Here is a 57,190-nt window from a genome sequence, read left to right as displayed (position 1 = left end):
GACTCGCTCGGCGGGCCCCTGCTCTACACCACCGTCGCCGTCGTGGCCCTCCTGCTCGTCCTCATCTACCGCAGCCCCGTCCTGTGGCTCGTCCCGCTCGCCGTCGCCGGGATCGCCGACTATCTGTCGATGAGTGTCGCCTACGGGCTCAACCAGGCCTTCGGGACCACCGTCTCGGGCCAGAGCGCGGGCGTCATGACGATCCTCGTGTTCGGCGCGGGCACCGACTACGCCCTGCTGCTCGTCTCCCGCTACCGCGAGGAACTGCGGCGCATCGAGCGCCCGTACGACGCCATGGTCGCCGCCCTGCGCGGCTGCGGCCCCGCCGTGCTCGCCTCCTCCGGCACCGTCGCCGTGGGCCTGCTGTGCCTGCTCGCCGCCGACCTCAACAGCAGCCGGGGCATGGGCCCCCTCGGTACGGTCGGGGTGCTCTGCGCGCTCATCGCGATGCTGACCCTGCTCCCCGCGATCCTCGTCCTGCTGGGCCGGCGTGTGTTCTGGCCGCTCGTGCCCGCCTTCGGCAGTGGGCCCGAGCAGCGCCGCCGGAGCCTGTTCGCCGCGATGGGCAGTTCCGCCGGACGCAGGCCGCTGACGGTGCTCGCCACCGGAGCCGTCCTGCTCGGCGCACTCGCCCTCGGCACGCTCAACCTTCCCGGGCCGGTCAAGCAGGAGGACTCCTTCGTCGACAAGCCGGAGGCCGTCACCGCCATGCAGACCCTCGCCAGGGCCTACCCGCAGCACGGCACCCAGCCCATCGACGTGATCGCCCCCGAGGAGCGCGCGGACCGGGCCCTCGCGGCGATCCGGGACACGCGGGGCGTCGAGAGCGCCGAGAAGGGCCGTTCGGGGGACGGCTGGACGGAGATCTCTGTCATCGCCCGGGACGCGCCCCAGTCGGCGGGGGAGACCGCCACCATCAAGGCCCTGCGCGGTGAGTTGAAGGGTTCGTACGTGGGCGGAGACAGCGCCCAGCAGATCGATCTGGAGGACACCAACAGCCGGGACACGAAGGTCGTCGTACCGCTCGTTCTCGTCTCCGTGCTGCTCATCCTGATCGGACTGCTGCGCAGCCTCGTCGCGCCGCTCCTCCTGGTGGCCGCCGTGGTCGCCGTGTGGGGCGCGGCCCTCGGCATCGGCGGCCTGGTCTTCGGGCCGGTCCTCGGCTTCGAGGGAACCGACCCGGGGCTCGGGCTGCTGTCCTTCGTGTTCCTCGTCGCCCTCGGCGTCGACTACGGCATCTTCCTCATGCACCGGATGCGGGAGGAGTCCCTCGCCGGGGCCGAACCGGCCGCCGCCGCGCTCACCGCCCTGCGCACCACCGGCGGAGTCATCGCCTCGGCCGGTCTGGTCCTCGCCGCGACCTTCGCCGTGCTGACGAACATGGGGCTCGTGCAACTCGTCGAACTCGGCTTCGTGATCGCCGTCGGCGTGCTCCTCGACACCTTCCTCGTACGGACGTACCTGGTGACCAGTGCCAGCGTCGCCCTGCGGCGGAAGGTGTGGTGGCCGGGCGCGCTCTCCCGCGAACCCGGAGAGCGAGGTGGGCCCGGTGAACAGGCCGAGCCGCCCCGGCAGCCGGAACGGGTCGGCGCGCCCTGATCACACGTACCGTCCGACCGGGCGCCTCTCCCGCTTCCTGCCGGAGGGGCGCCCCCGTCCCGGAAGATGGAGCCGTGCAGGAACGGGGAGCGACCACAGCCGTACCGGGTGAACCCGTACGCGGTGACGCCGTACGCAAAGACGCCGTACGCGGTGACGTGCGGCCTCGCCGTGTCGAGCGGGTCATGGCGGTCATCAACCGTGATCCGCTCACCGCGCCCCACCGCACCCGCAACGACGCGTTCCTCGCCGTCGGCGTCGCGGGCGTCGCCGTCGTCCTCGCGCTGTTCGTCGTCGACGGACGCCCGCTCGACCCGCTCGGCTGGGCCCTGCTGGCCGGCGCCCATGTGCCGCTCGTGTGGCGGCGCAGCCGTCCGCTGCTCGTGCTGCTCGCGGTGGCGGCCTGCGCGAGCCCGTACCACGCCCTCGACTACAACCACGCCGTGCCGATCCCCGCGACCCTCCTGGCGCTCTACACGGTCGCGGCGACCGGCACGATACGCCGTACGCTGCTCACCGCCGTCGCCGTCCTCGGCCCGACGCTGGTCATCAACGGCTTCATCAACCCGGACGGGGCCCTGGAGTTCCTGCGGACCTCCGGCTGGATCATCGCCGTCCTGTTCTTCGGCGTCGACGCCCGCTTCTACCGCCAGTACGTGGCCTCCATCGTCGAGCGGGCCGAACGCGCCGAACGGACCCGCGAGGAGGAGGCCCGGCGCCGCGTCGCCGAGGAACGGCTGCGGATCGCCCGTGACCTGCACGACCTGCTCGCGCACAGCATCACCCTGATCGGCGTGCAGACGTCGGTGGCGGCCCACGTCCTCACCGTCGATCCCGAACGGCTCGACCGCAGAGCCGTCGCCCAGGCACTCGACGGCATCGCGGAGACCTGCCGGACGGCCAGGGGAGAGCTGCGTACGACACTGGAGGTGCTGCGGGCGAACGAGTTGAGCGTGAGCGGTTCCTCGGACGGGCGGGGGCCGCTGCCGGGCCTCGACGGGCTGGGCGCGCTCGCGGAGGCGGCCAGGACGGCCGGGGCCGACGTCGAACTGGACGTCGACGCGGACGGCGTACCGCCCTCCGTGGGCGCCGCCGCCTACCGGATCGTGCAGGAGGCCCTCACCAACGCCGTACGCCACGGCGGCCGGGACGACCTCACCGTCCGGGTGGGGCTGCGGACCGCGGAGGGCGCCCTGCGGGTGCGCGTCACGGACAACGGGGCGGGCTGCCGCGCGCCGGGGGCGGCCGGCGGCACGCCGGGGTTCGGACTCGTGGGGATGCGCGAGCGAGCCCGTAGCGTGGGCGGCACGCTGGACGCCGGACCGGGCCCCGGGACGGGCTTCGAGGTGACCGCCGTGCTGCCGCTGCCCAGGGAGGACGAGACCCGATGACGATCCGCGTACTGCTCGCCGACGACCAGAGGCTCGTACGGGCCTCGTTCGCGATGCTCGTCGCGTCGGCGGGGGACATGGAGGTCGTCGCCGAGGCGGGCACCGGACGGGAGGCGGTGGAACTGGCCCGTTCCGCGCGGGCCGACCTCGTCGTGATGGACCTCCGCATGCCCGACCTGGACGGTATCGAGGCGACCCGGCTCATCGCCGCCGACGAGGATCTCGCGGGGGTGAAGGTGCTGGTCCTGACGACGTACGACACCGACGAGCACATCGTGGACGCGCTGCGGGCCGGGGCGTCCGGCTTCCTGGTGAAGGACATCCGGCCGGCCGAACTCCTCGACGCCATCCGGACCGTGGCCGCGGGGGAGTCCCTGCTCTCGCCGGGCCCGACCGCGCGGCTCATCGCCCGTTTCCTGCGCGCGCCCGACACGGTGACGTCCGCGGTGGGCGGCCCCGACGGGCTGTCCGAACGGGAACGGCAGGTGCTGGCCCTGGTCGCGCGCGGGCTCAACAACACCGAGATCGCGGAGGCGCTGGGGCTCAGCCCGCTGACCGCGAAGACCCATGTCAGCCGGATCATGGGCAAGTTGGGGGCGCGCGACCGTGCGCAGCTGGTGATCGTGGCGTACGAGTCGGGGCTCGTGATACCCGGGGCGGCCTGAGCGGTCCGAGCGGTCTGAGTGATACGGGGGTGCGGGGGGCATTGCCCTGTCCCTCGGACCGCACTAGTTTCACCGCCGACATCCCACGTCCTATCTCCTGTCTCGTATGTCCCATGTCCTATGTCCTATGTCCGGGTAAGGGTGAGCCGTGTTCTTGAAGAGCTGTCCGCGTTCCAGTGCCCTCGCCGCCGTAGTCACCGGGCTCGCCGCCGCGCTCGCGTCCCCCGGGACCGCGCACGCGGCGAGCGCCACGGAACGGCCGGTCAGGGGATGCGTCTCCTCCGTCCCCTTCGCGGCCGGGGAGAACGGCTACGACACGTACCGCATCCCCGCCACCGTCAGGACCAGGGCCGGCACGGTGCTCGCCTTCGCCGAGGGCAGACACAACGGCGCCGGGGACACCGGCAACATCGACGTCGTCCTCAGACGGTCCGACGACGGCGGCTGTACGTGGGGACCGCTGAGCGTCGTCGCCGCCGGTGAGGGCGACACCCGCGGCAACCCCGCGCCCGTGGTCGATCCCCGAACCGGGAAGGTCGTCCTCCTCACGTCCTACAACAGCGGTGCTGTGACCGAGGCGCAGATAATGCGGGGCGAGGTCACGCAGCAGCAGAGCCGGCGGGTCTTCGTGCAGACCAGCCGGGACGGCGGGCGCCGGTTCAGTGAACCCCGGGAGATCACCGCCGCCGTGAAGCTGCCGGGATGGCGGTGGTACGCCACCGGGCCCGGGCACGCGGTGGCGCTGACCCGGGGACCGTACGCCGGGCGGCTCGTCGTGCCCGCCAACCACTCGGCGGCGCCGCCGTCCGGCTCCGCCGACACCGGGCAGGAGGCCAAGTACTACGGGGCGCACGCCCTCTACAGCGACGACGGCGGGCTGTCGTGGCGGATCGGGTTCGTGGACGACTCGTACGACGGGATCGACAACGCGAACGAGAGTGCTGCGGCGCAACTGCCCGACGGGCGGCTGTACTTCAGCTCGCGCGACCAGAACGGGAGCAGTGCGGGGAACCGGCTCGACAGCTACTCCAGTGACGGGGGTGTCACGCTCGACCGGCCCTTCCGGGTGCAGCCGACGCTGTCCGACGTGCCCGTCGTGCAGGGGAGTGTGCTGCAGGTGGCCGGTCCTGCGGGGGCGCCCCTGCTGTTCTCGGGGCCGTCCGTGCCGACGGCTCGTTCGGCGATGGCCGTGTGGAGGAGTGGGGACGGTGGGGAGACCTTCACGAAGGCGCTGACGCTGTCGGGGGAGCGGGCCGCGTATTCGGACCTGGTCCAGTTGGCTGGGGCCGGGGGGAGGGTGGGGGTGCTGTATGAGACGGGCACGACGGGGCCCTACGAACGGATCGCCTTCCGGCGGGTGGGCGCGGATGAGCTGTAAGGCTCTTTCCTCGCCCCCGCCGCCCCTACCCGTTCCCGTCCACGCATGGGGGCTGCGCCCCCTCGCCCCCGTGTCCTCAAACGCCGGACGGGCTGAGAGTTGCGGCTGCACCGACACCTCTACGCCCACCCGCGACATATTCAGCCCGTCCGGCGTTTGAGGACCGGGGGTTCGGGGGCAGCGCCCCCGAGCCGTTGACGGGAACGGGTAGGGGCGGCGGGGGCGAGGAAAAGGGCTACAGCAAACCCGCGCCCGCCAAGAACTTCCCCACCCCTCCGACCTCCTCCGCGGACAGCGGGACCTGCGGCTCCGCGACGGCCGCGCACGCGATGACCCCCCTCAACTGCAGCGCAGCCTTGAACGCCCCGAGCGCAGCCGAAGAACCCCCCATCCGCCCCCCGTCCCCCACCCGCACCATCCCGAACAACGCACACAACCGCTCCTGCTCGTCCCGGGCGAGGGCCCATTCCCCCGCCCGGCAGTGCCGGTAGAGCCGCACGTACCCCGCGGGGTCGACGTTCGCGAGCCCCGGCACCGCCCCGTCCGCCCCCAGGGCGAGCGCGGAGTCGACGACCAGTTCGGACCCGGTCAGCACGCTGAAGCCGGTGATGGCGGAGTCCGCCCGGGCGCCCGTCACGACCGCCCGGAACCCGCCCTCGTCCCCGCTGGAGTCCTTGAGCCCGGCCAGCGTCCCGTCGGCCGCCAGTTCGAGGACGAGTTCGGGGCTCAGCTTGGAGTGGACGGCGACCGGCAGGTCGTACGCGAGGACCGGTACGGGCGAACGCGCGGCGACGAGGCGGTAGTGGCGGGCGATCTCCGCCGGGTGGGTGCGCGTGTAGAAGGGGGCTGTCACGACCACGGCGTCGGCGCCCGCGTCCGTGACGTACCGGACGTGGTCGAGGACGCGCGGGGTCGTCATGTCGATGGCGCCGGCGAGGACGGGCACCCCGCCCGCCACATGCCCGACCACCGTCTCGACGACCAGCCTCCGATGACGATCGGTCAAGTACGCGGCTTCGGAGGACGATCCGAGGACGAACAGGCCGTCCACCCCGCCCTCCAGCAGATGGTCGACCAGTCTGATCAGTGAGGGGACGTCCACCTCGCGGTCCGGTGTCAGGGGCGTGCAGACGGGCGGTACGACACCGGTCAGCGGGGCGGGAAGGGTCATCGAGGCTCCTTCGGGGGATCGGCCGTGGTGACCGCCTGCGCGACCAGGTCCCGGGTCGACAGGCCGTCCTCCACAGGATGGTGGCAGCGGAAGCGGTGCCCCGGCGTCGACGCGGCCGAGAAGTCCGGCATGGACTCGGCGCACACCGCGTCCGCCTTCCAGCAGCGGGTGCGGAAGGGGCAGCCGCTCGGCGGGCGCGTGGCCGACGGGACGGGGCCGACGAGCGGGATCGGGTCGATGGGGTCGAGCAGGCCGGGCGTCGCCGAGAAGAGGGCGCGGGTGTACGGGTGCCGGGACCGGTCGGTCACCTCGTCGGCCGGGGACTCCTCGACGATCCGGCCGAGGTACATCGTGATGACGCGGTCGCTCATCCTGCGTACGGTCTGGATGTCGTGCGAGACGAAGACCAGCGCCAGACCGAGCCGTTCCTTCAGGTCGAGGAGGAGGTTGAGGATCTGGGCGCGGACCGAGACGTCCAGCGCGCTCGTCGGTTCGTCGGCGACCACCAGGTCCGGGTCGAGGGCCAGCGCCCGTGCGATGGCGACCCGTTGGCGCTGGCCGCCGGAGAGCTGGCCGGGCAGGCCGTCCGCCAGCGCCCCGGGGAGTCCGACCAGGGACATCAACTCACGTACGCGGTCCTCGCGTTGTGCGGTCGTGCCGCGCTTGTGCACATCCAGCGGATCGCGCAGGATCTGCCGTACCGTCAGCCGCCGGTTCAGGGCCGTCGACGGGTCCTGGAAGATCATGCCGGTGCCCGCGCCCACCGTCGTCCGGCGCAGTGCCGGGGCCATCGTCCACAGGTCGCCGCCCCGCAGGGACACCGTCCCGGAGGTCGGCCTCTGCACTCCCACCAGGACCTTGGCGAGCGTCGACTTGCCGCAGCCGGACTCGCCGACGACGCCGACCGTCTCGCCGGGCGCGATGGTGAGGCCGGCGCCGGTGAGGGCGTACACGCGGTCGCGGGAGAACAGGCCGCCGGTGCGCGCCTTGTGGACGACGTGCACGTCGTCCAGTTCCACGAGGGGGCCCGTGGCAGAGCTTGCCGGTCCGCTCATGTCACGGCCTCGCTTCCGTCGGCCCGGCCGGTGCCGTAGGCGTGCTGGTGGGCCTGGTCGTCAGAGGGATCGCCGGGTGGTGGCAGGCGACCTCGTGGTGGCCGGGCGGGCCCGCCAGGCGGGGAGCGGTCGTGCGGCAGACGTCCGTCTCCATCGGGCAGCGGTCGGCGAACCGGCAGCCCGCCGGGAAGTCCGCCGGGGACGGCACGACCCCCTTGATCTGCGTCATCCGTTCGGCCGCCGACTCCAGCGACAGGACGCTGCCGAGGAGGCCGCGCGTGTAGTGGTGGGACGGCGACTCCACCAGGTCCGCCGTCACACCCGACTCGACGATCTGGCCGCCGTACATCACGACCACCCGGTCGGTGACGTCCGCGACGAGCGCCAGGTCGTGGGAGACGAGGACGAGCGCGAAGTCCAGCTCGGTCCGCAGCCTCAGCAGCAGCTCTATGATCTGCGCCTGCACGGTGACGTCGAGGGCGGTCGTCGGTTCGTCGGCGACGATCAGTTTGGGGTCGCGGGAGAGGGCCATCGCGATCAGTACGCGCTGGCGCTGGCCGCCGGACAGTTCGTGCGGGTAGCTGCGCAGGGTGCGGTCCGGGTCGAGGCCGACCAGTTCGAGGAGTTCGGTGCCCGTGCGGGTGCCGCCCCTTCGGGTCACCTGTTTGAGCTGGGCGCGGACCGTCATCGCCGGGTTCAGTGACGACAGGGCGTCCTGGTAGATCATCGCCATCTCGTGGCCGAGGAGCTTGCGCCGTACGCTCATCGGCTCGCCCACCAACTGCCGCTGGTTGAACCGCACGTGGCCGCGGACCCGGGCGCCCTTCGGCTCCAGGCCCATCACCGTGAGCGCGGTCAGCGACTTGCCGCAGCCGGACTCGCCGACCAGGCCCAGGACTTCACCGGGCTGTACGTCGAAGCTGATGCCGTCGACGATGTCCACACCGCCGTGGCGGGCATCGAAACCGATGGCCAGGTTCTCGACGCTCAGCACCGGCTGCTGTCCCTGGGGCAGGGGGCGGGCCCGGCCGCGCAGCCGCTGGGCCGCCTCGGTCAGGCCGGGCAGCTCCAGGACCTTCCCGCTGCCGGGTTCGGGGGTCTCCAGGCGGTCCTCCGCCTCCCGGGTGGGCACATCGCGGGCCGCGGGCGCCGCCCACGCGTCCGAGACGCCCTCGGAGAGGATGTTCAGGGAGAGCACGGTGACCAGCATCAGCAGGCCCGGGAAGACGGTCGCCCACCAGCCGCCGGTCAGCACCATGTTCTTGCCGTCCGCGATGACACTGCCCCAGGACGGGTCCGGCGGCCGGACACCGGCTCCGATGAAGGACAGCGACGCCTCGAAGACGATCGCCTCGGCGACCTGCACCGTGCAGAAGACCAGGACCGGGGCTGCGCAGTTGATGGCCACGTGCCGCCACACGATGTGCGGGGTACGCGCTCCGATGACCCGCTCGGCGGTCACGTAGTCCTCGCCGTACTGGGCCATCACGTTGGCCCGTACGACCCGGGCCATCGGGGGCATGTACAGGAACGCGATCGCGCCGATGAGGATCGGGATGCCGCCGCCGAACACCGCGACGAAGACGGCCGCGAGCGCGATGCCCGGGAACGCCATGACGATGTCCAGGCCGCGCATCAGCGTCTCGTCGAGGGCTTTGCGGGAGGTCGCCGCGACCGCCCCGACGACCGCGCCCACGACCAGCGCGAGCGCGGTCGCGCCGAGGCCGATGGCGAGGGACCAGCGGGCCCCGTACATCAGCCGGCTGAGGATGTCCCGGCCCAGGCTGTCCTGCCCCATCCAGTGCTCGCCCGAGGGGGCGCCCTCACCGTGGCCGTCGTCGACGAGCGGGAACTGTTCGAGCGGGTCGTGCGGGGCGATGAGCGGGGCCAGCAGGGCGGTGAGGACGACCACCCCGATGACGACGACGGCGATCCGGGAGATGAGGGGCAGCCGGGTGAACCCCTTGAGGCGGAGGCCGGGCAGGGACAGCGCGTCGGTGAGCCGCTTCCGGTACATCAGCATCATGCCTCGGCACTCCTCAGACGCGGGTTGACCAGCAGGTAGAGGATGTCGATGACGAGGTTCACGACGACGAAGCCGAAGGCGATGGTGAGGACGCCGCCCTGCACGACGGCCGGATCACCGTTCTTCACGGCGTCGATCATGAGCTTTCCCATCCCCGGCAGGTTGAAGATCGTCTCGATGACGACCGCCCCGCCGAGCAGATAGCCGACGCGCAGACCGAGCACGGTCAACGGGTTCATCAGGGCGTTGCGCAGGACGTTCCGGCCGACCACGACCACCGGGGGCAGCCCGCTGCCGATCGCGGTCCGTACGTAGTCCCGGTCCAGCTCCTCCACGACGGCCGTGCGGACGATCCGGGTGAGCTGGGCGGCGACCGGCAACGACAGGGCGAGCGCGGGCAGTGTCATGGTCTTCAGCCAGCCGGTGAACGAGTCGGCCGGATTGATGTATCCGCTGGTCGGGAACCAGCCCGCATCCACGGCGAGGTACTGGATCATCAGCAGCGCCAGCCAGAAGCCGGGCGCCGCGACCCCGGTGAGCGAGACGACCCGGATCAGCTGGTCGGGGAAGCGGTCCCGGTAGATCGCGGCGGTGACCCCGCCGAACAGCGCCAGCACCACCGCGATGCCCAGGCCCAGGAAGGTCAGCTGCATGGTGAGCGGCAGCGCGGTGGTGACCTGGTCGACGACCGGCGCCCTGGTCAGCGCGCTGACGCCCATGTCACCCCGGAGCAGATCCCCGACGAAGTCGAAGTACCGCACGAGGAACGGGTCCAGCAGTCCGTTGCGCTCCCTGAAGTCGTGCAGCTGCTGCTCGGTCGGGTTCGCGCCCTGGAAGTACGCGGACGCCGGATCGCTGTCCGAGAACCGCATCACGACGAACACGAACATGATGATCCCGAGCATCAACGGAACAAGCAGAATGATCCGCCGGATCAAGATTCTGACGACCGCGACCACGGTTACCTGTGTCTCCTCGCTGATACTGGCGATACCGACTCAACTGGCCGAGCTGCATTTGCCTTCAGGGGCGCGGGGCTGTTTCGATTTGCGGCTCCGCCGCGGGGCGCGACCAGCCACAGCGGACCCGCACCCTCCCCACAACCCTCAGACCCACTTCGCCTGAAGTACGTTTATCCCCGGATAAGGCTGAGCACGGATTCCCGTAAGCTCACCGGAATCCCACGCGGTCATCAACTCGTTGTGCACCACGGGATAGATGACCACGTTCTCGGCAACGACATCGATGTAGTCCTGAGTCATCGCCTTCTTCTTCTCCGCGTCCGGCTCCCGGGTAGCCGCATCCATCTTCTTGAAGAGATCCTTCGCGACAGAACTCCCCTCCCACCGCGCATACCGCATCCACGTGTTACCGGGCCCGTAGTTGTAATGCATGATCAGATCCGCGTCGAGCCCGAACTGGTTCGGATTGGACGCGGCCGCGACGACCTGGAAGTCCTTCTTCTGGTCGAGCTTCGTGAAGAGCGCGGCCGTCTCCTGCGGTTCGAGCGTAGTCTCGACACCGATCGCGTCCCAGGACGCCTTGATGGTCGGCAGACAGTCCACGATCCAGCTCACGTTGACCGCCATCAGCGTGACCTTCAGCCCGCTGACCCCGGCGGCCTTCAGAAGCTCCTTCGCCTTGGCCGGGTCGTAGTCGTAGACGGGCTTCGCCCTGCGGTAGGTCGGATTTCCCTCGTTGAGGAACGAAGAGGCTGCTTTTCCGTGCCCCCGCAGCGCGGCCTGGATCATCTTCTTCTTGTCGATCGCGTAGTGCAGTGCCTGCCGCACCCGTACGTCGTCGAACGGTTTGTGGGCGGTGTTGAAGAGGAGGAACAGGTGGTTCATTCCCGCCCCGCCCTCGACCTTCAGGCCGCCCTTCTCCAGCTGGGAGATGTTGGCGTACGGGATGTTGTCCGAGATCTGCGCTCCCGCGCTCGAACCGGAGATCTTCGCCACCCGGGGCGCGGCGTCCACTATCGTCAGCCAGTTCATCTTCTTGAACGCGGCCTTTCGCGGCCCGTTGTAGTCGGCGAACGCGGCGAAGGTGGTGTTGGACTTCGGGTGATGGGCGGTCTGCCGGTACGGGCCCGAGCCGACCGCCTTTCCGGTCGTCGCCTCGTCCAGCGCACCCGCCTTTCCGAACACGTGTTTCGGCATGATCTTCGCGAGGGTGAGCCGCTGCGCCCCGTCCGGGAACGGGAACTTGAGAATCAGCTCCACCGAGCGGTCGTCGACCTTCTTCACCTCCTTCAGCCAGGACGCGAAGAAGTTCTTGGCGAGGGTCGTCGTCTTCGGATCCAGTACGCGGTCGTAGGTGAAGACCACGTCGTCGGCGGTGACGGGCTGCCCGTCGTGCCACTTCGCGCCCTCCCGCAGCGTGAACTTCCAGGTGGTCGCCTGAAGGTCCGCCGGAACGGCGGTCGCCAGCGCCGCGTACGGCTCACGGCTGATCGGGTCGGTGTCGAGCAGGCCCTCGTAGATGTGGTGGTTGCCGGCCATCGCGAAGGCCGAGGCCGTCATCAGCGGGTCCCAGCTCTGGTCGTTGCCGTAGCCGATCACCGCGGTGAGCGTCCGGTCGGCGCCCTCGCCCCCGCCGCCCGTCTCGTTGGTGGACTCGGGGCCCGAGGAGCAGGCGGAGAGCGTGGAGGTGATCGTGGCGGCGGCGCCGAGCGCGCCGGTGTACTTCAGGAACGACCGACGGTGCAGCGCCGGTGCGGGGGTCGCGTCGCGCACGGTTCCTCCAGCAAGGAGTGGGAGATACGACGTCCTACGTCATAGGTGCAGCGTGACGATAAGAGGGGGCGTGGGGGCGGTCAAGGGAACGCGCACGAATGCCGTTTCTGCCAGAGGTACGACCAATGTCGGCCTGGAACAAGCAGAGTTGACGGATGGTCAACCCTGGATTGACGTGGATCCTGTCCGGAGGTGGGACGTGGGATGTCCCTGCCGCGTACGATGCGGCGCATGTCTGAGCGGCGCGCATCCGACGACTCCAGGACCTCCCTCCCCCCGGCGCGCTCCCCCCGCGAGCGGCGCGTGAGCAGCCAGATCCAGCGAGAGGTCACCCAGCTGATCCTCGACCGCAGACTCCGGGCCGGTGCGCCCCTGCCCACCGAGGCCGAGCTGATGGAGTCCCTCGGCGTCAGCCGCAACTCCGTGCGCGAGGCGCTGAAGGCGCTCCAGGCCCTCGACATCGTCGAGATCAGACACGGTTACGGCACCTATGTCGGCCAGGCCTCGCTGACCCCGTTCGTCGACGGCCTCACCTTCCGCACGCTGGCCCGGCAGGGCGACGACACCGACGACACAGGCGCGTTGGCCGAGATTCTCCAGGTCAGGGAGGTCCTGGAGGAGGGGCTGATGCGGCGGGTCGCGGGGGAGCTGTCGGACGGGGAGCTGGCACGGCTTGAGGGTGTGGTCGACCGGATGGAGGAGGCGGGCCTCGCGGGCCGCCCGTTCCCCGAACTCGACCGGGAGTTCCACGAATTGCTGTACGCGCCGCTCGGAAACGCCCTGGTGCCGCAGCTGTTGGGCGCTTTCTGGACCGTCTTCCGGCGGGTCTCCGGCGTCCGGGGCTGGACGGACGACCCGGCGCCCGCGGTCACCGTCCGCCGCCACCGTGACATAGTCGTCGCCCTGCGGGCGCACGACGTGGAGGGGGCGCAGCGGGCGATGGCGGATCACTTCCGGGGGATCGAGGCGAGAGCCGCCCAGGAGTCACGGGGGGTCGGATGACGGCGAGTTGGGACGAGGGGACACCCGGAGTACTCCGGCTGCCGTCCGGGCGGGCGGTACGGGGACGGGGGCTGCGCAACGCACTCGATCCGGCGGTCGTCCACCCGACGTACGGGGTCTACCTGCTCGGCAAGGAGGCGTCCACGCTCGCCGAACTCCCGTGGGAGACACGGTGGTTGCGGTGGCCCGACTTCCGGCTCCCGGCGGACCGGGAACAGGCACGGAAGGTGCTGACGGACCTCTGGGAGCGGGCGGCCGACCCTGCCCAGCGCGTCGAGGTCGCCTGCGGGGGCGGACGCGGACGGACGGGCACGGCCCTGGCCTGCCTCGCGATCCTCGACGGCGTGCCGCCCGAGGAGGCCGTGCAGTTCGTACGACGGAACTACGACCGCCACGCCGTGGAGACCCCGTGGCAGCGAAGGTACGTACGCACGTTCGGGTGAGTGTGAACACCCGGGCTCATCCTTTGGTTCGGGAGCCGTAGACCATCGGCCGACAGCGGAGGAGGGCCCGGCCCGGCAGGCTGACGGCATGGCTGAGAACGCGGGGATGAGCAGGGCACGGTTCATGGCCGGGGCGGCGGCCGTGGGGGTGGGGGCGGCAGCGGGCCTCCGGGCGGCCCCCTCGGCCCGGGCCGCGGAGGCCGCAGAAGCCGCGGAGATGGCCGGCACCCGCCGTGAGGGCGCGGGGCGCGGGCTCACGCACCGCGGGGTCGTCTACACCGTCGGGGCCGGGGAGACCCCGGGGACGGCGTGGAGCGGGCGCCGGATGCGCGGTGACATCCGGGCCATCGCGCACGACCTGCACGCCGACACCGTCGAGGTCACCGGGGACGGCGTCGGGCGGCTCACCGCCACGGCGGACGAGGTCGCCGAGCGGGGCCTGCACGTCTGGCTCCAGCCGACGCTGGGCGATGTGCCGGAGAAGCAGATCCTCGACCACCTCGCGGAGGCCGGCCGGCACGGGGAGCGGCTGCGGCGGCAGGGGGCGCGGGTCACGCTCGCCGTGGGATGCGAGTTCTGGCTGTTCGTACCGGGGATCGTGCCGGGTGCCGACGTCTTCGAGCGGATCGCGAACCTGCAGAAGGAGGACTTCGACCTGGCGGGCATGCAGCGGCGGCTGGCCGCGTTCACCGCGAAGGCGGCGGGCGTGGGGCGGTCGGTGTTCCGCGGGAAGCTCAGTTACGCCGCCGCGCAGGACGCGTCGTTCGAGAACGTCGACTGGAACCTCTTCGACATCGTGGGCATCGACTACTACTCGTACTTCCCGCAACGGGCGCGGTACGTGGCCGAGTTGCGCAGGTTCCGGCGCTGGGGCAAGCCGGTCGCCATCACCGAGTTCGGCACCTGCACGTTCGTCGGTGCGCCGGAGCGGGGCGGGATGGGCTGGGACGCCGTCGACCACAGCAAGGAGCCGCCGGAGATCAAGGGCGGGCTGGTGCGCAGCGAGCGCGTACAGGCCGCGTATCTGACCGATCTGCTCGACGTCTTCGAGTCGATGAACCTGTACGCGGCGATGGCGTTCGAGTTCGTCACCGCGGACGCCCCGCACCGCCCGGACAATCCTCGCTACGACCTCGACATGGCGTCCTACGCCGTCGTCAAGCCCCTCAAGGACCGCCTCGGCGACCCCGACTCCCCCTGGCACTGGGAACCGAAACAGGCGTTCCACGCACTGGCACGGCAGTACGGGCGAAAGTCTGAACAATGAATTCTGTGGCAATGCTTTTGGTGGCTTTATGCTCACCTCTTTGCCGCGCACCCGAACCGAACCCCCGGTCCTCGAACGCCGGACGGGCTGAAACGTATTCAGCCCGTCCGGCGTCTGAGGATATAGGGGGCGGCAAACCGGTCGAACTGTTCGCTACCGAACCACTGCCGGGTGAATTCCTGGAATTCCTGAGCCAGGGCGCGGAACGACCTCGACTCGTCACGCCGCGACGGTGCGGATGAACTCCGTCCAGGCGCGGGTGCCGATGAGGAGGACGGGGCCCGCGAGGACTTTGCTGTCCCGCACGGGGATGATGCCGGGGACTCCGTCGGCTACCTCGACGCAGTCTTCGCCGCCGCTGCCTCCGCTGTAGGTGCTTTTTCGCCAGCGGGCCGCGCCGAAGAAATCGTTCGCGACCTCGACACACTCGCCGCCGTTGTCGTCGCTGTAGCTGCTCTTGCGCCAATGAGCAGCGCTCAGGTCGTACTCCCGCATTGCCTATGTTCCTCTGCCGCCGACTGGATCAGGGCCAGGGACGCCTCCGGTGACAGCGCGGCGGCCCTGATGAGATCGTAAGACGATTGGGTCCGCTTCACCACTGCCGGTTCGTCCAGCAGATGTCCGGAAAGAACCGCCTCTGTATAGACAGTTGGCGGAGCGTCCTCGAACTCCATGAGCTTCATCATCTTGCCCATCTCCCGGTGTGCTCCCGCCGCGAACGGCAGCACCTGCATCAGTACCTTGCGTTCCTGCGTCAGCGTCACGATGTGGTCCAGTTGGTGGGCCATGACCTTCGGGCCGCCGACGGCGACGCGCAGGGCCGTCTCGTGGAGGACCACCCAATACGCTGGCCTTGTAGCGTCCTTGAGGAGTTGCGTCCGATCCATGCGCCCCTTGAGCAGCTCCTCGATGTAGCCGTCCGGGGCGAGCGGGTTGCCCGCCAGGAAGACCGCCTGTGCGTACTCCCGCGTCTGGAGGAGCCCGGGGACCACCGTGGGGGCGTACTCACTGATCGCGGTCGCCAGCCGTTCCAGCTCCACCACGTGTGCGAAGTACTCGGTATAGGGCTGGTCCTTGATCAGTTTTTGCCACAGGCGCTCGAAGAATCCGGCGGTTTGTAGGACTTCGTCGATACGGGCCGCCACATCCAGCTGCGGCTTACGAATTGCCTGTTCGAATTGCCCGATGTAGCCGCCCGACACAAAAACGCGATAACCCAACTCCGCCTGTGTCAGCCCCGCCTCCTCCCGGTGTCTCTTCAGCTCTGTTCCGAAGAACTCCCAAGCCGCCTGCCGTGAACCATTGGCCATGGAAAACCCCCTGTACTGCATCGACGTTGCTGAGACCAGAGGTCTTCCAAAGAGTAAGTGGTGGGCGTCATCGTGGAGATGGAAAGAGTAGAACCCGAAAAGGAAGGGGAACACCCGTGAGGTCTGCCAGCCAGGCACCCGACGCACAGCACTCGACGGCCTGCGTCGAACAAGCGGAGGAAACGGTGAAGGAATTGCGCGAAGCGCTCGCAACCGCAGGAATTAAGTTGCCGACACTCCGGATCGACCCGGCAACCTTGGCGCGGGAATCGCCGTGCCCCCTCGTGGAACTGGGCCGGTGTTCCGTCGAGACGGCGGCCCGGCTCGCGGCGGTACTCCGGTGAGGCCGGTCGTCGGGACGTACGTCGTCGACACCAGAAGCGGCCGGGTGGGCAGAGTGATGGGTCACGAGGGGCCGTACCTGCAACTGCGGCCCTACGGCGGCGGCCGGGAGTGGGACTGCGCACCGGACACCGCCCGGGGAGCCACCATGGCGGAACGGCTCAGCGCCGCGACCGCGTACGCCAACGCACGCAGCCGGGGCGAGGTCCCTTGAAAGGACCCCGGCCACACCCGCCGCCCGCGTACGCGAGAATGGGGCCATGAGCCTGTTCCGCGACGACGGCATCGTGCTGCGCACCCAGAAGCTGGGTGAGGCGGACCGGATCATCACGTTGCTCACGCGCGGTCACGGACGCGTACGGGCCGTGGCCCGCGGGGTGCGCCGGACCAAGTCGAAGTTCGGGGCCCGGCTCGAACCCTTCTCCCACGTCGACGTGCAGTTCTTCGCGCGGGGGAGCGAGCTGATCGGCCGCGGGCTGCCGCTGTGCACGCAGAGCGAGACGATCTCTCCGTACGGCGGCGGGATCGTCACCGACTACGCCCGGTACACCGCCGGGACGGCCATGCTGGAGACGGCGGAGCGGTTCACGGACCACGAGGGCGAGCCCGCCGTCCAGCAGTACCTGCTGCTCGTGGGCGGGCTGCGCACCCTCGCGCAGGGCGAACACGAGCCGCACCTCATCCTCGACGCGTTCCTGCTGCGCTCCCTCGCCGTGAACGGGTACGCGCCCAGTTTCAGCGACTGCGCGAAATGCGGGATGCCCGGACCGAATCGCTTCTTCTCGGTCGCCGCGGGAGGTTCCGTCTGCGTCGACTGCCGGGTGCCCGGCAGCGTCGTACCCTCGGCGGGGGCCCTCGAACTGCTCGGCGCGCTGCTGACGGGGGACTGGGCACTCGCCGACGCGTGCGAGCCGCGGTACGTCAGGGAGGGCAGCGGCCTGGTGTCGGCCTACCTGCACTGGCACCTGGAGCGCGGCCTGCGCTCCCTGCGGTACGTCGAGAAAAGCACCTGAGCGACAACCTGCGACTGGCTGTACGTGCTGTACGAGATCTGAGGAGACGAGAAGCAGATGGTGGTACGCGGGATCCTGGGGCGCCAGCGCCGCGAGTACAAGACGCCGGAGCCGCACCCGTCCGGTGCCCGCGCGCCCAAGCTCCCCGGTGAGCTGATCCCGAACCACGTGGCGTGCGTGATGGACGGGAACGGGCGCTGGGCCAAGGAACGCGGGCTGCCGCGCACAGAGGGGCACCGGGTCGGTGAGGGCGTCGTCATGGACGTCCTCAAGGGATGCCTGGAGCTGGGAGTCAAGAACCTCTCCCTGTACGCCTTCTCCACGGAGAACTGGAAGCGGTCGCCCGAGGAGGTCCGCTTCCTGATGAACTTCAACAAGGACGTCATCCGGCGCCGGCGCGACGAGATGAACGACCTCGGCATCCGGATCCGGTGGGTCGGGCGGATGCCGAAGCTGTGGAAGTCCGTCGTGCAGGAGTTGCAGGTCGCGCAGGAGCAGACGCAGGACAACGACGCGATGACCTTGTACTTCTGCGTGAATTACGGGGGCAGGGCGGAGCTGGCCGACGCGGCGAAGGCGATGGCGCTGGATGTCGCCGCGGGGAAGCTGGACCCGGACAAGGTCAGTGAGAAGACCATCCAGAAGTATCTGTACTACCCGGACATGCCGGATGTGGACCTGTTCCTTCGCCCCAGTGGTGAGCAGCGGACGTCCAATTACCTGATCTGGCAGTCCAGTTACGCGGAGATGGTCTTCCAGGACGTGCTGTGGCCGGACTTCGACCGGCGTGATCTGTGGCGGGCGTGCGTGGAGTACGCGTCGCGGGACCGCCGCTTCGGTGGGGCGGTCCCGAACGAGGACCTGCTCACGATGGAAGCGGACATGAGAGGCCGCCCGGACGAGGGCTGACCTCAACGATTGCGCAGTTCCCCGCGCCCCTGAAACCGGTGGGGGCTGGCGTCAACGATTGCGCAGTTCCCCGCGCCCCTGAAAACCCGGCCGACTCCCGGCTGCGGGCCGGTGGGGGTCACCCGCGCAGTTCCCCGCGCCCCTAGGTACCTAGGGGCGCGGGGAACTGCGCAATCGTTTGACGTCGACCCCCACCGGGCTGAGGTTCATACTCCCTGGCCGCGCGCAGCGCAGTCCGCGCAGGTGCCGAAGATCTCCACCGTGTGGGCGACGTTCACGTAGCCGTGCTCAGAAGCGATCGCCTCGGCCCACTTCTCCACCGCAGGCCCCTCCACCTCCACGGCCTTGCCGCACACCCGGCACACCAGGTGATGGTGATGGTCCCCGCTCGCACAGCGGCGGTACACCGACTCACCGTCGGACGTACGCAGCACGTCGACCTCACCCGCGTCCGCGAGCGACTGCAGCGTGCGGTACACCGTGGTCAGCCCGACGGAATCGCCCTTGTGCTTGAGCATGTCGTGCAGGTCCTGCGCACTACGGAACTCGTCCACCTCGTCGAGCGCCGCCGCCACGGCGGCACGCTGCCGGGTGGAACGGCCCCGAACGGGCGGTCCAGCGGTCGTCACCGTTGCCTCCAAACGTCTGCGGCTTGCCGGGCCATTGTGCCAGCCCGAGCTGGGCGCGGTCAGACGCCGACCTTCCCGGTCGGTGTACGGGAGCCGGGAATGGCACACTCCGCCGGGTCCCCGCCCTCCCGTGCCGAGGCCTGCGCGGCGGCCCGCGCACGCCGCCTGGCCAGCGGCGTCGCCGCCACGGTGAGCAGCATGAACGCCCCGATGGTCAGCAGCACGATCGTCGCGCCGGGCGGTACGTCCTGGTAGTACGACGTGACCGTGCCGCCGATCGTCACGCTGACGCCGATCGCCACCGAGATCGCGAACGTGGCGGCGAAACTCCGGCTGAGCTGCTGCGCGGCGGCCACCGGCACCACCATCAGCGCGGAGACCAGGAGCAGGCCGACGACCCGCATGGCGACCGTGACGGTGACGGCGGCCGTGATCGCCGTGAGCAGGTTCAGGGCGCGCACGGGCAGCCCTGTCACCCGCGCGAACTCCTCGTCCTGGCTCACCGCGAACAGCTGCCGGCGCAGACCGATCGTGACGAGGACGACGAAGGCGGCCAGCAGGCAGATCGCCGTCACGTCCGACTCCGACACCGTGGAGAGCGAGCCGAAGAGGTACGAGGTCAGGTTGGCGTTGGAGCCGCCGGGAGCGAGGTTGATGAACATCACGCCGCCCGCCATGCCCCCGTAGAAGAGCATCGCCAGCGCGATGTCGCCGCGCGTCCTGCCGTACCAGCGGATCAGTTCCATCAGGACCGCGCCGACCACGGAGACGGCCGTCGCCATCCACACGGGGGACCAGGAGAGCAGGAACCCGAGGCCGACGCCGGTCATCGCGACATGGCCGATGCCGTCGCCCAGCAGGGCCTGGCGGCGCTGGACCAGGTAGATGCCGACCGCGGGCGCGGTGATGCCGACGAGGACGGCCGCGAGCAGGGCCCGCTGCATGAAGGCGTAATCGAGGATTTCGAGGTTCATGGCGGTCAGCTCAGCAGTCCTGTGCGGAGGGGTTCGGCGTCGTGGGCCGCGTGGGGGTGGACGTGGTCGTGGCCGGGCAGCGCGTGCTGGCCGAGCGCCCGCGGGGGCGGGCCGTCGTGCAGCACGCAGCCGTCGCGCAGCACGACCGCGCGGTCGATGAGCGGCTCCAGCGGGCCCAGCTCGTGCAGCACGAGGAGGACGGACGTGCCTGCCGCGACCTGTTCCCGCAGGGTCGCCGCGAGGACTTCCTGGCTCGCCAGGTCCACGCCCGCCATCGGCTCGTCCATGATCAGCAGTTCCGGTACGGAGGCCAGCGCGCGGGCGATCAGGACACGCTGGTGCTGGCCGCCGGAGAGGGCGTCCACGGAGTCCTTGGCGCGGTCGGCGAGGCCGACCAGCTCCAGGGCGTGCCGTACGGCCTCGCGGTCCGCCTTGCGCAGGACGCCGAAGCGGGCGCGGGACAGCCGCCCGGAGGACACCACCTCGGTCACCGTGGCGGGCACGCCGCCGGCGGCCGTCGTGCGCTGCGGTACGTATCCCACGCGCGCCCAGTCGCGGAAGCGGCGCCGGGGTGTGCCGAACAGCTCGATCTCGCCGCCGCTGACCGGGACCTGCCCGATGACCGTGCGGATGGCCGTCGACTTGCCGGAGCCGTTGGCGCCGAGCAGCGCGACGACCTCACCGCGGTTCACGGTGAGGTCGATGCCGCGCAGGACGGGGCGTGAGCCGAGTTCGGCCGTCACACCGCGCAGGGAGATGACAGGCGGGTGCGGTGTGTCGGTCGGTGTGTCGGACCCGTTCGTCATGCCGACGTCCTCCGGAGGCTGATCGGGATGATCGTGCTGCTCATGATGCTGTCATTTCACGGTCACTTCGCTCCCAGGGCCGTCTGCAGCGCCTTGAGGTTGGCGTCCATGACCTGGATGTAGTCGTCGCCCCTGGACTTCTCGGTGATGCCCTCGATCGGGTCGAGCACATCGGTCCTGAGGTCCGCGTCCGCGGCGATGGTCTTGGCGGTCTTGTCGCTGACGAGCGTCTCGTAGAACACGGTGGAGACGCCGTCGGCCTTCGCCATCTTCTCAAGGTCCTTGACGCGGTTGGCGCTGGGTTCGCTCTCCGGGTCCAGGCCGTTGATGGCCTCCTCGGTGAGGCCGTAGCGCTCGGCGAGGTAGCCGAAGGCCGCGTGGGTGGTGATGAAGACCTTGGTCTTCGTGTTCTTGAGGCCGTCCTCGAAGCGGGTGTCGAGCCCGTCCAGCTTCTTCACCAGGGCCGCGGTGTTCTTCTTGTACGTCGCCGCGTTGTCCGGGTCGGCCTTCTCGAAGGCCTTGCCCACACCCTCGGCGACCTCGGCGTACTTCACGGGGTCGAGCCAGATGTGCGGGTCGAGGCCGGAGCCTTCCTCGTGGCCGTGCTCGTCCTCGTCCTCGTCGTCGTGCTCGGCCGCGTGGCCGCCGACCTCGTTGCCGTGCTTCTCCAGGGCGGTGAGGGTGGCCGCGTCGACCTTGGTCTTCACCTCGGACTGGCTTATCGCCTCGTCGACGGAGGGCTGGAGGCCCTTCAGGTAGAGAGCCACGTCCGACTCCTGGAGCTGCGCGGTCTGCTTGGCGCTGATCTCCAGGTCGTGCGGCTCCTGACCGGGCTCGGTCAGGGTGTTCACGCTGACGTGGCTCCCGCCTATCTCCTCGGCGAGGAACTGCAGCGGGTAGAACGACGCCACGACGTCGAGCTTGCCGCCCTCGCCGTCCGCCGCGCTGGAGTCGGACGAGCAGGCGGAGAGGGAGCCGAGGGCGAGGGCGGTGGCCGTCGCGATCACACCGGCGGATATGTGGCGTCGTCGTACGTTCATGACAGTCATTTTCAGCTGGCGTGGAAACGATTGTCAATAAGCGGGCCTGTGATCTGGACTTCATCCCGGTATGCGAGGGGTGTGACGGTGAGCGGAGGACCGGGCTCCGGCCGGGACCCCGGCCGATTTGATCCGAGGGGCGGGGCCGCCGGTAATCTGAGGCATTCGCTCTGAAGCAACAGCTCTGTAGCAGTAGCCGTGAAGCAATAGCTGTGAAGCAACCCGCTTCAACGCCCGTCGTCGTAATGAAGAGAGCACCGTGGCCGCCGACAAGATCGACTCCATCGTCAGCCTGAGCAAGCGCCGTGGCTTCGTCTATCCGTGCAGTGAGATCTACGGCGGCCAGCGCGCCGCCTGGGACTACGGGCCGCTGGGTGTCGAGCTCAAGGAGAACATCAAGCGTCAGTGGTGGCGCTACATGGTGACGTCGCGCGAGGACGTCGTCGGCCTCGACTCCTCCGTGATCCTGGCGACCGAGGTCTGGGTGGCCTCCGGTCACGTCGCCACGTTCTCCGACCCGCTCACCGAGTGCACCTCGTGTCACAAGCGCTACCGCGCCGACCACCTCGAGGAGGCGTACGAGGCCAAGCACAACCGCCTCCCCGAGAACGGGCTCGCCGACCTCAACTGCCCCAACTGCGGCAACAAGGGCACGTTCACCGAGCCCAAGCAGTTCTCCGGCCTGCTCTCCACGCACCTCGGCCCCACGCAGGACAGCGGCTCCGTCGCCTACCTGCGCCCCGAGACCGCGCAGGGCATCTTCACCAACTTCGCCCAGGTCCAGCAGACTTCGCGCAAGAAGCCGCCGTTCGGCATCGCGCAGATGGGCAAGTCCTTCCGCAACGAGATCACGCCCGGCAACTTCATCTTCCGGACCCGCGAGTTCGAGCAGATGGAGATGGAGTTCTTCGTCAAGCCGGGCGAGGACGAGAAGTGGCAGGAGTTCTGGATGCAGGAGCGCTGGAACTGGTACACCGGCCTGGGCCTCCGCGAGGAGAACATGCGCTGGTACGACCACCCGGCCGAGAAGCTCTCGCACTACTCCAAGCGCACCGCCGACATCGAGTACCGCTTCCAGTTCGGCGGCAACGAGTGGGGTGAGCTGGAGGGCGTCGCCAACCGCACGGACTACGACCTCTCCGCGCACTCCAAGGCCTCCGGCCAGGACCTGTCCTACTTCGACCAGGAGGCCGGCGAGCGCTGGACCCCGTACGTCATCGAGCCCGCGGCCGGTGTCGGCCGCGCGATGCTGGCGTTCCTCCTCGACGCGTACGTCGAGGACGAGGCGCCCAACGCCAAGGGCAAGATGGAGAAGCGGACCGTTCTGCGGCTCGACCCGCGGCTCGCGCCGGTGAAGGTGGCCGTGCTGCCGCTCTCGCGCAACCCGGAGCTGTCCCCGAAGGCGAAGGGTCTCGCGACCGCGCTGCGGCAGAACTGGAACATCGACTTCGACGACGCCGGGGCGATCGGTCGTCGCTACCGTCGTCAGGACGAGATCGGTACGCCGTTCTGTGTGACCGTCGACTTCGACACGCTCGACGACAACGCGGTGACTGTGCGTGAGCGGGACACCATGAAGCAGGAGCGGGTTTCTCTCGATCAGATCGAGGGGTACTTGGCTGCGCGGCTTGTCGGCTGCTAGTCGCTCCGCGGGGGGTGGGCGGCTGTCGGCCCGTTGTCGGCCGGCGGTGCGTCGTGGCCGGCCTCAGGGATTGCGCAGTTCCCCGCGCCCCTGAAGGCAAAGGACTGCGCCGTTCCCCGCGCCCCTTGGGTGAGTAAGCCTCGACCCCCTCTTGTACGCGAGAGGGGGTCGAGGCTTTTTGGTTGGCGTTGGGAGTGACGGCTGACAGATATTGAAATCTGTCAGCTGTCATGTCAAGGTTGTGGGGTTGCTTCGTTTTCTATGTGTCGGGAGATTTCTGATGCTCAGTCGCACCCTTGGAACCACCGGTCCGCAGGTGTCCGCCCTCGGGCTCGGGTGTATGGGGATGTCCGCGCTGTACGGGGACGCCGATCGGGGCGAGGCCGTCGCCACCATCCACGCCGCGCTCGACGCGGGGGTCACCCTGCTCGACACCGGTGACTTCTACGGCATGGGGCACAACGAGATGCTGATCGGCGAGGCGCTGCGCAGCGCCCCGGCCGCGCTGCGCGAACAGGCGCTCGTCAGCGTGAAGTTCGGCGCCCTGCGCGACCCGGAGGGCCGCTGGTCCGGCTACGACGGACGGCCCGCCGCGGTCCACAACTTCGTGGCGTACTCGCTGCAGCGGCTCGGCGTCGACCACATCGACGTCTACCGCATCGCGCGCGTCGACCCGGAGGTCCCCATCGAGGAGACCGTCGGCGCGATCGCCGAACTCGTCGAGAAGGGGTACGTACGGCACATCGGCCTGAGCGAGGCCGGGGCCGACACCGTGCGCCGGGCCGCCGCCACCGCGCCCATCTCGGACCTGCAGATCGAGTACTCCCTCCTCTCCCGCGGCATCGAGGCCGAGATCCTGCCGGCCACCCGTGAACTGGGCATCGGCATCACCGCGTACGGCGTGCTGTCCCGCGGTCTGATCTCCGGGCACTTCACGCCCGACCGGCAGCTCGCCGCCAACGACTTCCGTGCCCACAGCCCCCGCTTCCAGGGCGACAACCTCCGCCACAACCTGGACCTCGTCGAGGCGCTGCGGAAGATCGCCGAGCAGAAGGGCGCGTCCGTCGCGCAGATCGCCATCGCCTGGGCGCTGTCGCGCGGCGAGGACATCGTGCCGCTCGTGGGCGCCCGGACCCGCGAGCGCCTCACGGAGGCGCTCGGCGCGCTCGACGTCGGCCTCGACACCGCCGACCTCACCGCGATCGAGGAGGCCGTCCCGGCCGGCTCGGCGGCCGGCGACCGCTACCCGTCCGCGCAGATGGCACACCTCGACAGCGAGCGCTGACGACACCGCCGGTACGGTCATCACCATGGCGACCACCGAGATCCTGACCGCCGAGCGCATCCTTGAGGTGACCGAGGAGGTGCTGCGCCGCCACGGCCCCGCGAAGGCGACCGTGGTGGACGTGGCCCGCGCGCTCGGCGTCAGCCACGGCAGCGTCTACCGGCACTTCCGTACGAAGGCGGCGCTGAGGGAGGCGGTCACGAAGCGCTGGCTGGACCGTACGTCGGCGGTCCTCGACGACATCGTGGCGCAGGACCGTGACCCGGAGTCCCGGCTGCGCGACTGGCTCGCGGCGCTGTTCACCGCCAAGCGCCGCAAGGCGGGCGACGACCCCGAGCTGTTCGCCACGTACATGGTGCTGACCGGGGAGAGCGGCGAGGCGGTCGGTGAGCACATCGCCGCTCTCACCGGACAGCTCACGACGATCATCCGGTCCGGGGTCGACTCCGGCACCTTCGCCGCCGCCGACCCCGCCGTCACCGCCCGTGCCCTCTTCCAGGCCACGGACCGCTTCCACGACCCGTGTCACGCCGACGCGTGGGAACAGCCCGGGATCGAGGGCGAGTTCGAGGCCGTCGTGGACCTGGTGGTGCGTGGACTGAGGGCCTGACCGGCTCAGGAACCGGCCGGGTCCACCGTCGCCTGGTGCGCCTCCGCGAGATGTTCCTCGGCCTTCAGCCAGGGCAGGAACTGGGCGGGCTTGCGCCAGCCGCACGTGTCGCATCTGATCGTCCGCTGCATGCCCGTGCGCTGTACCCGTACCACGTGCTCGCGGCCGTGTTGGTCCCAGCGGCTCACTTTGCTGGTGTTGATCTGCAGCATGACGCCTCCTGGTGGTCGCGCTCGGCTTGCGCGACAAGCCCTAGGAGTGTGCAACAAGAACAACATCAACGGGGTTGCGTGTCAGGTGAGTTCTGTGCGCATTCCGCGCATTGTGGGCCTCTGCGGCGACTAAGGGCTGTCCCGTAATCCCGGGTGGATCAGCGCGCGGCGTCAGATGCGGTGCATCGCAAGGCGGAGGGTCGTCCGCATACTGGGCGTATTCGGGCGGTCCGACAACGCGGCGAGGTGCCGTAGCTGTCGTCGCGCGCCCGCCCGGGATTGCGGGACAGCCCTTAGCGTGGGGGCATGGCCGGAACGTGTCGGATCTGCGGGCGCCCCATCGAGGACGGCGGAGGGCCCGGACGGGCCGCCTCGTACTGCTCGCAGGCGTGCCGCCAGCGCGCCTACCGGGAGCGCAAGCGGCCGGCCGGCGCACCCGCCGGGGAACTCGTCTCCGACCTGGGCGACCGGCTGCGACGGCTGCGCCTGGAACCCGCGGTCGCCTTCCACGCCGATGTCGAGGCCCTGTCCCCCCGCTTCGGCCAACTGCGCCGCCTCGCCCGGGAAGCCCGCGAGACCATGGAGCCCAAGGAGACCCGGGAGGCCCCCGAGGAACGGGCGGAGCCCGTCGGAGACGAGGGCGCGGAATTCGTCACGCCCGCCGGTGTGACGAATCCCCGTGACGGCGGCTTCGACGCGCTCGTCGAAGCGCACCGGCGGGAACTGCGGGCCCACTGCTACCGGATCCTCGGCTCGTACGACGAGGCCGAGGACCTCACCCAGGAGGCGTTCCTGCGCGCCTGGCGGGCCCGGGACACCCTGGAGGACGTCGGCAACCCGCGGGCCTGGCTCTACAAGATCGCCACCCGGGTGTGCCTCGACTTCCTGCGCACGCACAACCGGCGGCCCGCCCCCTACGAGCCGGTGCCGGGCATGGACTCCGGCGACGGGCCGCCGCCGCCGAGCCTGCCGTGGCTCCAGCCCTTCCCCGACGACCAGCTGCCCGAGACGCCCGTGTCCCGGCACGAGCCGGACGAGGAGGCGGTGGCGGGCGAGACCCTCGAACTCGTCTTCCTCACCGCCATCCAGCAACTGCCCCCGCGCCAGCGGGCCGCGGTGATCCTGCGCGATGTCGCCGGCTGGTCGGCGAAGGAGACCGCCGACCTGCTCGGTGCCAGTCAGGCCTCCGCCAACAGCGCGGTCCAGCGGGGCAGAACGGCCCTGCGGGAGGCCCTGCCAGGCCCGCGCGAGGACTGGTCGGCCCGGCCGCCCAGCGCCGAAGACCTGGCACTCCTGCAGCGGTACATGGCGGCTGCCGCAGGGGCCGACATCGACGCCATGGTCGAGCTGGTACGGGAGGACGCGGTGCTCACCATGCCGCCGAACCCGTTCTGGTTCACCTCGCGCGACGCGCTCTTCGCCTTCGTACGGCCGAACCTCGATCCGGCCTCGCCGATGTTCGCCGGGCACTGGCGGCACCTGCCGGTGCGGGCCAACGGCCAGGTGGCGGTCGCCGGATATCTGCAACGGCCCGGGACCAGCGTGTTCCGGGCCCAGCTCATCGACGTACTGCGGATCGAGGAGGGACGGATCGCGCAGATCACCACCTTCGAACCCCATCTGTTCGAGGCGTTCGGGCTGCCGATGACCCTGTGAGAGCCGCACGGCCGGTCGTGGGAGCGATGAGTTTCCGCGCCGGGCGCGTCTCATGGGGTGACGGGCGCACCCCGCGCCCCCTTCGAGGAGATGAAGAGCCATGCTGCAGAACAAGGTCGCGGTCGTCTACGGCGGAGCCGGTTCCCTCGGCACGGGTGTCGCGAAGGCGTACACGGAGGCCGGGGCGAGGGTGTTCCTCGTCGGCCGGACGGAGAAGACGCTGCGTGAGGTCGCCGACGCGACCGGGGCCACGTACGACGTGCTCGACGCCGGTGACGAGGACGCCGTCGAGGCGCACGCCGACTCGGTCGTCGAGCGGGCCGGCCGGTTCGACATCTCGTTCAACCTGGTGCCGCGCGGCGACTTCCAGGGCGTCCCCCTGACCGAGATGTCGGTGGCCGACTACACCCGGCCGGTCGCGCAGGGCATCACCTGCCAGTTCATCACCGCCCGCGCCGCCGCCCGCCGGATGGCCGCCCAGGGGTCCGGAGTGATCCTCGGCCTCAACAGCGGCTCCCACAACGGCAGTCCGATGCTCGGTGGTACGGGGGCGGCCGACGGCGCACTCGACGCGCTGATCCGCCAGCTCGCCCAGGAAGCCGGTCCCGCGGGGGTACGGGCCCTCGGCATCTGGACCGCGGGCGTCGTCGACACCCTCACCCCCGAGAAGCTCAGCGCGGCCGGTGCGCCCGCACCCGACGAGGCCGCCGTGGCGGGCATCCGCGCGCACCTCGACAGCCTGCGGATGACGAAGCGCTCGCCCCGGATCGCGGACATCGCGGCCCTGGCGGCCTTCCTCGCCTCCGACGCGGCGGCCGGGCTCACCGGCACCTGGGTCAACGCGACCGGAATGTTCCCCAGCTGACCGGCCCACCCGAGGGTGCGACGGCTCAGGCGATCTCGCGCGGCAGGCGCAGGCTCAGCCCCGTCGTCAGGACGACGGCGGCGAGCTGGACGAGCAGGGTCGTGGCCAGGGCGTCGCCCATGCCCCGGCCCGGGACCAGGGTGAGGAACAGGGTGCCGAGGGTGGCCACGCCGAGGGCGAGCGCCGACTGCTGGGCGGTGATCATCACTCCGCTGCCCACCCCGGCGCGGGCCGCGGGGACCTCGGACAGGATGACGCGGAAGAGGACGGGCAGCTGGAGGGCCTGCCCCGCGCCCGCGATCATCAGGCCCGGCCAGAGCTGCGGACCGCCGAGGTCGGGCCAGGAGCCCCACACCGTGAGCGCGAGAACGCCCACGCCGACCGCCTGGACCAGACCGCCCGCCGTCACCACGCGCGTACCCCACCGGGCCACCAGCCGGGGGCCGAGCAGCGACGCCACGAAGAAGGACAGCGCCATCGGTACGAGGGTCAGGCCCGCGCGGACCGGGCTCAGGTCCACGCCCTCCTGGAGCGCGACCGCGATGACGAACATGAAGCCGCTGAAGCCGATGGAGAAGGGGACGATCATGATCAGGCCACGGCGCAGGGGGACGTTGGCGAAGAGGCTCGGCGGGACCAGCGGAGTGCGGCCCCGGCGCTCCGAACGGCGTTCGACCAGGTAGAAGGCGGTCGCGGCGACGGGGAACAGGGCCAGCGACAGCCAGGTCCACAGCGGCCAGCCCGCCGCCCGGCCCTCGGTCAGCGGGGCCAGCAGGGACACCAGGGCCACGCCCAGCAGGACCGTACCGGGGACGTCCACCGGCTGCGGATGCTGCGAGCGGGTCTCCGGGACGGCCCTGGCGGCCAGGAACAGGCCCACCAGCACGACCGGCACGTTCACCAGGAAGACCGCGCGCCAGCCGGTGCCCGCGACGTCCGCCGCGACGAGGACGCCGCCGAGTATCTGCCCGGCCACCATGGAGAGACCGGCCGTGGCCCCGTACAGGCTCATCGCCTTGGCGCGGCGAGGACCCTGGGTCGCCGACTGGATGGTCGCGAGGACCTGCGGGAGCATCGCCGCGGACGCCGCGCCCTGGGCGACGCGCGCCGCGACGAGCGTCCACGCCGTCGGGGCGAGGCCGCACGCCAGCGAGGTCAGCCCGAAGGCCGCCATCCCGCCGAGGAAGAGCCGCCGCCTGCCGAACGTGTCGCCGAGCCGTCCGCCGAGGACGAGGAGCACGGCGTACGCGACCCCGTACCCGGCGACGACGAGTTCCAGGACGGCGTCGCCCGCGGCCAGGTCGTGGCCGATCGTGGGCAGGGCGACATTCACGATGAAGAAGTCGATGAGGGGCAGGGCCGCGCCGAGCAGCACGGTGAACAGTCCGAGCGTGCCGAGCACGGGTGGGCCGGCCGCCACGGAGCGGGCTGTGCGGGGAGCGAGGATTTCGGTCACGGCATCGATCTTGCGCCGACTCCCAGACTGGTACCAGAGTCTTCTTATCCTGGTAGAAGGAGTACCCGGCAACAGGGTCCGCGACAGGGGCCGCGGGGCGGCAGGCTGGAGACATGACGACCATGGCCGAGAAGACGATGGCGGGCACGGGACCGGTCACCGGGGTGACGGGAGGAGTCACCTGGGCGGGGGAGCCGGAGATCCGGCGGCACGAGCTGGCCGCCTTCCTCCGTCATCGGCGTGAGCACATCACACCCGAACAGGTGGGGCTGCCCCGCGGCAGCCGCCGGCGCACCCCCGGCCTGCGCCGGGAGGAGGTCGCGCAGCTCTCCGCGGTCGGCGTCACCTGGTACACCTGGCTCGAACAGGCCCGTGACATCCAGGTCTCCGTCCAGGTCCTCGACGCGCTCGCCCGCACCCTGATGCTCGACTCCAACGAGCGCGCCCACCTCTTCCAGCTGGCCGGGGCCGTCGATCCCACGCCGGCCTCACGCTGCATGACGATCACGCCGGCGCTGCTCCAGCTGCTGGAACAGCTGGAGCCGTTGCCCGCCTGCATCCAGAACAGCCGGTACGACGTCCTCGCGTACAACCGCACGTACGGGCTGCTGCTGTGCGACCTCGACGAGGTGCCGCCGGAGGACCGCAACTGCATGCTCCTCATCACCACGAACGAGCAGTGGCGCTCCACGATCGTGCTGCTTGAGGAGACCGTGCGGCTGATGGCGGCGAAGTTCCGCGGGTCCATGGCCGGGCACCTCGCGGACCCCGCGTGGAAGATGCTGCTCAAGCGGCTGTGCGCGGAGTCGGAGGAGTTCCGGGAGGTGTGGGGGCGGCACGAGGTGGTCGGTTCGCGCAGCAAGACGAAGCTGTTCGACAACCGGTACGTGGGGCGGCTGACGCTCGTCCACACGGATCTTTGGCTGGGGCCGGGGGAGGGGGCGCGGATGGTCACGTACGCGCCGGCGGACGGGGCGTCGCGTGCGCGGCTTGAACGGTTGCAGGAACTGGCTGTTCAGCGGGGCTGAGGGGTGGGGTGGGTGGGGTCGCGTTTCGGGTGCGGGCCGGTGGGGGTTGCTCGCGCCGTTCCTCGCGCCCCTGGAGGGTGGGGGCTGGCGTGTGGGGACGGGTGACGGTCGTCTGTGGCTGGTCGCGCAGTTCCTCGCGCCCCTAAGGGCAAAAGCTGGGGCGCAGCCCCGCTTTTGAGGGGCGCGGGGAACGGCGCGCTCAGCCACGATGTGCCCGCACTCGGCGACGGCCCCCGCCCCCCCCAGGGGCGCGGGGAACTGCGCGAACGGCCCCCACCGGGCCGCAGCCGGTAATGCACCTTCCGGTACGGCGGGGTGCAGGGTCAGGTGACGCCTGCGGACTCCTTCACCTCCGGTGCGGACAGGCGGGCCGCCGTGCGGGCCGCCGTTCCGCGGGCCCAGCGGCCGCTGGACAGGCCGCCCACCACCAGGACCGAGAGGCCGCACGCGGTGATGATCCACCACGCGGGCCGGGCCGCCGAGACGAACGCGGCCCGGTACGACGACGTGCCGACCCCCGACGCGAGGACCGCCCCGATCACCGCGACCCCCAGCGTCTGCCCGATCTGCCGGCTCGTGGACGCGACGGCCGCCGCCACCCCCGCCTGGGCGCGGGGCATGCCCGACACCGCCGTGTTGGTGATGGGCGCGTTCACGAAACCGAAGCCGAGCCCGAACAGCACGTACCCGATGACGAGCGTCACGTTCGCCGTCTCCGCCTCGAACGCCGCGAACAGCACCCCGCTCACCGTCATCGCCGTACCGGCGACCAGGAGGGAGAGCCGCGGCCCCCGGTTGCCGACCAGCCGCCCGGACAGCGGCGCGCAGACGAAGGTCATCGCCGCCATGGGCAGCATCCACAGGCCCGCGTCGAGCGCGCTCAGCCCCCGGACGTTCTGGAGGTAGAGGGTGGAGAGGAAGAGGAACCCGCCGAGCGCGGCGAACGCGCTGACCGCCACCACGGTCGCCCCACTGAACGGCGCCGACCGGAAGAAGCGCAGGTCGATGAGGGGTTCGTCGCGCCGCGGCTCGTACCAGAGGAGTGTGACCAGCGCGGCGAGCGCGATCCCGCCGAAGACGAGGATCTTGCCGGCGCCCGAGCTGGGCGCCTCGATGATCGCGTAGGTGAGGGAGCCGAGCAGCGCGATCACCAGGAGCTGGCCCACCGGGTCGGGGCGGCGCGCCTTGGGCGCGCGGGACTCCGGCACGTACCGCAGGGTGAGCAGGAGCGCGGCCAGGCCCACCGGCAGGTTGACCCAGAAGATCGAGCGCCAGCCGACGGAGTCCACGAGGAGGCCGCCGACCAGCGGGCCCGCGGCCATGGATATGCCGACCACCGCGCCCCAGACCCCGATCGCACGGGCACGTTCGCGCGGGTCGGTGAAGGTGTTGGTGATGATCGACATGGCGACCGGGTTGAGCATCGAGCCGCCGACCGCCTGGATCATGCGGAAGGCCACGAGGGATTCGAGGTTCGGCGCGAGCGAGCACAGGACCGAGCCGACGGTGAAGACGACCAGGCCCGCCATGAAGACCTTGCGGCGGCCGATGCGGTCGGCGGTCGAGCCCGCGAGCATCAGCAGCGAGGCGAGCACCAGGGTGTACGCGTCGATCGTCCACTGCATGCCCGCCAGGCTCGCGTGCAGATCCTTCTGCATGGAGGGGAGGGCGACGTTGAGGACGGTGTTGTCGAGGCTCACGATCAGCAGACTCATGCAGCAGATCGCGAGCACCAGCTGACGCCGGCGGGGGCTGAGCTCAGGCATGGGTACCAGGTTACGCTCATGTCGGTAGTGTGCCTAACTAACGACTACCGTCATCGGTCGGCGTACGTGACAATGGGGGCATGCCCACGCTCACGTCCGCGGTGAACACCGCACTGCAGATCGGCCCGCACACCGTCCGGCCGCCCGTCGTGCTCGCCCCCATGGCGGGCATCACGAACGCGCCGTTCCGCACACTGTGCAGGGAGTTCAGCGGGGGCAAGGGCCTGTTCGTCAGCGAGATGATCACCACGCGGGCGCTGGTCGAACGCAACGAGAAGACCATGCAGCTGATCCGCTTCGACGCGTCGGAGACCCCGCGTTCGATCCAGCTGTACGGCGTCGACCCCGCGACCGTCGGCAAGGCCGTCCGCATGATCGCGGACGAGGGCCTCGCCGACCACATCGACCTGAACTTCGGCTGCCCGGTGCCCAAGGTGACACGCAAGGGCGGCGGGTCCGCCCTGCCGTACAAGCGGCCTCTGCTGCGGGCGATCCTGCGGGAGGCGGTCGCCGGGGCGGGGGACCTGCCGGTCACCATGAAGATGCGCAAGGGTATCGACGACGACCACATCACGTTCCTCGACGCGGGCCGTATCGCGGTCGAGGAGGGTGTGACGGCGATCGCGCTGCACGGGCGCACCGCGGCGCAGCACTACGGCGGGACGGCCGACTGGGACGCCATCGCACGGCTCAGGGAGCACGTGCCGGAGATTCCCGTCCTCGGGAACGGGGACATCTGGTCCGCCGACGACGCGCTGCGGATGGTACGGGAGACCGGGTGCGACGGGGTCGTCGTGGGCCGGGGGTGCCTCGGGCGGCCGTGGCTGTTCGCCGACCTCGTCGCGGCGTTCGAGGGGCGGGGCGGTCAGTACGCGCAGCCGGCCCTTCGTGAGGTCGCGGCCGTGATGGTGCGGCACGCGACGCTGCTCGGGGAGTGGATCGGGGACGAGGCGCGCGGGGTCATCGACTTCCGCAAGCACGTGGCGTGGTACCTGAAGGGGTTCGCCGTCGGCTCCGAGATGCGGCGGCGGCTCGCCGTCACCTCGTCCTTGAGCGAACTGGCGGAGGGGCTGGAGGAGTTGGAACTCGACCAGCCGTGGCCGGTGGGGGCGGACGGGCCGCGCGGCCGCACGTCCGGCAACGGCCGGGTCGTCCTCCCGGACGGATGGCTGAAGGATCCGTACGACTGCTCGGGCGTGAGCGAGGACGCGGAGCTGGATAGCTCCGGCGGTTGAGCGGTTTTCGGGTGCGGCCCGGTGGGGGTTGCCCGCGCAGTTCCCCGCGCCCCTGAAGGGGCAAAAGCAGGGGCGCAGCCCCGCTTTTGAGGGGCGCGGGGAACGGCGCGGCCAGCCACGGACAACCGTCACCCGTCCACGCGCCCCGGCCCCCACCCCCTCAGGGGCGCGAGGAACGGCGCGATCAGCCACGGACGACCGGCATCCGTCCGCGCGCCCCAGCCCCCACCCCCTCAGGGGCGCGGGGAACGGCGCGGTCTTTTGTTTTTCAGGGGCGCGGGGAACCGCGCCGCCAGCCACAGGTGACCGGCAGCTGGCAGCGCGCCCCAGCTCTTACCCCCCAGGGGCGCGGGGAACTGCGCAGTCGGTCCCTGTCGGTGCGAGCCGGCTCCCGACCCCTTGACCCCGGCCCCGTTGCTTTCTATTTTGTTTGGGGTCAAATGAAATGGGGGGAGGGGGCGGTCCCGAGCCGCTCCACCGGCCGGGCCCGCCCTCAGGGTCCGAGTCCCCGTCCGTTCCCCTCCGACGTGACACGTCATCTGGAGGACCGGCCATGAAGGTCGTCGTCGACATGAACAAATGCCAGGACCACGGCCAGTGCGTGTTCGCCGCTCCCGACGTCTTCCGATTCGACGACGAAGGACATCTGATCCACGCCCCCGACGCCGACGACACCCGCCGCGAGGAGGTCGAGGAGGCCGCCGACGTCTGCCCGCTGCAGGCCATCCGGATCGGGGACTGACGCGTGAACGCGGCCACACCCGCCCCCGTCGTCGTGGCCGGCGCCTCCATGGCCGGGCTGCGCACCGCGGAGCAACTGCGCGCCGCCGGCTGGCGCGGCCCGGTCGTCCTCGTCGGGGACGAACCCCACATGCCCTACAACAGGCCCCCGCTGTCCAAGGAGGCGCTGGCAGGCGACGCCTCCTTCGGCTCGCTCACCTTCCTGCCGCGGGCCAGCGTCGCGGACGTACGGTGGCGCCTGGGCACCCGGGTCGTCGCGGCGGACCTCGACCGGCGGACGGTCACGCTCGACGACGGCGGGACGTTGTCGTACGGGGGGCTGGTGGCGGCCACCGGGATGCGTTCCCGGCGGCTGCCCTGCCCCGGCCCCCGCCACGGCCGGCACACCGTGCGGACCGTGGCCGACGCCCGCGGCCTGCGCGCGGCGCTGGCCCGGCCGGGCGGGCGCGTGGTCGTCATCGGCGCCGGATTCATCGGCTGCGAGGTCGCCGCGACCGCCCTGGCCCTCGGCGCCGCCGAGGTCACGGCCGTAGACCCGCTGCCGCTGCCCATGGTGGGGCCGCTCGGTGAGCTGCTCGCGAAGGCGCTGCTCGACCGGCACGAGCGGCGGGGCGTCCGGTTCGCCCTCGGCGCCCAGGTGACCGGGTTCGAGGGCGACGACCGGGTCACCGGGGTGGTCCTCGCCGACGGCACGGTCCTCGCCGCCGACGTCGTGGTGGAGTCGGTGGGCTCCGTCGCCAACACCGAGTGGCTCGACGGCAACGGCCTCGACCTCACCGACGGCGTCCTGACGGACGAGCACCTGCGGGTCGGCGGACGCCCGGACGTGGTCGCCGTCGGTGACATCGCGCGCTTCCCCAACGCCCGTTACGACGAGGTCGCGCGCCGCGTCGAGCACTGGTCCATCCCCACGGACACCGCCAAGCACGCCGCCAAGGTACTGACCGCCCATCTCACCGGCACCGGCACCGGCATCACGGTCGAACCGTTCGCGCCCCTGCCGACCTTCTGGAGCGACCAGCACGACTTCCGGCTGCAGTCCTTCGGCGCCCCCGCCCTGGGCCGGGACGACGTGCGCGTCCTGGACGGCGACCCCGAGGGCGACTTCCTCGCCGGGTTCCACCGGGGCGGCCGTCTCGTCGGTGTCGTCTCCCTCGGCGGCCGGTCCACCTCGGCCGCCGCCGCCCGCCACCGCGCCGAACTCCTCGCCCAGCCCGCTCTCGGCGCCGGATCGTCAGGAGGGCCCACGTGACCGGTCTGCGCGGCTACTTCCACCCCAAGACGGCGACGGGCGCCGCGTCGCTCATCCCCGCGCCGCCGTGGCGCTACTCAGGTGATCTGCTCACCGTCGAATACCGCACCGACCCCGACCGCGTACGGGAGTTACTGCCCGAGCCGCTGGAACCCGCCGCGGAGGACCCCGGCGCCGTCGCGCTGATCTGGGCCGACTGGCAGTCCTGTGGCGACTCGGGGCGGGAACTGCTCGATCCGGTGCGGGCCCAGTACAAGGAAGCGTTCGCCGTCGTGCGGTGTGCGTACCGGGGGCGGACGTACACGCGCTGTGTCTTCATCTGGGTCGACAAGGACTTCGCCCTCGCCCGCGGACTGCACCAGGGGTATCCGAAGAAGCTCGGTTCCCTGCACCAGACCCGTCCGCATCCGTACGGGCCCGCCCCGCGCATCGAGGCCGGGGCCAGGTTCGGAGCCACCCTCGCCGCCGCCGACCGGCGCCTGGCCCAGGCCGTCGTCACCCTGCGCGAGCCGTCCGGGAGCAACGGGTTCGTCAACGCCCACCCCATGCTCCACCACCGCTGGCTGCCCTCCGTCGAGAAGGGCAAGGGACTGGCGCTCGACGAGCTGATCGAGTCCGGGGCCGCGTCCTTCGAGGGAGGCCAGTCCTGGACGGGAGACGCCGAGTTGGAGCTGTTCGAGGCGCCCACCGAGGAACTGGCCCGGCTGGAGGTCCGGGAGCCGATCGCCGCGTACTACCGGCAGGTCGGTGTGGTCTGGGACGGGGGCCGGCTCCTGGAGTCGGGCACCTCCGGCGCCGAATGAGCCCCGCCGCGGGCCCGCCCTGACGCGCGGCGCCCCGACAGCCGGAGCCCCATGACACGAGGGAGCCCCACGACATGAGTGAACACCTCACCACCGTCGCCGGAGTCGCCGTCGACACCCGGCACTTCATCGGCGGCGAACGGATCGCCTCCGCCGAGACCTTCACGGACGTCTCACCCATCGACGGCACCCCCCTCGGCGAGATCGCCCGCGGCACGGGCACGGAGGCCGCCGCGGCGGTGGCCGCGGCCGGGGCCGCCTTCCCGGGCTGGGCCGCCACCCCGCCCGCCGAACGCGCCCGCCTCCTCGGAGCCGTCGCCGACGGGGTGGAGAAACGGCTCGAAGAACTCGCCGTCGTCGAGACCCACGACAACGGCGCCCTCCTGCGCTCCCACCGCCGCGGTGTCATGCCGCGCGTGGCGCACAACTTCCGTTTCTTCGCCGACCGGTTGCTGAAACTGGGGCACGAGGACTTCGAGACCCGCGGCCACCCCCAGCACGTCAGCTGGGACCCCGCGGGGCCGTGCGTACTGATCACCCCGTGGAACGCGCCCCTGCTGCTCGCCACCTGGAAGGCCGCCCCGGCCCTCGCCGCCGGCGGCACGGTGATCCTCAAGCCCTCCGAATGGTCCCCGCTGACCGCCTCCCTGCTCGCCGACATCACCACCGCGGCCGGCCTGCCACCCGGGGTCCTGAACGTCGTACAGGGGTACGGTCCCGAGGTCGGCGCCGCCCTCGTCGCGCACCCGGACGTACGCCGCGTCAGCTTCACCGGGTCCGTACCGACGGCGCGGCGCATCGCCGCGTCGGCCGCCGCGAACCTCACCCCGCTCAGCCTCGAACTGGGCGGAAAATCACCGCTGTTGGTCTTCGCCGACGCGGATCTGGACCTGGCCGTCGACCTCGCGGTGGAGCAGTACGACAACGCGGGGCAGGTCTGTCTCGCGGCCACCCGCATCCTGGTCGAGGAGCCGGTGGCCGGGGAGTTCGGCCGCCGCCTCGCCGAGCGGGCGGCCCGGCTGCGCCAGGGCGACCCGCGGGACGCGGCCACCGACCTCGGCCCCCTCATCCACCCCCGACAGCTGGAGAAGGTCGACGGGTTCGTGCGGCGGGCGCTGGAGGCGGGGGCCCGCGCGGTCGTCGGCGCTCACCCCGGCGACGGCCGTCCGAGCGGTGCTCACCCCGGCGGCGGTCGCGGTGCCGCGCGGGAAGGCGGCCTGTACTACCCGCCCACCCTCCTCACCGACGTCGCCCAGGACTCCGAGATCGTCCAGGAGGAGGTCTTCGGGCCCGTCCTGACCCTCCAGACCTTCACCACCGAGGACGAGGCCGTACACCTCGCCAACGACACCCGCTTCGGTCTCGCGGCCACCGTCGCCACCGGCGACCACGCGCGGGCGCGGCGCGTCACCGCACGGCTCGTGGCGGGCACGGTCTGGGTCAACTGCTTCTACGTCCGGGACCTCCGGGCCCCCTTCGGCGGCTCCCGTCACTCGGGGGTCGGCCGCGAGGGCGGCGACTGGAGCTTCGACTTCTACTGCGATCTGAAGACCACCGTCACCGCACCGAACGGATGGACCGACCATGGATGAGAACGGACGGCTGGACCATGGGTGAGATCGTCGGGGCGGGTCTGCTCTCCCACGTCCCCACCATCGTGCTGCCGGAGGCCGACCGGCTGGAGCTCAACGAGGGCAAGGAGAGCACCCTCGTCACCGGTCTGCGGCAGCTCCGCGACGACGTCTTCGCGTCCGACGGCTACGACACCGTCGTCGTCCTCGACTCCCACTGGGCCACCACCGTCGAGTTCGTCGTCACCGCCCAGCCGCGCCGCGCCGGCCTGTACACCTCCGAGGAACTGCCGCGCGGGATGTGCCGGATGCCGTACGACTTCCCCGGCGACCCCGAACTCGCCCACCGCACCGCCTCGTTCGCCGACCGGCACGGCACCTGGATCACCCCGGTAGACGACCCGTACCTGCCCGTCTACTACGCCACGACCAACCTGTGGAAGTACCTCGGCGAGGGGCTGCCCGACAAGCGGTGGGTCACCATCGGCGTCTGCCAGACCGGGGACATGGACGACCATCTGCGCCTCGGCCGCGCACTGGCCGACGGCATCGCCGCCACGCCCGGCCGCAGGGTCCTCCTGATCGCCTCCGGCGCCCTGTCGCACACCTTCTGGCCGCTGCGGCAACTGCGCGACCACGAGGCGGGCGACCCGGAGCACATCTTCACCCCCGAGGCACGGGCGGCCGACGAGGAGCGCATCGCCTGGTTCACGGAGGGCCGCCACGACCAGGTCCTCGACCGCATGGACGACTTCTGGCCCCACCGGCCCGAGGCGAAGTTCTTCCACTACCTGATGATGGCCGGGGCCCTCGGCGAGCGGGCGTGCACGGCGAAGGCCCGGCAGTACGGCACGTACGAGAACGCCATCGGCACCGGCCAGGTGCACCTGTGGTTCGACCGCCCGGCGGACGGCTGGACGGGCACGGGCCCGCCGCCCCCGCCGGCCGCCGCCCGCACACCCCACAGCCGCGTCCGCCCGTCCGGCCCGCCGACCGGATGACCGCCTGACCGGACGACCCCAGGGAGGCTTCCGCCATGCCCGAGTACCGCCGTGTCCTCCTTGACGGCGCCGTCGTGGAGACCGTCCGCGACGGCGACGAGCTGGTCGCCGGGGACGGACGCCGTGTCAAGGCCGAGGGCGCGACCCATCTGCCGCCGGTCGTCCCGTCCAAGGTGATCGCGGTCCACCTCAACCACCGCAGTCGGGTGGAGGAGTTCGGGGTCGCCCTGCCCGCCGCCCCTACCTACTTCCACAAACCGACCTCGGCGCTCACCTCCCACCGGGGCGCGGTCGTCCGGCCCGAGGGCTGCAAGTGGCTCAACTACGAGGGCGAGGTCGCCATCGTCATGGGCAGGACCGCCCGCAACATCTCCCGCGCCGAGGCGGGGCGCTACATCGCCGGGTACACCGTCGCCAACGACTACGGCCTGCACGACTTCCGCGACACCGACGCGGGCTCCATGCTCCGCGTCAAGGGCTCCGACACCCTCTGCCCGCTCGGCCCCGGCCTGGTCACCGACTGGGACTTCCACGGCAAACGCCTGCGGACCCACGTCAACGGGGCGGTCGTCCAGGACGGTTCCACCGACGAGATGACGTGGGACATGCACTATCTCGTCGCCGACATCGCCCGCACCATCACCCTGTACGCCGGAGACGTGCTGCTGTCCGGCACCCCGGCCCACTCCCGGCCCGTCCGGCCCGGTGATGTCGTCGAGGTCGAGGTGGAGGGCCTCGGCCGGCTCAGCAACCACATCGTCTCCGGCCCCACCGCCGTCCGCACGGACCTCGGCGCCCAGCCGAGCGAGTCCGAGGAAGTGCTGTCCACCGCGCTCGGCGGCGACTGGGAGTTCCGCGGCATCAGGCCACCCAAACGCTGAGAGGACTGTATGACCGCCGTCAGCCCTGCCGTCACGCAGGTCACGTACGAGGAATGGCTGGGCCGCGCCAAGGCCCTCGAACCGGTCGGTACGCATCTCATCGACGGCGTCGACGAACCCGGTGGCGGCGGCACCTTCGCGGCGGTCTCCCCCCGCGACGGCCAAGTGCTGGCCGAGGTCGCCGACGGGGGAGAGGCCGAGATCGACGCGGCCGTCACCGCCGCGCGCCGCGCCTTCGACCACGGCCCCTGGCCCCGCCTGGCCCCCGCCGAACGCGGCCGGATCCTGATCCGCCTCGCCGATCTGCTGGAGGAACGCCGGGCGGAACTGGCCCTCACCGTCAGCCTGGAGATGGGCAAGCCCGTCACCGAGGCCCACGACATCGAACTCCGGGCCGTCGTCGAGACGTTCCGCTGGTACGGCCAGCTCGCGGGCAAACTCGCCGACGAGATCCCGCACACCGCCCCGGACACCCTCGCGCTCGTCACCCGGGAGCCCGCCGGTGTCGTCGGCGCGGTCGTCCCGTGGAACTTCCCGCTGACGCTGGCGGGCTGGAAGATCGCCCCGGCGCTGGCCGCCGGGTGCACGGTCGTCCTCAAGCCCTCCGAACACGCACCTCTGTCCGCCGCCCTGCTGGGACGCGCCGCACTGCGCGCGGGGCTGCCGCCGGGTGTCCTCAACGTCGTCAACGGCGAAGGGCCGGTGGCCGGGCGGGCCCTCGGCCTGCACCCCGGTGTCGATGTCCTGGCCTTCACCGGGTCCACGGCCGTCGGCCGCCACTTCCTGCACTACGCGGCGGACTCCAACCTCAAGCGCGTCTGGCTCGAACTGGGCGGCAAGTCGCCCAACATCGTCCTGCCCGACGCCCCCGACCTGGCGAAGGCCGCGGCCACGGCCGCCTGGGGCATCTTCTTCAACCAGGGCGAGATGTGCACCGCCCCCTCCCGGCTGCTGGTGCACGCCTCCGTCGCCGAGCAGGTCACCGACGCCGTCGTGGCGCACGCCCGCGCGCTGCGGGTGGGCGACCCGCTCGACCCGGCCACCGAGATGGGCGCGCTGGCCGGCGAGGACCATCTCGACCGCGTACTCGGGCATGTCCGTGCGGCGGTCGACAGCGGGGCCCGGCTGCGAACGGGCGGCGCACGCGCCCTGACGGGGTCGAGGGGTGCCTATCTGGAACCGACCGTCCTCGATCGCGTCGCACCGGACAGTCCGGCCGCCCGCGAGGAGATCTTCGGGCCCGTGCTGTCCGTCCTCGCCTTCGAGGATCTCGACGAGGCGGTCGCCCTCGCCAACGCCACCGAGTACGGGCTCGCGGCCGGGCTGTGGACCTCCGACCTGTCCACCGCCCACCGGGTCGCCCGCGCCCTCAAGGCCGGCACGGTGTGGGTCAACTGCTACGAGGAGGGCGACCTGACCGTGCCCTTCGGCGGCGTGAAGCAGTCCGGCAACGGGCGCGACAAGTCCGTGCACGCCCTGGAGAAGTACACCGAACTGAAGACCACCTGGATCCAGTTGTGACCGCCCGCCCGCTGATAGCGGTCCCGGCCCGCTTCTCCTCGGCCTCCTCGGCCCTGGACCGGCCGGCGGAGGCCAACGCCCGCGCGCTGATCGAGGCGGTCTGGCGGGCCGGCGGCGAACCGGGCGGCATCCATCCGCACGCGCCCGGCGGCACGGCCGACCCCGACGAGGTGCAGGGCCGGCTCGCCCGCTTCGACGGCCTCCTGCTGCCCGGCGGCGGCGACCTGGCCCCGTACCGCTACGGGGCGAAGGGGACGCACCGGGCCGTGTACGACGTGGACGACGAACAGGACGGCTTCGACCTGGAACTCGCCCGGCAGGCCCTCGCGCGCCGCCTACCGCTGCTGGCGGTCTGCCGCGGTCTGCAGGTCGTCAACACGGTCCTCGGCGGCACACTGCACCAGGACAACCAGGACAACCAGGGCGGCCGGGAAGGTCAGGACGGTCGGGGCGGTCGGGGCGGCGGGGACGCCGGCGGTTCCGGGCACGGGCACCGGCATGTGCGGCATCCCGTCTTCCTCGCACCCTGGTCCGTCGTGGCCCGTGTCACCGGCACCGACAAGGCCGAGGCGTCCTGCTACCACCATCAGCACGTGGACCGGCTGGGGGAGGGGCTCAAGGCCACCGCCCACGCCGTCGACGGAACCGTGGAGGCGGTCGAACTCGTGAACGGCGACGACCGGTTCATGGCCGTGCAGTGGCATCCGGAGGACACCGCGCGCACGGACCCGGCCCAGCAGCGGCTCTTCGACGCGCTGGTGCGGGCGGCACGGCGAAAGGCCGAACGTGAATAGGTGAGAGGCGGGTCAGTTACGGGCGCGGCGGCCGCTGCGACGGGGGGTGGCCGCCGCGCCGTTCAGCAGTTCCCGGCGCCGCTCCTCGCCGCTCTCCTCGACCTGGAGCACCACGCTCCGCAGCCCGTCGGCGAGCGTGCGGCACTCGGCGTCGCTCAGCCGCGAGGTGACGAAGGCCTCCTCCTCGTTGAACGCAGGGAACACCTCCCGCATGAAGTTCTCGCCGTCCTCGGTGAGGCCGAGCAGGACGAGCCGCCCGTCGGTGGGATGGTCGGCGCGGCGCAGCAGACCGCGTGACTCCAGGGTGCGGGCCACACCGGTCAGGGTGCCCTTGGAGATTCCGGCCTCCTCGGCGACGCGCCGGGTCTCGGACTCGCCCCACACCCACACCACCCAGAGCACGACGAAGCCGGTCCAGGTCAGGTCCGAGCGCCGCAGTACGGAGTTCTCCAGATGCTGGCGCACGGCGGACGCGGCCCGGTAGATGTTGGCGACCGCCGCCATCTGGTCGCGCCGGACGGGAATGCCGCCGAGTTTCTCCGCCGCGAGTCTCTCCGCCGCGCTGATGGACCGCTGGCTGGGCACGGGCGCTCCCTCGCATCGTCACCGGACCGTCGTCACTGCTGACGCACGGCCGTACGGCATCGAATCCTACGTGGCCGGTTCCGGGGCCTGCGGGCTTGCGGCGCCCCACTTGAGCGTGGTCACTTGCGCGTGATCACTTGAGCGTGACCGTCACGGGCAGTTCCTTGATTCCGTTGACGAAGTTGGAGCGCACCCGGCGGACCGGACCGCCGAGCCGGACGTCCGCGAGCCGCGGGACCAGTTCCTCGAACATGACGCGGATCTCGGTACGGGCGAGCAGGTTGCCCAGACACAGGTGCGGGCTCGTCTTCCCGAAGGTGACATGGTCGTTGGGGGTGCGCGTCACGTCGAAGGCGTAGGGGTCGGGGAACACCGCCTCGTCGCGGTTGCCGGAGGCGTACCACATGACCACCTTGTCGCCCCGCCCGATGCGGGTGCCGCTCAGCTCGGTGTCACGGGTCGCCGTACGCCGGAAGTGGTAGACGGGGGAGGCCCAGCGCAGGAACTCCTCGACGGCCACGGGGATCAGGCCGGGGTCGCGGCGCAGGAGGTCCAGCTGGTCGGGGTGCTGCGTCAGCGCCAGCATGGTGTGGCTGATGGCGTGGCGGGTCGTCTCGTTGCCCGCGACGACCAGGAGCAGGAAGTAGTTGTCGAAGTCCTGTTCCGTCAGGGGCACACCGTCGCGCGGGGTCCCGTTCACGAGCCGCGAGACCAGGTCGTCGCCGGTGCCGCCCCGCCGCTGCCGGGCCAGTTCACGTCCGTACGCGAAGACCTCGGTGGCGGCGGGGGAGCGGAACGGCAGATCCCGGTAGCGCTCGCTCTCCGGGCTGCCGAGCAGGACGTCCGCGTAGTCCGGGTCGGTGTTGCCGATGATGCGGTTGCCCCAGTCGATGAGCCGGCGGTTGTCCTCGGGCGGCACGTCCAGGAGGCGGGCCAGGACGTTGATCGGGAAGTCGGCCGCGACATGGGTGACGAAGTCGAACGTGCCCAGCGGCAGCGCCGCGTCCAGGGTGCGGGCGGTCAGACCGCGCAGGAAGTCGGTGTACCGGCTGATGACGGTGTGCCCGAACTGCCGTTGCAGCAGCCCGCGCAGCGCGCGGTGCCGGACGCCGTCCAGTTCCAGGAGCGAGGCGCGCTTGGCGATCTGGTCGTCGTCGACCTCTTCGAGATTGACGAACTTCGTCGAGGTGAAGGTGTCCGGGTCCCGGTCGACGGCGACGATGTCCCGGTGCCGGGTGAGCGCCCAGAAGCCCGAGTTGGGCGCGGCCTCGGGCTGCCAGTGGACCGGGTCCCGGTGCCGCAGCGTGTGGAACATGCGCCAGGGCCGCAGCTCGTCGGTGAACTGGTCGAGGTCGGTGAGGTCGACGTCGCCCAGGGGCAGGGGGTCGACCGGCACGGATGCCGCCATCTGGTTCTCCTCGGAGGTGTGCCTTACGAGCGGTGGGGGGTGGGGGACGGGGACGGCTCACAGATGGTCGGCGTACTCGTCCAGCTCCCAGTCCGTGACGTGCTGGTGGAAGCGGCCGACCTCGTCGCGCTTGTAGGTGAGGTACGCGGAGACGAACTCCTTGCCGAGGAGCTGGGTGAGCTCGGTGTCCGCCTCCAGCGCGTCGAGCGCGGCGGGCAGACTCGCGGGCAGCAGCGGCGCCGAGGCGCTGTCGTAGCCGTACCCCTTGAGCGGGGCGGTCGGCTCGCGGCCGTCCCGCACCCCGAGCAGGACGGCCGCGCTCGCGGCGGCCACCAGCAGATACGGGTTGGCGGCGGCGTCCCCGAGCCGCAGTTCGAGCCGCGCCCCCGCCCCGCGCTCGGGCGGTACGCGGACCATGGCACTGCGGTTGTCCAGGCCCCAGTCGATCAGCCACGGGGCGAGCGTGTCGGGGCCGAAGCGCTTGTACGAGTTGACCGTGGGGTTCAGCAGCGCGGCGAGCGCCGGGGCGTGCGCGAGGAGCCCTGCCACGGCGTGCAGGGCGGTGGCCGAGAGCCCGTACGGGCCCGCCGGATCGTCGAAGGTGTTGCCGCCCTCGCCGTCCACGCACGACAGATGGACATGGAAGCCGGAGCCGCCCGCGTCGTTGAACGGCTTCGCCATGAAGGTGGCGGTCCGCCCCTCCGCGCGGGCGAGTTCCTTGACGGCCGACTTGAGCCGGAAGGCCCGGTCGGCGGCGTCCAGCGCCTGCGAGTGACCGAGGTTGATCTCGAACTGCGCACCGTCGAACTCGTGGTTGCCGGTCGTCACGCCGATGCCCAGGTCGCGCAGTGAACGCAGCGTGCGCAACAGGTGGTTGTCCGGGTCGGCGCGCAGGCCCGCCGTGTACACGGTGCCGGAGGCCGTGCTGTAGCGGCGCCTGCCGCCGGGCGCGCCCGGGTCCGACTCGCAGAGGAAGTACTCCAGTTCGGGGCCGGCCACCGGGTTCAGCCCGTGCTCCGCGCACCGGGCGAGCACGGTGCGCAGCAGGTCGCGGGGGGACTCGGGGGTGGGTGCGCCGGTGCGGGCGTCGGTGACGTCGCCCAGGCAGGAGGCGACCCCCGGCTCCCAGGGCAGCGGGGCCAGCGTGCTGAGGTCGGGCCGGACCAGCATGTCGGGCAGCCCCGCGTCCAGGCCGCCGGTCACCGGGACCACCTCGCCGCGCGGGGTGGTGTGGTAGACCGCCCGGCAGAAGGCGAGCCCGTGTGCGCAGGCCGTGGGCAGATGGTCGAGCAGCACGTCGCGGGCCCGGTCCGTGCCGAGCAGGTCGGGGTAGACCACCCGGACCACGTCGATGCCCGCCTCGGCGAGCCGTTCGGTGTGTTCCCTGGTCAAAGAGGGGTCGTGTGCGCTCACCGCTGCCTCCTCGGGCAGATGGGAACGGGGCCGTCACCCGGCCCGGGCGGCACTGCCGCCCACCGTTTGTTTGATGTCAAACGGTACGACGACGGTAAGGACGCCTGTCGCCCTCCCGCAAGGGTGCGGCTCAACTCGGTGTCCGGTGGCGGGGATTGACCGGCCCGGAGGGCGCGCTTATGTTGTTTGGTGCCAAACGAAATGCGATCTGAACCCGGGCGCCCCGCCTGCCCTCTCCTCCGCCCCTTCCTCGCGCTGAGGCCCTGCACCTCGGGAGGACCGTCCCATGAAGGCCGTTGCCGACAGGATCAGGTGCGACCGCGACCACGACCGAGACCGTGACCACGACCGAGATCGAAACCGCGACCGTGACCACGATCGCGAACGCGCTCACGGGCCGCACGTGTCGTGACCGACGGAGATCCCGGCCGACGCCAGGTCGGCAGCACCACCGTGACCGCCGCGGACCGCCGGCTCAAGCGTGACGCCCTCGGAGTCCTCGGCATCCTCTTCCTCGTCCTGTCGGCGCAGGCCCCGCTGACCGGCATCGCCGGCGCGGTCCCCCTGTCCGTCGCGCTCGGCAACGGCTCCGGCGTCCCCGCCGCGTACGTCGCCGCGGGCGCGATCGTCCTGCTGTTCTCGGTGGGGTTCGTCGCGATGAGCCGGCACGTCGTCGACCCGGGCGCGTTCTACACGTACATCGGCAAGGGCCTCGGCCGGACCGCCGGTACGGGGGCCGCCGCCGTCGCCCTCTTCGCGTACTGCACCATCCAGGCCGCGATGTACGGCCTCTACGGAGCGACGGTCGCCCACCTGCTGGACGTGCACGCGGGCATCGACGCGCCGTGGTGGGTGTGGGCCCTGCTCACCATGGCGCTGGTGCAGCTCCTCGGGGTGACGGGCATCGACACGGGTGCCCGCGTGCTGGCCGTCTTCGTGGTCGCCGAGACGAGCATCCTGCTGGTGTTCGCCCTGGTCACGCTGGTGCGCGGGGGAGGCCCCGAAGGACTCGGCCTCGCGGCGGCCTTCTCGCCGAAGACCGCGCTCGACGGCGCTCCGGGAGTGGCCCTGATGTTCGCCGTGGCGTCCATGTTCGGCTTCGAGGCCACCGCCGTCTACGGCGAGGAGGCCCGCGCGCCGGAACGGACCGTGCCGCGCGCCACGTATCTCTCCATCACGCTGATCACCGCGTTCTTCGCGCTCACCTCCTGGATGGTGATCTCCGCCCACGGGGCCTCGCGCGCCACCGACGACGCCGGCCGGGCCCTTGAGAACGGGGATTCCTCGGCGTTCGTCTTCCAGCCGGTCACCGACCGGCTCGGCGACTGGGCCGGTGACGTACTGCCCGTCCTGCTCGCCACCTCCCTCTTCGCGGGGATCCTGGCCTTCCACAACTCGGCCAACCGCTATCTGTTCTCGCTGGGCCGTGAACGCCGCCTCCCGCACGCCCTGTGCGCCCTGAACCGGCGCGGCGCGCCCTGGGCGGCCGGAGTGGTCCAGACGGCGATCGCGGTGCTGCTGGTCGTGCCGTTCGCGCTGACCGGCCGGGATCCGGTCGTGACGCTGTTCTCCTGGTTCAGCGGTGTCGCCGTCCTGGCGATCATGCTGCTGTACTTCCTGACGTCCGTGTCCGTGGTCGTCTTCTTCCGCAGGACCCGGCTGGACCGGCGGCCGTGGAACACCACCGTCGCGCCCGCCCTGGGCGCCCTGGGCATCGCCGGGGCCATCTGGCTCGTCCTGACCAACCTGACGACCCTCATCGGCGGCGACCGGACCACCGCCACCTGGCTGGCGCTGACGGTCCCCGCCGTCTGGCTGCTGGGCGCCGCCGCCTACCTGGCCCGGCCGGCGGGTCCGCCCTCCCCGGCCGCCCGGACCTCCCCGCTCTCCCAGACCTCACAGGCCTCCCAGACACCAGAGGCCCCTCCGCCCTCCCGGACCTCCCCGACCTCGGAGACCACCGACATGGATCCGCCGTGACCTGAACCGCCGTACGCCGAACCGCCTCCCCCCAGAGGAATGCCCCGTGACCCGTCCCCGTCCCGCACGTCCCCTCATCGCCATTCCCGCCCGTTTCTCCGTCTCGACCTCGGCCCTGCGGTACTCCGCCGAGATCGTCGCCCGTGCCCTGGTCGAAGCCGTCTGGCGGGCGGGCGGCGAGCCCGTCACCCTGCATCCCCACGCACCGGACGGCAGCTGCGACCCCGCGCTCGTCGCCGAGCGCCTGACCCGCTTCGACGGCGTTCTCCTGCCCGGGGGCGACGAACTGCCGCCCGGCAGGTACGGGAACACGCCGACGCACGGCAGCACGCACGACGCCGACGCCGAACAGGACGGCTTCGATCTGGCGGTGGCCCACCACGTCCTGCGCACCGAGCTGCCCCTGCTGGCGATCTGCCGGGGGCTCCAGGCCGTCAACGTGGCGCTCGGAGGCACGCTTCAGGTGCAGTTGGCGGGCTGGCGGCGCCGGCACCACAACCTCGTGCACCAGGTGGCCGTCCAGCCCGCCACCCTGCTCGAACTGAGCATGGGGGCCCAGGTGGTGACGGCGTCCTGTTTTCACCGCACCCATGTCGACCGGGTGGGCGCGGGGCTCAAGGTCACCGCGCGGGCCGACGACGGCACCCGTGAGGCGCTGGAACTTCCGCACCGGCGCGCCTGGTTCGCCGGTGTGCAGTGGCATCCCGAGCACACCGCCCGGCACGACCCCGCCCAACAGGCCCTGTTCGAGGCGTTCGTCCGGGCCACGGGGGCGGACCGGTGAGGCCCGCCCGCGGCAGCCGGTGCGCCCGGCACCCCGGACACCCCCGACAGCCCGGGTGCCCCGGACACTCCGGGCGACCCGGACACCCCGCACGGCCCGCACCCGTCACCGGCAATCCCGTCACCCGCAATCCCGTCACCCGCAGTCCCGCTGGAGGGAAGACCCCGTCATGAAACGTGCCCTCGTCGTCATCGACGTCCAGAACGAGTACGTCACGGGCGGTCTGCCGATCGGCTACCCGGATCCGTCCCTGAGCCTGGCGAACATCGCCGCGGCCGTCGACACCGCCGCCCAGGAGGGCGTCCCGGTCGTGCTGGTCCAGCACGCCGCTCCCGCCGGTTCTCCCCTCTTCGCGCGGGGCACGCACGGCTTCGCCCTGCACGACGTGGTGGCCTCCCGGCCGCACGACCATCTCGTGGAGAAGACACTGCCGTCGTCGTTCATCGGCACCGACCTCGACGACTGGCTGCGCCGGGCGGGCGTCGACACGCTCACCCTCGTCGGCTACATGACGCAGACCTGCGACGAGTCGACCGCCCGGCACGCCGTCCAGCTCGGCTACCAGGTCGAGGTGCTCTCCGACGCGACCGGCGCGCTGGCGCTGACCAACAGGGCGGGCAGTCTGTCCGCCGCAGAGATCCACCACGCGGTGCTGGTGGTCATGCAGTCGTTCTTCGCCTACACGGCGAGCACCGCGGAGTGGATCGGCGCCGTCCGCGCCAAGTCACCGCTCGGCCGCCCGGACTTCGCGGCGGCGACCGACGCGGGCCACGCGGAGAACGGCGGCTGATCCGCACTCCGTCAGGGCCCCGGCGCGTTCGTCGGGGCCCTTTCCGCGGGCGAAACCGCATGTGAGCGGGATTTTTCGAATTAGTGTACGAAATATAATATTTTTTGGCCTGAAGTATGCCTTGAAAGAAACGTTTAACCTGTTGCGTGGCACCGCTGATGCCACCCGGCGGGGATCTTCGCAGTTGGCGTGAAGCCGCTCTTTTCGGGGGTACGGCCCCACGGGGTGGCGTGCCGGTCGCCTGCGGTATTCAGTGCCGTGCGCACCGGAATGGTCTATTCACCGCGGTCCGGATACAGCGTGCGGTATCTGTCGCTCCGGTTTGTTATTCGGCATGCGCGTCACGGTCGTTCCGGTGGGCCGCCGTGAGGGCTGGTCGATTCCGGACAGTCGTAGGGGAATTGTATATTCACGCGCCATGGCGCTCTACGATGGGTCCGCTCTGCCGCTCGCTACCCGTTCAACTTCCGATGCGCTTCCACCATCAAGTAGCCATGGAATGTACGAGGGAGGCCCGCGTGACAGATTTACCTCAGGGCGGACCATTGATCGACGCATTCGATGTACAACTGTTCCGGGACAACACCGAATCCGTGCTGGCCAAGCTGGAAAAGCATCTGGCCGACCTGTCGATCCGGGGCCTGGAACTCACCGACCCCTCGCAATTGACCCGGACGGCCCGGGCGTTGATGACCACCGAGCACGAGAAACCCGCCGCGTTCGACGAGTCCAAACTCTCGGCGATCGTCGACCTGTACATCAGGACCGGTATCCAGGTCCATTCGCCCGGCTATATGGGCCGGCAGTTCTCGGGCGTGGTCCCGCTCTCCGGAGTCATCGACTTCGTCAGCTCCGTCGTCAACCAGCCGTCGTCCTTCTACGAGGCGGGCCAGCTGCCCAACGTCGTCGAGCGGATCATGGCCGACGAGCTGAACAGGTTCATCGGCTACCGGCCCGGCACCTTCGACATGGTGACCACCTCCGGAGGGTCGCTGGCCAATCTGACCGCCCTGCTCACCGCTCGGAACAGGGCTTTTCCCGGAGTCTGGGCCCGCGGAGGCTCGGAACTGGACGGCCCGACCAGGCCCGCCGTCGCGGTCGGCGCCGACGTCCACTACAGCGTCGCCCGGGCCGCCGGCATCCTCGGCATCGGCGAGGACCGTATCGTCCGCCTTCCGCTCGACGCCGCACGGCGCATCGACGTCTCCCGGGTCGGGCCCGCCCTCGACGCGGCCGAACGGCAGGGGCTGAACGTCTTCTGCCTGGTGGCGTCGGCGGGCACGACGTCGGTGGGCGCCTTCGACCCGCTCGGCGAACTGGCCGCCATCACGCGCGAACGCGGTCTGTGGCTGCACGTGGACGGCGCCCACGGCGCGAGCCTGCTGGTCTCCGACGAACTGCGCCACAAACTGCGCGGCATCGACCAGGCCGACTCCCTGGCCTGGGACGCGCACAAGATGATGTTCGTGCCGGCCCCGTGCACCCTGCTCTTCTACCGCAACCGGGAGCACAGCAGGGAAGCCTTCCGGCAGACCGCCAGTTACGTGTTCGACGCGCAGCCGGGCATCCATACGGCACTCGACAGCGGCGACAAGAACTTCGAATGCACGAAGCGCCCCATGATGATGACCCTCTGGGTGCTGTGGGCCATGTACGGCAGGGCACTCTTCGCCGAGAAAATCGAGTACCTGTGCCGATTGACGAGGGATGCCCACGCCATCCTCGAAAAACAGGACGACTTCGAGACCCTGCACTGCCCCGAGGCCAACATCATGTGTTTCCGCTACCGGCCGGAATGGCTCGCGGAAGACGAAGTGGCCCAATTCCAAGTGAACATCAGGAATCGGATCAAGCAGGACGGACAGTTCTTCATCTCCAAGGTCGATGTGGACGGAGTGGCCGCCCTCAGGGTGGTCATGATGAACCACCAGATCACCACCGAGCATTTCCAGATGCTCCTCGGTGAGATAAGGAAAGCGGGGCGGAAGAAGTGACGGACACACGGGTGGCCACCACGGCCCCCACCGACCTCGGCGGCTTGGTCAACTGGCTCATCCCGGACTGGGAACTGACCCCGCCGACACCCGAGGCAGTGACCCTGCTGCCGTCGTTCGCGAGCAAGATGCGGGAATGCGAACGGGTCTGCCAACAGCCCTACAGCGAGATCTCCCACGACATCCAGGACGCCCTGGTGCTGCGCAGGCTCCAGCAGATGATCCACACCGTCCGGCTGAATCCGCTCTGGCGCGAACGCCTGGAGAACGCCGGGATCATCCGGCCCCCCGACAGCTACGAGGCGTGGCAGCGCCTACCGCTGTCCGACAAGGAGACCCAGCGCGACCTGTACATGGGCTCCCGCGAAGGCATGGTCGTCCCGCACGACCGGGGTGGCTTCGAGGTCGTCGCCAGCGGCGGAACCAGCAGCGGCAGCCCCCTGGAGACCGTGTACTCGCTGAGAGAACTGACCGACACCTACGCGGTGGCCGGCCAGTTCCTCGGCACGTACCAGCTCAGCGGGCACCTCGCGGGCGAAGACCCCAAGTGGCTGCTCACCACACTGGCCGACTACCAGATGTGGAGCAGCGGCACGATGGTCGGCGGAGTGCTGCAGAGCGTGCCGGGCGTCAACTACATCGGCGCCGGACCCGTCACCGCACCCGTCCTGGAGCACGTCTTCTCCTACCGGGGTCCCAAGGCGCTGATGGGCATCTCGGCGGGCATCGCGATCCTCGCCGAACTGGGCGCGGGCATGAGCCAGAAGGCCAAGGACAGCTTCCGCGTCGCGCTCTACGGCAGCGGTGTCCTCCCGCAGCGCAACCGCGACGCACTCAAGGCGCTCTACCCGAACCTGGCGATACTCAGCTACTTCGCGGCCACCCAGGCGGAGACCATCGGGCTGCAACTGGCCGAGTCGAGCCCCGTCCTCACCGCGGTCCCGGGCCTGCACCTCATCGAGATCGTCGACGAGAACGGCCGCTGGGTCCCCGAGGGGGAGGAGGGCGAACTCGTCGTCACACGGCTGCACGCCCATGAGGCGCCGCTGCTGCGGCTGAAGCTGGGCGACCGCATGATCCGCAGGCCGCGCCTCGACGGCCCCGGACCGGGACCGAAGGCCCAGCAGTTCGAGTTCGCCGGGCGCACCGGGGACATCCTGCACCTGAACGACAGCCAGTACTCGGCGGTGCGCGCCTACGACGCGCTCCGCGACGAACTGCGGACGGCCGGCGTGGTGGACCTGGACCAGGCCGCGCACGAGATCCAGTTCGTCAACCGGCGCGAGGAACGGGTCATCACCCTGTACGCCGCCGTGGACGACGTGCTCACCCCGGCGTACCGCGTCGATTCCCTGCTCGGACCTGCCGGACTCCAGCGGGTGCTCGTCAACGCCCTGCCGCGGTCCCTGTCCCTGTTCAACGACGGTGAGGCCAACCCCACCTCGGTCGCGAAGACGGGCTACCGCCTGGAGGTCCGGTTCGTGCCGCGGCACTCGCCGGAGATCGAGCGCACCTCGGTCGGCAAGGTGCCGCTGGTCCGCGACCGGGCCTGAGCCACCGAGCCGGGAAGACAGAGATCCATCACCCTCACCCCGTGCGTAACCCCGCTCACAACGCAGGAGGAACGAGTGGCCTACAAACCGCAGATCAACATCATCGCCGTGGTCGACGTCATCGGCGCCCTCTCCGGAGGCACCCTGCACAACGGCAACCTCAGCCTGGTCGACAACGCCGGCGAGGAGAGCACCGGGCAGGGAACGGCCCATCTGCGCACCGCCGTGCAGCCGGGCCAGGTCGTCCAGTGGTCCGCCCTCGCCGTCGACCTCCAGACACCCGTCGAGATCCGGAGCATCACGTTCCTCGGTGAGGACGGGGTGGCGGCACCCATGCCCCGCACCTCGGCCGACGACGGCGACAAGCTCGACCTGGCGCACTGGGCCGGCGTGGTCCCCCCGTCCCTGCCGTCCGGGACCCCCTTCAAGTACCGCCTCGAACTCCAGATGTACGAGGGCCGGTACAGCGTGCTGCACGTCGACTCGCCCGCTTTGATAGGCGTTTGAGCCGAGGGGCACAGGGTCCGGACGACCAGGAGACATCCCACAACGACGAGGTGGAAGCATGGCTCAACAGCTGGCGATCATCGTGCTCGTGGACATCGGCAACGCTCTGGAGGCCAACAGCCTGCGGGACAACGTCTATCTGTTCGACAACATGAAGCTGCACGGATCCGAGGGACAGGGCACCGGCGGCCTGGTGACCGCCATTCACGGCGCCTACTGGCGCGACGGCTCGCAGGCAACGGAGCAGGTCCTCAACTGGCTGCCGTACAGCCTGGGTTCCCTGCCGCCGACCGTGCCGCGCGGCTACGAGAGCGAGCGGGCGCTGCAGAGCGACGCCCAGGCGCTGGAGGAACTGGACGCCCTCACGGCCAAACCCGACGTCTCCGATCCCGCGGCCGATCTGAACGAGATCCGCAAGACGGTCGGCACCCGGGTGAAGACCACCCGGCGCACCAAGGGCCGGCTCTCCGGACAGAAGGTCATCGACCTCACCGGTGAGATCGTCACCGACACCTCCGCGGGGACCTACAGCTACCCCGCCCCGGTGATCACGGACATCTACGGCCAGGCCGTCGACGAGAAGATCATGTACCCGGCGGAGTACGGCTCTCCCGACCTGGTCACCGACGGCTGGTACTGGTCCGCCACGGTCGACTCCTCCCGGCCCGGCACCTACTCGTACTCGATGCGCATCCAGCTCCACCGGCTGGTGCAGCGCGGCAGCGAGGCGCTCTGGGAGCCGGTGAACATGACCTGCGAGTCGGCACTGCGGGTGACCTCCGAGCCCAAGTACAACGGCTTCACCGGCTCGGGCATGGGCCTGCTGCCCATCGGGTCGCCCGGGGCGTCCGGGTCGTCCCCCCAGGGGGCGGAGTACTTCCAGCCGGGCTCGCAGCAGTCCGGTATGCAGGAGTCCGGGCCGCAGCAGTCCGGTTCGCAGGAGCCCGGCCTCGTAGGGGAGGAGCGGTAGATGACCAGCGAGACCGACAACGGCGGCGCCAGGCGCCCGATCGCGATCACCGCCGTCGTGGACTGCGTGGGGGCCCTCGCCACCGGCACCGTGCACGGCAACCTCTACTTCTACGACACCAACAAGGCAGGCGGGTCACTGGGGTTCGGCACCGAGCAGCTGCGCACCCGGGTCCGCAGCGGCGACCAGATCCTGTGGTCCGTCCTCGCCCTGGAGTGCGAGGCGTACACGGCGATCGACGGCATCGACATCGACCACGAGCTGTGCGAGCCGGAGCGCAGGGTCTACCCCGGCACGGATGTCGCGTACTGGATCGGGACCGTGAAGAAGGACGTCCCGGGCGACACCTACTACCAGGTCCGGTTCCGGCTCGGCTCGCGGGACGAGCCGATCGTCACCACGCTGTCCCCGAGTCTCGTCGGCTGATTCCAGGAGGAGCGATGAGTACGAGCACCGTCGGCGAAGTCGTCGAACAGAAGCAGAACCCGGGCCAGTTGAACTCGGTCCAGCTCAACATCGTCACCCTGATCGACATGGAGCGGGCGACCGAGACCGGTTCGCTCAGCGAGTCGATGTTCATGATGGACAACAGCATCGGTGGCGACGGGCAGGGCACGAACCACCTCCAGACGTTCTGCAAGCAGGGGCAGGTCCTGAACTGGATCGTGCGGCCCATCGACATGGACAAGCGGATCGACAACACCTGGCCGCCCATGCCGAAGATCAACAGCATCGTCTTCCTCGACACGGAGTCCGGTGACGAGGAGGACGTGGCGGAGCGCAAGATCTTCACGGAGCTGAAGATCTACGGGGCGCCGGACCGGATGCGCGACAAGTTCACGCCGGTCTACTACTACTGGGCCGGTACGGTCCTGAGCACTGCCCGGCCGGGGCTGTACCGGTACCGGCTGGTGCTTGAGCTGGAGCAGCACGGCACGCGGGAAAGGCTGTACCTCAACACGGAGGAACACCCGTCGATCCGGGTCCTGGGAGTCTGACTCCCCAGCCCCCGCCGGCCCCCTCGGACCGTAACCCGAGTGCGGGCCGCCGGGGGCGAACCCAACCGATTGCGCAGTTCCCCGCGCCCCTTAAAAGCGGGGCCCGCGGGCCGGCAGTCGTGTGCGGGCCGGTGGGGGCCGTTCGCGCAGTTCCCCGCGCCCCTAGGTACCTAGGGGCGCGGGGAACTGCGCAATCTTTGGGGCCCGCCCCCACCGGCCCACAGCCGGCTACGCACCCCCGACAGCCGTCAGCAACGCCAGTGGTGCGGCCGCAGACCGTGATTCACGCACGCACGCATGCGGATACGGCACAGGCTCCGCATGCGTGCCACGCCCATACCCCGCCAGAACCTCCGGCAGCCGGTGCCCCGCGACGGCCGCCGCGTCCACCAACCCGTGCGCCACCGCCCGCGCCTCGTCGTGCAGCCCGTACCGCGCCAGCCCCAACGCGATGAGCGCGTTGTCGTGCGGCCACACCGACCCCCGGTGGTACGACAGCGGATGGTACGCGGGCTGCCCGGAGGCGACCGTCCGCACGCCCCACCCGGAGAAGAAGTCCGGTTCCAGCAGCCGCCGCCCGACCAGTTCCCCGTACTCCTTGTCCAGCAGCCCGGACCACAGCAGATGCCCCGCGTCGGACGCGAGCGCGTCGACGTGGTTCCCGTCGCCGTCGAGCGCGAGCGCGGGGAACGCGCGGTCCGCCATCCAGAAGTCCCGCTGGAACCGGTCCCGCAGATCCCCGGCGGCCTGTTCGAGGAGCGCCGCGTACACCTCGTCGTCCCACACCGTCCGGGCGAGCTGCGCGGTCCGGCGCAGCGCGTCGTACGCGTACCCCTGCGCGCCCGCGGCCGTCACGGGACCGGTGGGCCGGCTGCCGTCGCCGGAGCAGATCGCGCCGGGGGAGTCCTTCCAGTTCTGGTTGGCGAGGCCGCCCTCGTCCGCGCGGTAGACGAGGTAGCCGCGGGAGGTCAGTCCGCCGTGGTCGAGCATCCAGCCGATCGCCGCACGGGCGTTGGGCTCCAGCCGGCGGGCCAGCGCGGTGTCACCGGTCTGCTCGACGTACGCGCCGAGGAGGACCAGGAAGAGGGGGGTCGCGTCGACGGAGCCGTAGTAGCGGCCGTACGGCACCTGCCCGAAGTGGGCCAGTTCCCCGTGCCGTACCTCGTGCACGATCTTGCCGGGCTGGGAGACGGTGCCCACGCCGACCTCGGTGGCCTGCGCCGCGGCGAGTGCGGGCAGGGTGGCGGCGGCCAGCCGCGGCCGGTAGGGCAGCGCGAAGAGCGAGGTCAGCAGCGCGTCGCGGCCGAGTAACGTCAGGAACCACGGCACCCCCGCCGCCGGTACACGAAGTTCCTCCCCGTCCGGGCCGGTCGCCGGTACCTGGAGCACCGCCAGGTCGGCCAGGCCGCGCGCGCACGCCGCGGCCAGCTCGGGCCAGCCGGTCGGGAAGGGCACGCCCTGCGCGAACTCGGCCTCCAGCGCGCGCAGTCGGGCGTTCGCGGCGGCCGGGGTGGGGGGCACCTCCGGGGCCGGTGTGCCGTGCGGGCGCGCCGCCACCCGCAGGGTCAGTTCGGCCGAGCCGTGCGGTTCGAGGTCCAGGGCCCACACGAGCCGCCGCGCGCCGGTGCCGGTCTCCTCGACGCCGTCGGGCGCGGGTTCACCGGTGACGGTCGTACAGGACCGCCACTCGCCGCGCTGATAGCTGAACTCCACGCCGTCGTCGAGGACTTGGCGGGAGCGTACGGCGCCGGTCTTCGCGTACGTCCGGTGGTCGGAGCGCAGTTCGAACTGGTCCGTGAAGTCGGCGTCGGCGGTGACCGCGATCCGGACGGTCGTCGGCACCGGGCGGTTGCTGGTGATGCGCAGCGACTCGACGAACGAGCCGTCGGCGACGGCCTGTTCGCGGAAGAGGGTGTGGGCGGGCGGCTCCTGACGGCCGCCGCGCGGTACGAGGACGCAGCGGGCCGTGTCGCCGTCCGTCACCGGCGACAGCGCCTCGGGCACCGCGCCGTCGACGGTCAGCTGCCAGCGGCTCAGATGCCGGGCGTCGCGCACGAACATCCCGTCGGGGGCGGAGTGCGAACCGCCCCCGCCGCGTACTCCGCTGATGTCCCCGCCGTCGCCCACCGCGACG

The 57,190-nt window shown here is 70.8% G+C and carries 52 protein-coding genes (2 of these 52 running past the window's edge); 34 read left to right on the top strand and 18 right to left on the bottom strand.

Annotation, left to right across the window (positions count from 1 at the left end):
• The 4 genes from ACZ60E_RS31735 to ACZ60E_RS31720 form a co-directional block, all read left to right on the top strand.
• Nucleotides 1–1,599 carry the 3' portion of an MMPL family transporter gene (locus ACZ60E_RS31735; RefSeq protein WP_469444883.1) on the top strand. Its footprint begins 534 nt before the window's first position, so the window shows 1,599 of its 2,133 coding nt (coding positions 535–2,133); its start codon lies beyond the left edge, outside the window; its stop codon occupies nt 1,597–1,599.
• Between the two features lie 74 nt (nt 1,600–1,673).
• A complete protein-coding gene (locus ACZ60E_RS31730; protein WP_469444881.1) occupies nt 1,674–2,990 on the top strand; it encodes a sensor histidine kinase in 1,317 nt (438 codons plus the stop codon).
• Entirely contained in the window at nt 2,987–3,655 is a 669-nt protein-coding gene (locus tag ACZ60E_RS31725; protein ID WP_384816479.1) for a response regulator, read from the top strand. The genes ACZ60E_RS31730 and ACZ60E_RS31725 overlap by 4 nt, the downstream gene beginning before the upstream one ends.
• Before the next feature lie 154 nt (nt 3,656–3,809).
• Complete coding sequence (locus tag ACZ60E_RS31720) at nt 3,810–5,033, top strand: sialidase family protein (protein ID WP_469444981.1); 1,224 nt, start codon at nt 3,810–3,812, stop codon at nt 5,031–5,033.
• A 235-nt stretch (nt 5,034–5,268) separates the two neighbouring features.
• Here the strand turns inward: ACZ60E_RS31720 and ACZ60E_RS31715 are convergent, their stop codons facing one another.
• The 5 genes from ACZ60E_RS31715 to ACZ60E_RS31695 form a co-directional block, all read right to left on the bottom strand.
• On the bottom strand, nt 5,269–6,204 hold the full coding sequence (locus ACZ60E_RS31715) for a dihydrodipicolinate synthase family protein (RefSeq protein ID WP_469444879.1): 936 nt from the start codon (nt 6,202–6,204) through the stop codon (nt 5,269–5,271).
• Nucleotides 6,201–7,259 (bottom strand): oligopeptide/dipeptide ABC transporter ATP-binding protein, encoded by a 1,059-nt coding sequence (locus tag ACZ60E_RS31710; RefSeq protein WP_469444877.1) that lies wholly within the window; start codon nt 7,257–7,259, stop codon nt 6,201–6,203. The genes ACZ60E_RS31715 and ACZ60E_RS31710 overlap by 4 nt, the downstream gene beginning before the upstream one ends.
• A gap of 1 nt (nt 7,260) precedes the next feature.
• Complete coding sequence (locus ACZ60E_RS31705) at nt 7,261–9,282, bottom strand: dipeptide/oligopeptide/nickel ABC transporter permease/ATP-binding protein (RefSeq protein WP_469444980.1); 2,022 nt, start codon at nt 9,280–9,282, stop codon at nt 7,261–7,263.
• Nucleotides 9,282–10,244, bottom strand: coding sequence for an ABC transporter permease (locus tag ACZ60E_RS31700; RefSeq protein ID WP_469444876.1), 963 nt, complete (start codon nt 10,242–10,244; stop codon nt 9,282–9,284). Before ACZ60E_RS31700 ends, ACZ60E_RS31705 begins: the two co-directional genes overlap by 1 nt.
• Nucleotides 10,245–10,391: 147 nt before the next feature.
• Complete coding sequence (locus ACZ60E_RS31695) at nt 10,392–12,020, bottom strand: ABC transporter substrate-binding protein (protein ID WP_469444875.1); 1,629 nt, start codon at nt 12,018–12,020, stop codon at nt 10,392–10,394.
• Nucleotides 12,021–12,251: 231 nt separating this feature from the next.
• Here ACZ60E_RS31695 and ACZ60E_RS31690 point away from each other — a divergent pair, with 231 nt between their 5' ends.
• From ACZ60E_RS31690 to ACZ60E_RS31680, 3 genes are all read left to right on the top strand, one after another.
• A complete protein-coding gene (locus tag ACZ60E_RS31690; protein ID WP_469444873.1) occupies nt 12,252–13,022 on the top strand; it encodes a FadR/GntR family transcriptional regulator in 771 nt (256 codons plus the stop codon).
• Entirely contained in the window at nt 13,019–13,465 is a 447-nt protein-coding gene (locus tag ACZ60E_RS31685) for a protein-tyrosine phosphatase family protein (protein ID WP_453794716.1), read from the top strand. Before ACZ60E_RS31690 ends, ACZ60E_RS31685 begins: the two co-directional genes overlap by 4 nt.
• Before the next feature lie 88 nt (nt 13,466–13,553).
• Entirely contained in the window at nt 13,554–14,732 is a 1,179-nt protein-coding gene (locus tag ACZ60E_RS31680; RefSeq protein WP_469444871.1) for an abortive phage infection protein, read from the top strand.
• Nucleotides 14,733–14,951: 219 nt separating this feature from the next.
• Here ACZ60E_RS31680 and ACZ60E_RS31675 read toward each other — a convergent pair whose 3' ends face one another.
• Nucleotides 14,952–15,227 carry a DUF397 domain-containing protein gene (locus ACZ60E_RS31675; RefSeq protein ID WP_469444869.1) on the bottom strand — a complete coding sequence of 92 codons (276 nt, stop codon included), beginning with the start codon at nt 15,225–15,227 and terminating at the stop codon, nt 14,952–14,954.
• Complete coding sequence (locus tag ACZ60E_RS31670) at nt 15,209–16,042, bottom strand: helix-turn-helix domain-containing protein (RefSeq protein ID WP_469444867.1); 834 nt, start codon at nt 16,040–16,042, stop codon at nt 15,209–15,211. Before ACZ60E_RS31670 ends, ACZ60E_RS31675 begins: the two co-directional genes overlap by 19 nt.
• Nucleotides 16,043–16,382: 340 nt before the next feature.
• On the opposite strand from ACZ60E_RS31670, the gene ACZ60E_RS31665 reads away from it, so the two are divergent.
• The 3 genes from ACZ60E_RS31665 to ACZ60E_RS31655 are packed head-to-tail and all read left to right on the top strand — an operon-like array spanning nt 16,383 to nt 18,306.
• Nucleotides 16,383–16,598 (top strand): hypothetical protein, encoded by a 216-nt coding sequence (locus tag ACZ60E_RS31665; protein ID WP_384812976.1) that lies wholly within the window; start codon nt 16,383–16,385, stop codon nt 16,596–16,598.
• A gap of 46 nt (nt 16,599–16,644) precedes the next feature.
• Nucleotides 16,645–17,397 (top strand): DNA repair protein RecO, encoded by a 753-nt coding sequence (gene recO, locus ACZ60E_RS31660; RefSeq protein ID WP_384812881.1) that lies wholly within the window; start codon nt 16,645–16,647, stop codon nt 17,395–17,397.
• Between the two features lie 57 nt (nt 17,398–17,454).
• Nucleotides 17,455–18,306: an isoprenyl transferase gene (locus tag ACZ60E_RS31655; RefSeq protein WP_384812884.1), complete on the top strand. Its 852-nt coding sequence runs from the start codon at nt 17,455–17,457 to the stop codon at nt 18,304–18,306.
• Nucleotides 18,307–18,512: 206 nt separating this feature from the next.
• Here the strand turns inward: ACZ60E_RS31655 and ACZ60E_RS31650 are convergent, their stop codons facing one another.
• The 4 genes from ACZ60E_RS31650 to ACZ60E_RS31635 form a co-directional block, all read right to left on the bottom strand.
• Nucleotides 18,513–18,935 (bottom strand): Fur family transcriptional regulator, encoded by a 423-nt coding sequence (locus ACZ60E_RS31650; RefSeq protein WP_107016355.1) that lies wholly within the window; start codon nt 18,933–18,935, stop codon nt 18,513–18,515.
• Nucleotides 18,936–18,994: 59 nt separating this feature from the next.
• The gene (locus ACZ60E_RS31645; protein ID WP_469444865.1) at nt 18,995–19,909 is read right to left on the bottom strand and encodes a metal ABC transporter permease; all 915 of its coding nucleotides are present in this window, start codon (nt 19,907–19,909) and stop codon (nt 18,995–18,997) included.
• A gap of 5 nt (nt 19,910–19,914) precedes the next feature.
• Nucleotides 19,915–20,715 carry a metal ABC transporter ATP-binding protein gene (locus tag ACZ60E_RS31640; RefSeq protein WP_385838709.1) on the bottom strand — a complete coding sequence of 267 codons (801 nt, stop codon included), beginning with the start codon at nt 20,713–20,715 and terminating at the stop codon, nt 19,915–19,917.
• A gap of 62 nt (nt 20,716–20,777) precedes the next feature.
• A complete protein-coding gene (locus tag ACZ60E_RS31635; protein ID WP_469444863.1) occupies nt 20,778–21,755 on the bottom strand; it encodes a metal ABC transporter substrate-binding protein in 978 nt (325 codons plus the stop codon).
• A gap of 259 nt (nt 21,756–22,014) precedes the next feature.
• Here ACZ60E_RS31635 and ACZ60E_RS31630 point away from each other — a divergent pair, with 259 nt between their 5' ends.
• The 3 genes from ACZ60E_RS31630 (at nt 22,015) to ACZ60E_RS31620 (ending at nt 25,292) form a co-directional block, all read left to right on the top strand.
• Complete coding sequence (locus tag ACZ60E_RS31630; protein ID WP_384812896.1) at nt 22,015–23,397, top strand: glycine--tRNA ligase; 1,383 nt, start codon at nt 22,015–22,017, stop codon at nt 23,395–23,397.
• Nucleotides 23,398–23,677: 280 nt separating this feature from the next.
• The gene (locus ACZ60E_RS31625) at nt 23,678–24,682 is read left to right on the top strand and encodes an aldo/keto reductase (RefSeq protein ID WP_453794713.1); all 1,005 of its coding nucleotides are present in this window, start codon (nt 23,678–23,680) and stop codon (nt 24,680–24,682) included.
• Nucleotides 24,683–24,707: 25 nt separating this feature from the next.
• Nucleotides 24,708–25,292: a TetR/AcrR family transcriptional regulator gene (locus ACZ60E_RS31620; protein ID WP_469444860.1), complete on the top strand. Its 585-nt coding sequence runs from the start codon at nt 24,708–24,710 to the stop codon at nt 25,290–25,292.
• A gap of 5 nt (nt 25,293–25,297) precedes the next feature.
• Here the strand turns inward: ACZ60E_RS31620 and ACZ60E_RS31615 are convergent, their stop codons facing one another.
• Nucleotides 25,298–25,504 (bottom strand): hypothetical protein, encoded by a 207-nt coding sequence (locus ACZ60E_RS31615; protein ID WP_384812906.1) that lies wholly within the window; start codon nt 25,502–25,504, stop codon nt 25,298–25,300.
• 306 nt (nt 25,505–25,810) lie between these two features.
• On the opposite strand from ACZ60E_RS31615, the gene ACZ60E_RS31610 reads away from it, so the two are divergent.
• Nucleotides 25,811–27,160: an RNA polymerase subunit sigma-70 gene (locus tag ACZ60E_RS31610; RefSeq protein WP_469444856.1), complete on the top strand. Its 1,350-nt coding sequence runs from the start codon at nt 25,811–25,813 to the stop codon at nt 27,158–27,160.
• 100 nt (nt 27,161–27,260) lie between these two features.
• The gene (locus tag ACZ60E_RS31605; RefSeq protein WP_469444854.1) at nt 27,261–28,025 is read left to right on the top strand and encodes an SDR family NAD(P)-dependent oxidoreductase; all 765 of its coding nucleotides are present in this window, start codon (nt 27,261–27,263) and stop codon (nt 28,023–28,025) included.
• A gap of 25 nt (nt 28,026–28,050) precedes the next feature.
• On the opposite strand, the gene ACZ60E_RS31600 is transcribed toward ACZ60E_RS31605, so the two are convergent.
• Nucleotides 28,051–29,481, bottom strand: a complete 1,431-nt coding sequence (locus ACZ60E_RS31600; protein WP_469444853.1) for an MFS transporter — start codon at nt 29,479–29,481, stop codon at nt 28,051–28,053.
• A 113-nt stretch (nt 29,482–29,594) separates the two neighbouring features.
• On the opposite strand from ACZ60E_RS31600, the gene ACZ60E_RS31595 reads away from it, so the two are divergent.
• Nucleotides 29,595–30,509, top strand: coding sequence for a helix-turn-helix transcriptional regulator (locus ACZ60E_RS31595; RefSeq protein WP_469444851.1), 915 nt, complete (start codon nt 29,595–29,597; stop codon nt 30,507–30,509).
• Nucleotides 30,510–30,832: 323 nt separating this feature from the next.
• Here the strand turns inward: ACZ60E_RS31595 and ACZ60E_RS31590 are convergent, their stop codons facing one another.
• Complete coding sequence (locus tag ACZ60E_RS31590; RefSeq protein WP_453794707.1) at nt 30,833–32,275, bottom strand: MFS transporter; 1,443 nt, start codon at nt 32,273–32,275, stop codon at nt 30,833–30,835.
• Between the two features lie 80 nt (nt 32,276–32,355).
• Between ACZ60E_RS31590 and dusB the strand changes: the two genes are divergently transcribed.
• The 9 genes from dusB to ACZ60E_RS31545 all read left to right on the top strand — a co-directional run bounded on the left by dusB (nt 32,356) and on the right by ACZ60E_RS31545 (nt 42,074).
• Complete coding sequence (gene dusB, locus ACZ60E_RS31585; RefSeq protein ID WP_469444848.1) at nt 32,356–33,510, top strand: tRNA dihydrouridine synthase DusB; 1,155 nt, start codon at nt 32,356–32,358, stop codon at nt 33,508–33,510.
• 553 nt (nt 33,511–34,063) lie between these two features.
• Nucleotides 34,064–34,252 carry a ferredoxin gene (locus tag ACZ60E_RS31580; protein WP_469444847.1) on the top strand — a complete coding sequence of 63 codons (189 nt, stop codon included), beginning with the start codon at nt 34,064–34,066 and terminating at the stop codon, nt 34,250–34,252.
• 3 nt (nt 34,253–34,255) lie between these two features.
• Complete coding sequence (locus ACZ60E_RS31575) at nt 34,256–35,503, top strand: NAD(P)/FAD-dependent oxidoreductase (RefSeq protein WP_469444845.1); 1,248 nt, start codon at nt 34,256–34,258, stop codon at nt 35,501–35,503.
• Nucleotides 35,500–36,306 (top strand): acetoacetate decarboxylase family protein, encoded by an 807-nt coding sequence (locus ACZ60E_RS31570; RefSeq protein WP_469444844.1) that lies wholly within the window; start codon nt 35,500–35,502, stop codon nt 36,304–36,306. Before ACZ60E_RS31575 ends, ACZ60E_RS31570 begins: the two co-directional genes overlap by 4 nt.
• Before the next feature lie 74 nt (nt 36,307–36,380).
• Nucleotides 36,381–37,898: an aldehyde dehydrogenase gene (locus ACZ60E_RS31565; protein ID WP_469444843.1), complete on the top strand. Its 1,518-nt coding sequence runs from the start codon at nt 36,381–36,383 to the stop codon at nt 37,896–37,898.
• A gap of 17 nt (nt 37,899–37,915) precedes the next feature.
• Entirely contained in the window at nt 37,916–38,878 is a 963-nt protein-coding gene (locus ACZ60E_RS31560; RefSeq protein WP_469444979.1) for a 3,4-dihydroxyphenylacetate 2,3-dioxygenase, read from the top strand.
• 35 nt (nt 38,879–38,913) lie between these two features.
• Entirely contained in the window at nt 38,914–39,759 is an 846-nt protein-coding gene (locus ACZ60E_RS31555; protein WP_469444841.1) for a fumarylacetoacetate hydrolase family protein, read from the top strand.
• A 9-nt stretch (nt 39,760–39,768) separates the two neighbouring features.
• A complete protein-coding gene (locus ACZ60E_RS31550; protein ID WP_469444839.1) occupies nt 39,769–41,280 on the top strand; it encodes an aldehyde dehydrogenase in 1,512 nt (503 codons plus the stop codon).
• Nucleotides 41,277–42,074 carry a gamma-glutamyl-gamma-aminobutyrate hydrolase family protein gene (locus ACZ60E_RS31545; protein WP_469444838.1) on the top strand — a complete coding sequence of 266 codons (798 nt, stop codon included), beginning with the start codon at nt 41,277–41,279 and terminating at the stop codon, nt 42,072–42,074. Before ACZ60E_RS31550 ends, ACZ60E_RS31545 begins: the two co-directional genes overlap by 4 nt.
• A gap of 12 nt (nt 42,075–42,086) precedes the next feature.
• Here ACZ60E_RS31545 and ACZ60E_RS31540 read toward each other — a convergent pair whose 3' ends face one another.
• From ACZ60E_RS31540 to ACZ60E_RS31530, 3 genes are all read right to left on the bottom strand, one after another.
• Nucleotides 42,087–42,659, bottom strand: coding sequence for a MarR family winged helix-turn-helix transcriptional regulator (locus ACZ60E_RS31540; protein ID WP_385838280.1), 573 nt, complete (start codon nt 42,657–42,659; stop codon nt 42,087–42,089).
• Nucleotides 42,660–42,792: 133 nt separating this feature from the next.
• Nucleotides 42,793–44,067 carry a cytochrome P450 gene (locus tag ACZ60E_RS31535; RefSeq protein WP_469444837.1) on the bottom strand — a complete coding sequence of 425 codons (1,275 nt, stop codon included), beginning with the start codon at nt 44,065–44,067 and terminating at the stop codon, nt 42,793–42,795.
• Nucleotides 44,068–44,124: 57 nt separating this feature from the next.
• Nucleotides 44,125–45,480 (bottom strand): glutamine synthetase family protein, encoded by a 1,356-nt coding sequence (locus ACZ60E_RS31530; RefSeq protein WP_469444835.1) that lies wholly within the window; start codon nt 45,478–45,480, stop codon nt 44,125–44,127.
• 453 nt (nt 45,481–45,933) lie between these two features.
• On the opposite strand from ACZ60E_RS31530, the gene ACZ60E_RS31525 reads away from it, so the two are divergent.
• From ACZ60E_RS31525 to ACZ60E_RS31485, 9 genes are all read left to right on the top strand, one after another.
• Nucleotides 45,934–47,460 carry an APC family permease gene (locus ACZ60E_RS31525; protein WP_469444977.1) on the top strand — a complete coding sequence of 509 codons (1,527 nt, stop codon included), beginning with the start codon at nt 45,934–45,936 and terminating at the stop codon, nt 47,458–47,460.
• Between the two features lie 46 nt (nt 47,461–47,506).
• Nucleotides 47,507–48,244, top strand: coding sequence for a gamma-glutamyl-gamma-aminobutyrate hydrolase family protein (locus ACZ60E_RS31520; protein ID WP_384812954.1), 738 nt, complete (start codon nt 47,507–47,509; stop codon nt 48,242–48,244).
• A gap of 169 nt (nt 48,245–48,413) precedes the next feature.
• On the top strand, nt 48,414–49,034 hold the full coding sequence (locus ACZ60E_RS31515; protein WP_469444833.1) for a cysteine hydrolase family protein: 621 nt from the start codon (nt 48,414–48,416) through the stop codon (nt 49,032–49,034).
• A gap of 518 nt (nt 49,035–49,552) precedes the next feature.
• Nucleotides 49,553–51,028 (top strand): pyridoxal phosphate-dependent decarboxylase family protein, encoded by a 1,476-nt coding sequence (locus tag ACZ60E_RS31510; protein ID WP_469444832.1) that lies wholly within the window; start codon nt 49,553–49,555, stop codon nt 51,026–51,028.
• On the top strand, nt 51,025–52,581 hold the full coding sequence (locus tag ACZ60E_RS31505; protein WP_469444830.1) for a phenylacetate--CoA ligase family protein: 1,557 nt from the start codon (nt 51,025–51,027) through the stop codon (nt 52,579–52,581). The genes ACZ60E_RS31510 and ACZ60E_RS31505 overlap by 4 nt, the downstream gene beginning before the upstream one ends.
• Nucleotides 52,582–52,656: 75 nt before the next feature.
• Nucleotides 52,657–53,088 (top strand): hypothetical protein, encoded by a 432-nt coding sequence (locus tag ACZ60E_RS31500; protein ID WP_469444828.1) that lies wholly within the window; start codon nt 52,657–52,659, stop codon nt 53,086–53,088.
• Between the two features lie 58 nt (nt 53,089–53,146).
• Nucleotides 53,147–54,058: a hypothetical protein gene (locus ACZ60E_RS31495; protein ID WP_469444827.1), complete on the top strand. Its 912-nt coding sequence runs from the start codon at nt 53,147–53,149 to the stop codon at nt 54,056–54,058.
• Nucleotides 54,059–54,484: a hypothetical protein gene (locus ACZ60E_RS31490; protein WP_210882812.1), complete on the top strand. Its 426-nt coding sequence runs from the start codon at nt 54,059–54,061 to the stop codon at nt 54,482–54,484. It begins immediately after the preceding gene.
• A gap of 14 nt (nt 54,485–54,498) precedes the next feature.
• Nucleotides 54,499–55,056, top strand: a complete 558-nt coding sequence (locus ACZ60E_RS31485; protein WP_384812970.1) for a hypothetical protein — start codon at nt 54,499–54,501, stop codon at nt 55,054–55,056.
• Nucleotides 55,057–55,284: 228 nt separating this feature from the next.
• On the opposite strand, the gene ACZ60E_RS31480 is transcribed toward ACZ60E_RS31485, so the two are convergent.
• Nucleotides 55,285–57,190: the 3' portion of an amylo-alpha-1,6-glucosidase gene (locus ACZ60E_RS31480; RefSeq protein WP_469444823.1), read on the bottom strand. It continues 41 nt past the right edge of the window; only the last 1,906 of its 1,947 coding nucleotides appear in the window; its start codon lies off the right edge, out of view — the gene reads right to left on this strand; the stop codon is at nt 55,285–55,287.

The organism is Streptomyces sp. NPDC102514, from assembly GCF_055584525.1.
Note: the sequence above shows the minus strand (reverse complement) of the source record. Positions and strands in the feature narration are given on the sequence as shown.

What these genes read in the sequence shown, in the direction of transcription:
- ACZ60E_RS31595 (WP_469444851.1), top strand. Translation starts at nt 29,595, where the DNA reads ATGACGACCATGGCCGAGAAGACGATGGCGGGCACGGGACCGGTCACC.
- ACZ60E_RS31590 (WP_453794707.1), bottom strand. Translation starts at nt 32,275, where the DNA reads ATGCCTGAGCTCAGCCCCCGCCGGCGTCAGCTGGTGCTCGCGATCTGC.
- ACZ60E_RS31515 (WP_469444833.1), top strand. Translation starts at nt 48,414, where the DNA reads ATGAAACGTGCCCTCGTCGTCATCGACGTCCAGAACGAGTACGTCACG.
- ACZ60E_RS31560 (WP_469444979.1), top strand. Translation starts at nt 37,916, where the DNA reads ATGGGTGAGATCGTCGGGGCGGGTCTGCTCTCCCACGTCCCCACCATC.
- ACZ60E_RS31655 (WP_384812884.1), top strand. Translation starts at nt 17,455, where the DNA reads ATGGTGGTACGCGGGATCCTGGGGCGCCAGCGCCGCGAGTACAAGACG.
- ACZ60E_RS31580 (WP_469444847.1), top strand. Translation starts at nt 34,064, where the DNA reads ATGAAGGTCGTCGTCGACATGAACAAATGCCAGGACCACGGCCAGTGC.
- ACZ60E_RS31620 (WP_469444860.1), top strand. Translation starts at nt 24,708, where the DNA reads ATGGCGACCACCGAGATCCTGACCGCCGAGCGCATCCTTGAGGTGACC.
- ACZ60E_RS31610 (WP_469444856.1), top strand. Translation starts at nt 25,811, where the DNA reads ATGGCCGGAACGTGTCGGATCTGCGGGCGCCCCATCGAGGACGGCGGA.
- ACZ60E_RS31710 (WP_469444877.1), bottom strand. Translation starts at nt 7,259, where the DNA reads ATGAGCGGACCGGCAAGCTCTGCCACGGGCCCCCTCGTGGAACTGGAC.
- ACZ60E_RS31490 (WP_210882812.1), top strand. Translation starts at nt 54,059, where the DNA reads ATGACCAGCGAGACCGACAACGGCGGCGCCAGGCGCCCGATCGCGATC.
- ACZ60E_RS31550 (WP_469444839.1), top strand. Translation starts at nt 39,769, where the DNA reads ATGACCGCCGTCAGCCCTGCCGTCACGCAGGTCACGTACGAGGAATGG.
- ACZ60E_RS31670 (WP_469444867.1), bottom strand. Translation starts at nt 16,042, where the DNA reads ATGGCCAATGGTTCACGGCAGGCGGCTTGGGAGTTCTTCGGAACAGAG.
- ACZ60E_RS31675 (WP_469444869.1), bottom strand. Translation starts at nt 15,227, where the DNA reads ATGCGGGAGTACGACCTGAGCGCTGCTCATTGGCGCAAGAGCAGCTAC.
- ACZ60E_RS31535 (WP_469444837.1), bottom strand. Translation starts at nt 44,067, where the DNA reads ATGGCGGCATCCGTGCCGGTCGACCCCCTGCCCCTGGGCGACGTCGAC.
- ACZ60E_RS31565 (WP_469444843.1), top strand. Translation starts at nt 36,381, where the DNA reads ATGAGTGAACACCTCACCACCGTCGCCGGAGTCGCCGTCGACACCCGG.
- dusB (WP_469444848.1), top strand. Translation starts at nt 32,356, where the DNA reads ATGCCCACGCTCACGTCCGCGGTGAACACCGCACTGCAGATCGGCCCG.
- ACZ60E_RS31495 (WP_469444827.1), top strand. Translation starts at nt 53,147, where the DNA reads ATGGCTCAACAGCTGGCGATCATCGTGCTCGTGGACATCGGCAACGCT.
- ACZ60E_RS31690 (WP_469444873.1), top strand. Translation starts at nt 12,252, where the DNA reads ATGTCTGAGCGGCGCGCATCCGACGACTCCAGGACCTCCCTCCCCCCG.
- ACZ60E_RS31485 (WP_384812970.1), top strand. Translation starts at nt 54,499, where the DNA reads ATGAGTACGAGCACCGTCGGCGAAGTCGTCGAACAGAAGCAGAACCCG.
- ACZ60E_RS31615 (WP_384812906.1), bottom strand. Translation starts at nt 25,504, where the DNA reads ATGCTGCAGATCAACACCAGCAAAGTGAGCCGCTGGGACCAACACGGC.
- ACZ60E_RS31685 (WP_453794716.1), top strand. Translation starts at nt 13,019, where the DNA reads ATGACGGCGAGTTGGGACGAGGGGACACCCGGAGTACTCCGGCTGCCG.
- ACZ60E_RS31605 (WP_469444854.1), top strand. Translation starts at nt 27,261, where the DNA reads ATGCTGCAGAACAAGGTCGCGGTCGTCTACGGCGGAGCCGGTTCCCTC.
- ACZ60E_RS31680 (WP_469444871.1), top strand. Translation starts at nt 13,554, where the DNA reads ATGGCTGAGAACGCGGGGATGAGCAGGGCACGGTTCATGGCCGGGGCG.
- ACZ60E_RS31725 (WP_384816479.1), top strand. Translation starts at nt 2,987, where the DNA reads ATGACGATCCGCGTACTGCTCGCCGACGACCAGAGGCTCGTACGGGCC.
- ACZ60E_RS31705 (WP_469444980.1), bottom strand. Translation starts at nt 9,282, where the DNA reads ATGCTGATGTACCGGAAGCGGCTCACCGACGCGCTGTCCCTGCCCGGC.
- ACZ60E_RS31555 (WP_469444841.1), top strand. Translation starts at nt 38,914, where the DNA reads ATGCCCGAGTACCGCCGTGTCCTCCTTGACGGCGCCGTCGTGGAGACC.
- ACZ60E_RS31715 (WP_469444879.1), bottom strand. Translation starts at nt 6,204, where the DNA reads ATGACCCTTCCCGCCCCGCTGACCGGTGTCGTACCGCCCGTCTGCACG.
- recO (WP_384812881.1), top strand. Translation starts at nt 16,645, where the DNA reads ATGAGCCTGTTCCGCGACGACGGCATCGTGCTGCGCACCCAGAAGCTG.
- ACZ60E_RS31635 (WP_469444863.1), bottom strand. Translation starts at nt 21,755, where the DNA reads ATGAACGTACGACGACGCCACATATCCGCCGGTGTGATCGCGACGGCC.
- ACZ60E_RS31645 (WP_469444865.1), bottom strand. Translation starts at nt 19,909, where the DNA reads ATGAACCTCGAAATCCTCGATTACGCCTTCATGCAGCGGGCCCTGCTC.
- ACZ60E_RS31640 (WP_385838709.1), bottom strand. Translation starts at nt 20,715, where the DNA reads ATGACGAACGGGTCCGACACACCGACCGACACACCGCACCCGCCTGTC.
- ACZ60E_RS31625 (WP_453794713.1), top strand. Translation starts at nt 23,678, where the DNA reads ATGCTCAGTCGCACCCTTGGAACCACCGGTCCGCAGGTGTCCGCCCTC.